Origin of the sequence: Carboxylicivirga sediminis (assembly GCF_018156225.1) — a bacterium.
Taxonomy (GTDB): Bacteria; Bacteroidota; Bacteroidia; order Bacteroidales; family Marinilabiliaceae; genus Carboxylicivirga; species Carboxylicivirga sediminis.
This window is the reverse complement of record NZ_JAGTAR010000011.1, coordinates 57,672-115,342: the sequence shown is the minus strand read 5'-3', so window position 1 is coordinate 115,342 and position 57,671 is coordinate 57,672. Positions and strand designations below refer to the sequence as shown.

Genomic DNA, 57,671 nt, shown 5'->3' with positions numbered 1-57,671 from the left:
CGGCCATCTCGCACGATGGCGAGACCTTGTATTTTGTGAGTGACATGCCTGGTGGCTATGGTGGTAAGGATATCTGGAAAACAACCAAAGGAGGAGAAGGCGGATGGGGACAACCTGTTAACATGGGCAGTGTGATTAATACAGCCGGTGATGAAGTGTTTCCTTCGGTTCGCCTGGATGGTTCCTTGTATTTCAGTTCAAATGCACACATTGGTTATGGAGGCCTGGATATTTACCGTGCCGTTTTCGACGAAGAAAAGGAAGACTGGGAAGTATATAACCTTGGCCGTCCACTCAATAGCGAAGGTGATGACTTTGGCATTGCATTCAAAGGCATGGAAGAAGCCGGCTTACTAAGCTCATCGCGAGGCAGCTCCAAAGGCATTGATAACATCTATGCGTTTAGTTTACCTAAGCTCGAATTTAGCATGAAAGGGCTGGTTTACAACGAAAAAACGGATGAGCCATTAGCTGATGCCTACCTACGCCTGATTGGTACGGATGGCACCAATATAAAGCTTAACATACGCAATGACGGTAGCTTTGGCGCCAAGCTGGCACCACAAACCGAATATGTGTTTATGGTGGCCTCTAAAGGTTACTTTAACCACAAGCACAAGCTATCAACCGTTGGCCTGGGCAATAATAAAGAGTTTAATATTGAAGTAGGTATGCTGCCAATGGAAGATGCCATTGTCTTCAGAAATATCCGGTTTAGCAAGGACCAGTTTGATTTAAATACCAATTCGAAACAAGAGCTCAACAGACTGGCTGCCATCATGAACCTGAATAAAGAGATGGTGTTGGATATTGTAGCACATGCATCGGGTGAAGGATCGGAGTCGGAAGCTATCGTTCTATCACAAAAACGAGCCGAATCGGTGATGAGCTATCTTATGAGTAAGGGAATTCCAACAGAACGCTTATCGGCTAAAGGTGTAGGTAGCTCCGAACCTGTTACTGTAAGTAAAAGACAAGCCAAAAAACTCGACTTTCTGAAAGAAGGAGATGTGTTATATGCATCGTTTATTAAACGCCTGCGGGGTAATGCCAACAAAGAAGCGGCTCATAACCTAAATCGTCGAATTGAATTTAAAATTAAGAAGTAGAAGAAATCTGTTAGCCAGATAAGATAACTTAACTACTATTCTTCGTTACTTTGTGATTAAATTGCATTAATAATCTACCACTAAGACGCTAAGGACAAAGGTTTAAAACTAATATGATACCTCTAATTATTAAAAACTAATCTTCCAATTTGGTGTTTTAATCGTCAGGCTAATTGAGCCACCCTTTAACCAGCTGCACAACAGGCTCTGTCAGGTAAGTGAGGCCAAATGACCACAGCACAATACCAGCCAGCAGGTATAACAGAAACTTTCGTGTATCATCGAGCAAAGCCATGCCAATTATTAAAGCGATAAAAGGACCAAGCAATCCCGTTACCATTAAACCGAGGCCAGGTACTCCATACTTATCCATCCACTTTGCAAACTTGGCTTTCTTATGCTCAAAAGTTTTATTGCCGTACTTTTTCAGTAGCCACCTGCGAAAAGGCTCTCCCGAGAAATACACCAAAAGTGCGGATGACATGGCTCCCAATGCCACTAAAGAAGCGATAAGCAAGGGCTTTAAACCCAAAGCAATGCCCACCGGAATACCTTTATAAATGCCTGTAGCGCCTGTTAGATAGACGGCAAAATATTTCGCAATTTCCTCCATGTAACAATTGAATTGGCTGCAATGATACTAAAAATTACAGCCAGTCTCAATTGATTGTCAATAGACCTGCACCTCATCGGCAAAAATCCACGATGGCAATCCCACTGCGTGGTGCCACACAGGAGGCGTTTTCATGTTTTTTGCTTCAATCTTCACAAATCGTGCATCTGTTTGAGGTAACTCTAGGGCAAATAGCTGCGTGTCATTTATTTTGCTATCCTTCTGCAAAGGTCGTTCATTGAGTATTCTTCCAACCTTGGTGTAGTTTTCTCCATCAAGCGATACTGAGTAGTTGACTTCTGTAGGGAAAAATACCACGTGATTGATCACTTGTAAAAAGCCAGTTGATATGTTCTCAAAGGTTTGTACTTCGCCCAAGTCGACAACTGCCACCATGTCGTTACCTTCAAAGCCCAACCAGTTAGCATAAAAACTACCTCCTCCATAAGCATTATCTGTCAGTGTTTGTGGATTCTCATTGGCATATTTATGTGGTTTGGTTAACAAGGTCACTGCTTTCTCTGATGCTAAATTATTAATTGTTACTCTATCAAGATTTCTCTCATACAAGTCCAGATAATCGGTCACCATAAAACGCGTCTCGTTCATCATGGTAATATGCCCGTCATAGCAACTTTGCTCAAAAGCTGCCAGCTCCTTCCTGACAAAGTCTGTATTTTTTAGCGAATAGGTTTCTGATAAATTTGCCCGACAGGCTTCAAGAGTTGCATAACGTACGCCCAATCGAGCTCTTCGAACCCGCTTTAATAGTTCTGCATTATCAGTAACCTGGGCTTCGGCTTCGTCAAAACAAAGGTTGTAACCAGCAAGAGCTTCCTTATTTAGAAATGAATCAAAGGCCTGCGATGGGCCTCCATAAAGAAACAGAAAAAAGTCAGGATGGCTTTCCAGTGCTTTATGTATGTCTGTTATATATTCTACCACCTTCGGTCCTGCCTCTCCATAGTACCCATCGCAAAATTCACGGATCAACACATCGGTATTCCTTTCCGGATTCCATAGCAAACGAGCTAGCAGGTATGAGCGCAGCTCAAATAGTTCACTGGGATTATGACTGTGCTGCTCAAAAATCCATTTGGCGTTGTTATCAGCAAAAAAACGGATATTGGGTGCAAGGGTATAAATATTGGGGAACGGAGCCAGGAAGTTGGTAAACTGTGTGGTATAGTCCCAAATACGAATATTCTCTGTCAGATTTTTCCAGGCTTGCAGATCAACCGCAAAATCAGAGCATTTATCTTCAATAGAGGCACTGCGATCACATTCAATAGAACAAAGCGTTATCAGCACATTGTCTAGAGGCTTGGTTTTGCATGCTTTGCGAGTATACTGATAGGCCAATGTTGAGATTTGTTTATCGGGGAAGTTTTGTGCTACTGCATTCACAAAACGAATCATGGAACCAGAAGGACTGCCTTCCTCCTGGTGGATAGCCTCACAATCCTCACACTGGCAGTACTGCGTATTATCATCCTGGCTAACTGACACAACCGAAGCTTCAGGATGACTGGCAAAGGTAGCTTCTACAGCCTCTGTGACTAAGCGAAGAACATCCGGATTACTCAAGCAAAGCTGTGTAGGGCGTCTTTTCCTATTTACTAACGCATAATATTCAGGATGCTTATCAAAATATTGGTCGGCAGGCAAAAAGCGATGAAAAGTATGCACCCGCGCTTCTGGCGCATACATAGGAAAAGCCTCGTAGGTAACTCTTTGTTTATCGGCAAATTCAGGATGTTCGTAAAACAATTTGGAATGTACCGTGCGCACATGAACTGGTGGCGAGTAGAGATAGCTTTCCCCCACTGGCAGCGTTAGTTTATCAATTTGAGGAATTGTCTCTGCATCAGGAGCCCAAAACCGGCAAGCCATTTCGCGCTCCAGAAACTCATAAACAGCAGAAAGCAGGTAACCATTACTTCCTTCAATAACTAGTTTATGAGCCTTGTTATAATACCTGACAGCAGGCTCAGGCTGCTCATTAACAATCAGCTGGATAGTTTTTTTATCATCTGAATAGCCAGTCTTAACTTCTAATTCGACTCCCGTTGACAATTGAATATATTGCTGCAATACCTTTGCCGCTTCCTTTTCATTGACCGATGCATCAGCAGCAATTTCTATATGGTAATCTGAGCGTCCGTTTTTTGTTATGGTGATGGATGATTGCTGGCATGAGTAGCAACCAATCATTAATAGTAAAAGAAATAAACTTTGTTTCATAGCTGATTTTATTTGGGTTGCGCCTTCTCATAGAAAGGCATATTACTGTTTAGATTACTCTCCCAAATATATCAACATTCTTAAGCAACTAACGGACAGGTATGTTCAATAGATGCTCAATCATGTTTAACTATGAGCTGTATGTAAATTAGTCTTTTACCTGACGCCCCATACGCTGTGCAATAAAACTGACAATAATTAGCTGAAACGAGTGATACAGCATGATAGGCACCAGAAATAGTCCCTGGCTGGCCACATTCTCAAATAAGACCTTTGAAAAAACAGTTCCATGCACGAGTGACTTTTTTGACCCGCAAAACAAGGCGGCGATGCGGTCTTCACGATTAAAGCCAAACCAAAGGGTAAATAAATGGATTATCCCATAAACCAAGGCAAACAGCACAATGGTAGCTATGCTAATAAGCACCATATCAATAAAGCTAATGGTTTCAAACAAGCCTGTGGTAAACGACTTGCTAAAACTGTTATACACAATCAGCAGGATAATCATCTTATCAAACCAGGCCAGGGCTCTCAGATATTTCTTGACGTATCCGCCCAGGGAATGGTGCAGTAGTAAACCCGCAACAACAGGCAGAAGTATTTGTAAAACAAGGCTTGTGGTGATGTCGGAGAAATCAAAAGCGGCTCCTTCCACCTGCCAGAATAAACCCATCCATAAAGGGGTTAAAACAATACCTATCAATCCTGAAATACTGGCATTAAATATGGCACCGGCAATATTGCCTTTGGCCAGCACCACCATCACCACCGATGAAGATACGGTGGATGGCAAAGCCGCCAGGAAAAACATGGCCAGCCAAAGCATTTGCTGCTCATCGGTGTTAATAAACGGTTTAAATACGATAAGTAATAAGGGAAACAACACAAACGTAGCTAATTGAATAAGTATATGCAGCCGGTAATTACTTAAACCACTCTTAAACTGCTGCGGACTCAGCTTCAGCCCATAAAAAAAGAAGATGAGCGTAATGCCAATGTCGGTAATCTGCTCCAGGTTTCCAGGCCCATCATAGGTACCTAACTGCGGAAATAACCAGGCCGATACCAGCATAAGTATTAAGCCAACTATAAATGGATCTATTTTTTTAAGCATTACGACCGTATTTTTTTTTGCAAAAATAACATAAGCTATTAGAATAGAACTTTAATGATTGTTAATCAAGTGTACCTAACAGGTGGTTTTGAAACAAAAAAGGGAGCCAAATATTGACTCCCCAAATTATTGAAATTAACTATACAACTAGTTTTTGGTCCTTCCGGTCCACCATACAGGTGTATCATGATCGTTCTTATGGGCTACAGCAGCAAAGTTATCCGGGTTAGTGGTCTCTTCACTTGAAGGATAATAGAAACGCTCCATCCAAACGAAAATATTTGAGGTAGGCGTTAAAATACCATAGTCCTTCTGCAAGCGACGAGCTTCACTCCATATCTCCCAATAGTTAAGTACATTCAAGTGAGCCATTTTCTGATAAAAAATTTCTTTTATTTTTTCATCATCACTCATTGCATTGAAGGCAGCAACCTTATTATCCAGAAATGCATCAATAGCCGCAGCATCAGGCTTTGAAGGCTGCGTTCCATCCATAATAGCCACTGGGATAGCAGGAGAAGAGGCATCATCGAACGTATTACCTCCATTAACCATATAATACCAATCAATTGATTCCGCTATCGCTTTCCGATAAGCCTGAGAGGCATCAATACTTCCTGCAACACCTGGATACCTTATTGCAGCTTCAGCCAATAATAAATGTGTTTCGGTAGCAGTAAATGCCGGATACTCCATATCAAAGTTAAAGTAGGTCTTTTTATTATAGAATGAGAAGTATGGTTCTCTATGATCATCATAGGCCCAGTCCTTAGCATTATCTATCCGATCCTGCTCATAACCTAGCGCCTCCATATCTGTTTGAATTTTATCAAACTGAGTTGTCCCCCAACTGTCACAACCAACATAATCGCCAAACTGATTGGGTTGAAATACAACATAAAGACGCGGATCAACCTGATCAGCAGGTGTAGCTGGCGAAACATATCCAAAGATATCTTGCATCATGTAGCGAGGTGCATGAAAATTATACCACATCTCTGTCATTGCTCGTGGCCAATACCATTCCATTACGTGGGCATAATCAGTTTCTGCCAGACCAATAAAATCATCAGCCTCAGATACCAGTGGTAAGTTGTTAGATAAGATATCACCTATAATCTCTTGGGCTTTACTTGCATCAACATTACTAAGACGCATTGCCATTCTAAGGCGCAAAGAATTGGCAAATTTTCTCCATTGCTCAACATTTCCATCATTCAAAATATCATGGACCTGAAACTTCTGGTGAGCCAAGGAGTTGTTTAATTCATAACCATCCAAGGTAGTTTGAATCTCATCTAATGATTCTAATAATGCGTTATAGATAAACTCCTGACTATCATACTTAGCCCAGAATTTTTTCTGATAAGCACCATTGGCTTCTGTAAAAGGTACATCATCATAAATATCAGTCAGGCGCTGAAACATATAAGCCTTGACTATATTAATACAATGCACATAAATGGCGTAATCAGCTTTTTCTTCTTCCGGCAGATTATTTAGCAACAGGTTCATTACCGGAATGTTCTTATTAAAATCCACATAGGTTTTGTTGAACTGAGTATTTCGCAATGTTGAACCCGACCAACCTGTCCATAGTGTGTATGATCCTGGTTCATAATTGTTAAATGGGGCATATGGAAATGTTCCTAAACCAAAAAGACGATTAAAGGCGCGGCATTGATGATAACCAGGTCCATATTCGAGGCGAAACAATTCTGTTGGTTGAAGCGCGCCTGTAAATAACATTGCAAAATCAGCCTGTGTTACTTTATCCGGATTATAAAACTCTTCTTCCAATTCGTCCTGACAAGAGGATAATCCTATAACGAGACCCGTCAGCATTAGTAAAAGTAGTTTACCAAGCAGGTCGTGTATCTTATATAATTTCATAGTAATATTTTTAGAAAGCTAGTTTAACTTCAAATCCATAACTTCTCACTCCTGGCAATCCAGAATACTCAGTAAATTCATTAGTACCTGCAAAGGACTCAGGCGTTACGTTTGGTATATCCTTATATAAATAAGCTATATTGGTTCCGAATACGGATAAACGAGCACGTGTCAGGAAAGTATTATTCAAGAATTTTCGTGGAACCTCGTAAGCAAATGTGATACGACGTAAAGCCAGGTAATCACTCTTAAATACCACATCCTCTGTAATATCCATATACCCTTGCCAATAAGTTCTTTCGTAATATTGCTGAGCATTTATCAACTTATCGTTAGGTGTTCCATCAGCTTTTACTCCATCTAAAATTACTCCATCATGGAATATCCAGCCATATTTAGAATCTGCTGGAGTAGCATCTGAATGTGAATCTAGTAAAACTAAATCCCCACCATTGTTGATGTAATATGGTAATCCGCCTCTAGCTTCATCACGGTATTTAAGCGACTCAACTCCGGTACCATTACCTCGCAAATACATGTTAGTTTGAGAGATTAAAGTACCACCAAACTGGAAGTCAAAATCAAAATCAAGATAGAAGCCTTTGTAACCAAAGTTAGTATTGAAACCACCTATAACATCAGGTAATTCTTTACCAACCTTAACCTGGTTTTCTGTATCGAACTCATAAACACCATTTGATCCTACAACCAGATTTCCTTCTTCATCGCGTAACCAAGGATTAATGTAATACTCACCAAATTCGCCACCAACACGAGCTTCCCTGCTTGCACCTGTTACACCCCATAGAGGTAAAACTTCTACTCCTTCAGCCAACTTCTTAATTTTTGTATCATACTTAGCCAGGTTAAGAGTTGCATTCCACACAAAATTATTAGTCATTATCGGCTTACCTGTTAGTTGCAGTTCTATACCATTGTTTTGCACATCACCAGCATTGGTAATTATACGGTTAACACCTGATGAACGAGGCACATCCAAAGCCATAATCTGATCATAAGTATTGGCCTTAAACCATGAAAAGTCAACTCCAAGTCGGTTACCCTGAAACATATTAGCTTCAAAACCTATTTCAATTTCACGCTTACGTTCTGGCTTCAGGTTTTCTGTTGGAAAAGTACCTTCGGCAATAGCCTTATCAAAGTCTACTGGAGGCATATCGCTTGAAGCTGTTTGGTAAGGAATACCATTGTAACTATTGACATTAAAATTCAGGTTACCAAAATAGGCAGGTCCCGGACGTCCTACATCGGCATATGAAGCACGGACTTTAGCATATTTCACAAATTCAGGCAATTCAAGCGCCTCACTGACAATCCATGACATACTAACGCCAGGATAGAAATAGCTATTGTTTGCAGGAGGTAGTATACTAGACCAGTCATTACGTCCTTGTATTTCAAGGTATAAATAATCACGGAAAGCAACCTGTGCAGATCCTAGTAAACCATATAGTGTATATGAGGTACGCCCGCCGCTTCCTTCTGATTTAACATCTTTGCGAGAGTTACCTAATGAAAACCAATTCTCAATTAGAAATTCTGTGGTCAAAGATTTCAGTTGCCGATCCATACTATATTCATAAACTCCACCAATAAAACCTGATAGTCTAAAATCATCATTAAGTTTTCTGTCAAAATTTAAAAGAGCCTGATTGGTAAGCTTCAATATATTTCTCTCAGAAACAGAATAATAGCCTTGTGTTGGATCTTCATCTAACGGACGAATCACTTTCTTCTTAACTTCACCTAGTTTACGAGTCATATCAAACCCTGAACGTAAGGATAGAGAAAGCCAGTCTGTAAACTCAATTCCTAAATTGGCCGATTGAATGAAGTGATGACGTTCTTCGTCAAAATCATTCTGTGTTTGATTCCAAAAATAGCTAGCGCCAATTTGACCTGCTTGAGAACCTGCTGCCTCACGACGTTCTTTATCTCTGAAATACCAATAAATACCGGTATCATCATGCACATTTTGCTTCCACAGTTCTGGCTTCATATCACGATGCACACCATATGTAACTAATTCATCTTGCATACGGTATGGCGCATTATGATTGAATGTGTAATAGTAATTACTAATATATCCAAGCTTAATTTTATCTGATATATTAATGTTCCCATTAAAACTTACAGTATGATTTTTTTGCTCCGCACCAATAATAGTACTTGTATACTGCCTATTGGTATATGAGAATCTAAAGTTACCTACATCACCAGCATTAGAAAGTGCTACACTATTAGTTGCCAGATGTCCTGTTCGAAAAAGATCTTCATAATTATCGGGTTGAGCAGAGTATGGTCTCATTTGTCCATCCCACCATAAAATTTGCCGACCATCCATGCGAGGTCCCCAGCCAGCTGCGCCACCAGTACCCCAGAATATTGGTGTTTTAGTGCCGTCAATATCTTCATACTTAAATCCACCCTCGTCCGTCAGTTCAGGATCTAATCCTTCAACAGCCATTGTGTTACCTGTGCCAAATTCATTTTGTAATTCGGGTACAAAGGCCGTATTGTCCCATGTATAACTAGAGGAGACTTCTACTCCAAATCCTTTTTTACTTTTTCCTGATTTAGTAGTAATTAATACAACCCCATTAGCCCCAGCATGACCATATAATACAGATGCTTTAGCTCCTTTTAATATCTCAACGGACTCAACATCCTCAGCATTAATATCATTAATACCAGTACCTCTATCTCGTCCATCGCGATCATTTCTGTTCATTCCAGAGTTCTCATCAAAAATAGGAATTCCGTCAACCACAAAAAGAGGACGAGTTGAAGAAGACTCTGTCAATGAAACAGAGTTACGAATATTAATAATCATACCTCCGGTAGGGCCATTGGCGGTTCCTGAAATCTTCACCCCAGCTGCCTTACCATACAATGAAGTTAAGGGATTAACAGGTACTCCACTCTTTACCAGTTCATCAGATTTTATAGAACTCACAGAATATCCTAAAGCCTTTTTTTCACGTTTAATTCCCAAAGCAGTAACAACCACCTCGTCCAAGCCCGTTGTTACTTCAATAAGGGTAACATTTATTTCACGTGAAGCACCTACAACAATTTCTTGATCCTCAAAGCCAATATATGAGAAAACCAAGGCATCATTGGCATCATCTACCTCAATATCATAGGTTCCGTCAATACCGGTAATCACGCCGTGCTGTGGATTTGCTTTTTCATATACATTAACGCCCGGAAGCGGTTCTCCATTGATATCAATAACTTTACCTGTTACCCTTAATGTTTGTTGCTGAAAAGCACCTTTATCATTAACTAAAGCAGATAAAACCACATGGTTTTCAATCATTGAATAGCGCACATCGCTGTTTCTGAATACGGTGGCTAACAGCTCTTCTAATGACTGATTCTCTGCTTTAACGCTGACTCCCTTATTCACATCAATATTAGAATCGCTGTAAATAAAAGTTACGTCAGTTTGCTTTTCTATCTCTTCTAAAAGTTGCTTGATGCTAACATCTTTTAGGTTTAGGTTCACTTTTGATTGCGAGTAAACATTGGCTGATAACTGCAATGTACCCACCAATACAAATAGTATCAGTAGTTTCATAATTCTTAATGTTTGTAGCCAGGAAGCATACCAGCCTCCCGTACAGGCTTTTTCTGCACTTTTTTTCATAGTTTTGTAATGAATGTTAATGAATATCCAACTGCAATTGGATGTTTTAATGCTTATCAGGGATATGTTGGCGCATATTCCTGATTTTGGTTAACAATCTCTTTTTTACGGATGTTACATAGGCTAAGGGTTTAAAATCGTTATAAACACCTGCTCTCCTTTTATTTGATATTCAAGCGGTTGAACAAGCTTCATAATGCTTAATAATTCGCTCAATGATTCTGATTTGACCGTAAACGTGAAACGCTTCTGAGCCAACAGCTCACTGTTTTTTAGTTCAATCTGCACACCATACCACTTACTCAGCTTCTCTATCACCTCGCTTAATGGTGTGTTATCTAATTTCAACACATTATCTTTCCAGCAAATAATATTCTGAATATTGCCCTCTACTACTTGTAATTTTCCCTCCTCACTGTTGGCATAAGCTAATTGTCCGGGTTTTATTTCAGCTCTTGTTCCATCAAACAGCGCAACATCAACCCGCCCTTCAAGGAGAGAAGTTTCTGTCACCGGAGCTGTTTCATAAGCCATTACATTAAATTTAGTACCCAGTACCTTTACCTCACAATCTTTGGTTAAAACTTTAAATGGTAAAGCCTCATTAGTAGCTACTTCAAAATAGGCTTCTCCATCCAGTTTTACTTCCCGGTTATCCCGTCCATAATCTGTATTATAGCTCAATACCGAGGCTGAATTAATCCACACGCTGGTACCATCAGGTAGTTCGAGTTTACTCTTTTCACCACTGGGCACCACGGTCTTAACTATGAGGCTACCTGTATCTGCTTCTGTTTGAAAAAACATAAAAAAGCTGACAGTCAGTAACAATACAGCAACAACAGCTGCAACCGATTGCCAGATTCGCAATACCTTTTTAAGCTGCGAAGCTGACTTAATAGAAACGTCCTGTATATGCGTTTTAAACCTATTCCATTCATTCCCGGTATCAGCAATTTCACTGGCATTGAGGTACGAACTTTCCCAAACATCCTTTACCTCAGCGTAATAACGAGCATTACCATCCTTCTCCTGAACCCAGGCTGCCAGGCTTTTCTGCTCGCTTTCCGACAAATTACCTTCCAGGTAATCAATTATTCTGTTTTCAATCGATTGTTTACTCATTTTTCCATGCTTCATTGCTGTAACACATCAACCTCAATTTACCCTACCACAATTTTGGATTTTTTTATACTTTTTTACAAATGACTTCCTAAATAGAAAGCAACCCACAGTATCTCAAATATTTAATACGGAATATTTAGAATAGAATAGAAAGGAGTTCGGCAAACTCTTTCCTGAAAAGTCGTAAAGCCTTAGTAATGTGTTTTTCAACCATCTTAACAGAGATCCCCATCTTTTCTGCAATCTCTTTGTTCTTCAATCCATCATTACGGCTCATCTTAAATACTTCGACGCAACCTTGGGGTAGCCGATTCATGACTTGCTCGAACTGCTCTTCAAGTTCTAACTCCAATAAACTGACAAAAGGATTGACTTCATTGCTTAGGACCGATTGCTCAGCCTCATTCAATACGGCTGAAGGACCATCTGCTTCATGAAGCAGTTTTTTATTATCACGAATAGCATTTAAGGCCTTATTTCTGGCTACCTGAAAAAGATAGGCCTTAGCATTGCCGATAAATTCCTGTCCCTCAGTATGCTTCCAAAAGGCAGTAAATACCTCCTGAACAATATCCTTTGCCACCTCAATGTCATGTACATACTTATTAGCATACAACACTAGGCGGCCATGATATCTGGTATAAAGCTGTTCAAAAAAATCAATTCTACTATAAGCTGTATTATTCATGTGCTTACCAATCTTCTATCACACTTTACGATTAAAAACTTGATTTTTCATCTTGAATATGGGACACTTCAAGATGTAGTTCATCTATATCACTTTACAATTTGCAAAGCTATGCAGCACTTTGTGAAAATAAATATCAACACATTTTAATCTTTATTAACACTTTGGAAAAATAGGTATTTCACCTGATAAAACCAGCGCCTTATTTATTTTGAATGGCAAAAAGAACATGATTACCCATATCAGAACATACTTTCAAATTAAAAACCTGAACCAACCAAGCGCATAATGGTATAAGAAATTAGGATTTATGACACTAACACTACTCTATGGACGCTTTTTTTGACGAAGCCGAAAGATTGTGCTATTTTTGCACTCCAAAATAGGGTAAAAAACTGATAAAATAATACTTGTGAGCTCAGATTCGAGATACAACCTACGCGGCGTTTCGGCCTCTAAAGAAGATGTACACAACGCTATTAAAAACATTGACAAAGGCATATTTCCTCAAGCATTTTGCAAAATTGTTCCTGATATTTTAGGAGGTGACGAGGACTACTGCAACATTATGCATGCCGATGGCGCAGGCACCAAGTCATCATTGGCTTACATGTATTGGCGCGAAACAGGTGATTTATCTGTGTGGAAAGGGATTGCTCAAGATGCTATTATCATGAACGTGGATGACCTGCTATGCGTAGGCGCCACCGAAAACATACTGGTATCTTCCACCATTGGCCGAAACAAAAACCTTATTCCTGGTGAAGTCATTTCAGCCATCATCAACGGCACTGATGAGCTTTTGGCCGAATTGCGCGAGATGGGTATCAGTATTTACCCAACAGGCGGTGAAACTGCAGATGTGGGTGATTTGGTAAAAACTATCATTGTTGATAGTACAGTAACCTGTCGTATGAAGCGAAGTGATGTTATCTCGAACCATACAATTCAACCAGGTGACGTAATTGTTGGACTATCATCATCTGGACAAGCTACCTACGAAAAAGAATACAATGGTGGAATGGGAAGTAACGGACTCACCTCAGCCCGCCACGATGTATTTGCCAAATATTTGGCAAGCAAGTACCCTGAGAGTTACGATGGCTCAGTACCTGAAGACCTAGTTTACTCAGGAAACTATGAATTAACCGACAGCGTAAAAGATTCGCCACTTGACGCAGGTAAACTGGTCTTATCTCCAACCCGCACCTACGCACCGGTGATTAAAAAAGTGCTGGACGAAATGCGTAGCGATATTCATGGCATGGTACACTGTTCGGGAGGTGCCCAAACAAAAGTGCTGCACTTCGTGGATAATGTTCATGTGATTAAAGATAATATGTTTGATGTGCCTCCACTTTTCAAAACCATCCACGAAGAATCGGGGACTGAATGGAAAGAGATGTACAAAGTTTTTAACATGGGGCATCGCTACGAAATATACCTTTCGCCAGAAAAAGCGGAAAGAATTATCGAAATAGCCAAATCATTCAATATTGACGCCCAGATTGTGGGACGTGTTGAAGCTCATGATGGCAAAAAACTAACCATCGAAAGTGAATTTGGTACGTTTGAGTATTAAGCACTTTTAATGGTTTTATTGCGGATAGAGAAATAGCTATCCTTTTGATTAATTAACGGTATTCAAGAATAAAATATGTCGCAAGCACACGATTTATTAGAAAAACTGGAAGGTATCCGACTTCGTTTCGAGGAAGTATCGGAACAGATTACCAATCCGGAAGTTATAGCCGACACTAAGCGATACGTAAAGCTTAACAAGGAATATAAAGATTTGCAGAAAGTGGTTGAGGCTCGTCATGAGTTCAAAAACACTTTAGACAACATTGATTCGGCTCGCCAGATGCTTAAAGAAGAATCTGATGCTGAGATGCGCGAAATGGCTAAGATGGAACTGGATGAGCTGGAAGACAAGCTGCCAGAAATGGAAGAAAACATCAAGCTTCTGCTGATTCCGGCTGATCCTCAGGATGCCAAAAATGCGGTATTGGAAATTCGTGCCGGAACAGGTGGTGATGAGGCCAGTATATTTGCTGGTGACTTATACCGCATGTATACCAAATATTGCCAGGAAAAAGGCTGGCGCATAGAAGTGACCAACAGCAATGAAGGTACATCCGGTGGTTTCAAAGAAATTGTGATGAATGTGACCGGCGAAGGTGTTTATGGTATTCTTAAATATGAATCGGGCGTTCACCGTGTACAGCGTGTTCCTCAAACCGAAACACAAGGGCGTGTTCACACATCAGCAGCCACAGTGGCTGTATTGCCCGAAGCCGAAGAGTTTGACATTGAGTTGCGCACAGAGGATATCCGCAAAGATACTTACTGTTCGTCAGGACCAGGTGGACAGTCGGTAAATACTACCTATTCAGCTATCCGACTCACTCACATTCCATCAGGAATTGTTGTAACCTGCCAGGATCAGAAATCGCAGTTGAAAAACCTGGACAAGGCCATGGCTGAATTACGTACCCGCCTTTACAACCTGGAATATCAGAAATACCTTGATGAGATTTCATCGCAGCGTAAAACCATGGTATCATCAGGTGACCGTTCAGCTAAGATACGTACATACAACTATCCGCAAGGCCGCGTAACCGACCACCGTATAAACTTAACGCTCTACAACTTGCCAGCCATTATGGATGGTGAAATTCAGCAAATCATTGACAAACTAATTGTTGAGGAAAATGCTGAGCGACTGAAAGCAAGCGAATTGTAAATAAGCTAATCGCTGTTGGCCAATGGCTGATAGCTATTGAATAATACATACAGTACAAACTGCTGTCAGCTATAAGCTGTTAGCCATAAGCTAGATATTATGACATCACAAGAGCTTTTTGAAAACATTAAAAAGAAGAAGAGTTTTTTATGCGTTGGGCTTGATACCGATATCAATAAAATTCCTCGTCACCTTTTAGACACGACCGATCCTATTTTTGCTTTCAATAAGCAGATTATTGATGCAACACACGATGTAACCGTAGCTTACAAACCCAATCTGGCATTTTATGAGAGTCTTGGGGTAAACGGGTGGAATTCACTGGAAAAAACAGTTAACTACATAAAATACAACCACCCGGATATTTTCATCATTGCAGATGCCAAACGTGGAGATATTGGCAATACATCAGCCATGTATGCCAAAGCTTTTTTCGACCACATGGAGTTTGACTCGGTAACTGTTGCTCCATATATGGGTGAAGATTCGGTAAAACCTTTCTTAACACATGTTGATAAGTGGGTAATACTGTTGGCACTTACCTCTAATAAAGGCGCTTTCGACTTCCAGTTTATGGAAGAAAACAACGAAAAGCTGTACGAGAAGGTTATTAAAACAAGTGCCCAATGGGGTACCGAAGAGAACCTGATGTATGTGGTTGGTGCTACAAAGGCAGAGATGCTCGCAGACATACGCAAGCTCATTCCTAACCATTTCTTATTGGTTCCTGGCGTTGGTGCGCAAGGTGGCAGCCTCGAAGAAGTGGCCAAAAATGGTATGAACAACAAGTGTGGCCTTTTAGTAAACTCTAGTCGTGGTATTATTTACGCCAGCGATGCTGAAGATTTTGCGGCTAAAGCCCGTGAAAATGCCATTGCAGTGCAACAGGACATGGAAAAACTTCTGAAAGTACATGGTTTAATCTAGATTGACCGGAATAATATAAAAATGAAAGCCTGAAGCGACAACCGTCCTTCAGGCTTTTTTTGTGAGTTAAGCGCTCTATTTGCACTTATTAACAATAAGATTTAAATTCATAGACCAAACCTATGTGCTATGAATGAAGAACTCTTACACTACATCTGGCAATACAAGCTATACAAACCCGACTTACGCACCACCGACAATAAACCAATTGAAGTTATACACCCTGGCATAAAAAATATGGACGGTGGTCCTGATTTCTTTAATGCCAAAATCAAAATTGATGGCACTTTATGGGCTGGCAATGTAGAAATACACCAGAATGAGAAAGAATGGTACCTGCACCAGCATCATCAAGACCCAAGTTACGATAATGTGATACTCCATGTGGTAGAGATCAATAACAAGACCACCTACAATTCGAAGAATAGATTAATTCCCGCTTGCTGCCTGCCTGTTTCTATGACACTTAAGAATCGTCTTAAAAAACTGTATACCAGCAGCAAATGGATAGCCTGCGCTCAAAACATATCAAACATTAATGAATTTACCCTTTCGCAATGGATGGAACGCATGCTCATAGAGCGGTTAGAGGAGAAAAGTTATCTGGTAAACAACTTACTCAAAGCCACCAACAACAACTGGGACCAGGTATTTTTCATCTTGCTGGCCCGAAGCTTTGGCTTTGGCCTTAATGGCTTGCCTTTTGAGCTAATGGCCAAGCAAACACCTTTAACCATTCTTTTAAAGCATACCGACAATTTGTTTCAGATGGAAGCTCTGCTCTTTGGTCAGGCAGGCTTGTTAACTGAGCCCAAAGAACAAGATGAATACACTACATCATTAAAAAGAGAATATGAATTTCTTCGCAATAAATATCTGCTCAAGCCAATATCGCAAAGCCCTTGGAAGTTTCTTCGCCTACGTCCTGCTAACTTCCCAACCGTCCGAATCGCCCAGTTAGCTAACCTAATGTGCAACATTAAAGGAAGCTTTGAGCAATTATTAAACCTCAGTCAACAACCACTTCTCTTAAACAAGATGAATATTGGAACCTCAGACTACTGGAAATCACATTACGTACTGGGAAAACAATCAAGTAAATCATCGGTCAAACTATTGGGAAGCTCTTCTAAGCAGCGTCTTATAGTCAATACCATCATCCCGTACCTCTTTATTTATGCAGCAAAACATAAAGACGAGCAACAAAAAGAAAAAATCATTGATTATCTTTATCAACAACCATCAGAGAACAATAAAACACTTGAGCAATGGAACAATTTAGGTGTGCCTTCAAAAAATGAAGCACAAGCACAGGCACTACTTTATTTAAAGAGTAATTATTGCAATCAGAAAAAGTGTTTAAATTGCCACATCGGACACGAGGTACTATGCAAAAATTAGATAATAATACAGTTTATCACGACACTATACGAGCCCTGCTAACGGCTGGCGGCTTATTGGTTCTAACAATTGCCATTGGCTCAGGTGGTTTTATGATGATTGAAGGTTATCGTTTTGTTGACGCCGTATACATGACTGTTATCACAATGGCAACTGTAGGTTTTCGTGAGGTAGTGCCATTAACCGATCCAGGAAAGATTTTTACGGTTTTTCTTATTATTTTTAGTTTAGGAATTTTTGGTTATGTAATAACTCAGGTAACACGTATTATATTTGAAGGTGTATTACATCAGTCATATAAAGCTTATCAGTTGAGAAAGAAAATTGTCAAATTAGAGGATCATGTAATTGTTTGCGGCTTTGGTCGTAACGGATATCAGGCATGTGTTGAACTGGCTGAGCATGGCGAACAGTTTGTTATTGTTGAAAAACGCGATCATGTGGTTACACGCATTCTGGAAGACCCTGAACTGCTATACGTACAAGGCGATGCCAGTTCAGAGGAGGTATTGGATGCTGCACAAATACGAAAAGCCAGAGCGCTTATCACAGCATTACCCAATGATGCCGACAATATGTTTGTAGTATTAACAGCTGCAGAAATGAATCCGTCACTTAAAATCATTAGCCGGGCGAGTGATTTCAGATCAGATACGAAACTAAGACGTGCAGGCGCCACAAACGTTATTATGCCCGATCGCATCGGCGGACAGCGAATGGCCAAATTGGTAACCCAGCCTGATGTGGTGGAGTTTGTTGAATACATCCTACTGCAACGCTCTAAGGATGTGCAATTAACCGAAATTAACTGTAACAAACTGGCTGTATCCAATTATAAAAAAACAATCAGAGAACTGAAACTGCGGGAAAAATCAGGGGCCAATTTAGTTGGCATCAAAACAGCTGAAGGAGCTTACCTTTTTAATCCCTCACCGGATATTGAAATAACACCAGCCGATAAGCTGTTTGTTCTAGGCTCCCCTACCCAAATTGAACAATTCAAAGCTATATTAACAAGCACACCACAAACCATAAACAACTAACAAACAACAGACTCAATAATACTTAAGCTAAAAAGTACCAAAAGCTAAACCTTTTGTTGTCAAAACAGTATAAAAGAAATTTGGCGTAACTAAAAAGGGAATTATTAAGTAATGTTAATTTTTGGTTCGCTTTTTGATAGTTGTTGAACGTTAGAATTTAATTAGAAACCCAAATACGAATAAATTATGAATACGAAAAGATTTTTTGGAGTTGCACTTTTAACCTTATCCATTGTTGTTGGATTAAATAGCTGTAAATCGAAAGAGAAAGTTTCTACTAACAATGAAGTTGGAACAATTCTGGAAGATATGCCATGTGAAGATGCCGGCCGTTCTGACAAGAAATTCTTCCGTGCTAGTGCCATGGCAACCAGCTCTGATCTCAGCTTAGCAGAGGAGAAAGCACTTCTCAATGCCAAACAAAGATTGGTTACTTTAATTAGCTCAAATACCAAGTCAGTAACCGACCGCTATGTGAACGAACGTGAATTTGGTGATGCTGCCGAATTTGAACAAAAATTTGAAAACCTGACACGTGAAGTAGCAGACGAAACCATCAATAACATTGTGGTGGCCTGTCAGAAAAAAAGCGTACTACCTAATGGTAAATACAGAGGTTTTATAGCTGTTGAAGTGAGTAAAGATGATGTTTTAAATGGCATCAACAACAAAATTTCTCAAAACCAGAAATTACAAGTTGATTACGACAAAGCTAAATTCGAAGAAATCTTCAACCAGGAAATGCAGAAAATGGCTGAAGAAAGAGGTTTCTAAGAGCTATTGAGAAACAGAATAAAAGGCAGTCTGACGTATCACGACTGCCTTTTTTATAAAAAACTAGTTTTCATACGCTTGCCACATCCAATTAATTACGTATCTTTGCACCCGCAAATATATTTAAACAAGAGTTATGTACTTAACAAAAGAGAAAAAGCAAGAAATCTTCGAGAAGTACGGAAAGTCGAATTCTGATACTGGTTCTACAGAGGGCCAGATTGCATTATTTTCATACCGTATCTCTCATTTGACTGAGCACTTAAAGTCAAATCGTAAAGATTATAGCACACAACATGCTTTGATTAAGTTAGTAGGTAAGCGTCGTAGCTTATTAGACTACTTAAAGAAAAAAGATATCGAAAGATATCGTAAAATTATTGCTGAGCTTGGTATTCGTAAGTAAGCAATTAAGAAACGTATTAGAGAGCAACTATCTATCGGTAGTTGCTCTTTTTTTTGTTAAAAATCGTAACATACACCCCTACTGGCGATCATTTTGCTTAATTTATCGTTTATAAATTAAAACAATCCATCCCAATTTTATCGTAATCAAAGTTTAATACATATCTTTGGCTGTGATAAAAGAAGGATAAAAAAAAGATAAGAAAATTGTCATGATTAAACCATTTGAAAAAGTTATTGAACTGGGTGATGGCAGAACAATTACCATTGAAACAGGAAAGTTAGCCAAGCAGGCTGACGGATCGGTAGTTGTAAAAATGGGTAATACCTATCTGTTAGCGACAGTTGTTTCTGCAAAAGAAGCAAAGCCTGATGTTGATTTTATGCCGCTAACTGTTGAATACAAAGAGAAATACGCAGCCGTTGGACGTTTCCCTGGCGGATTTCAAAAAAGAGAGGCTCGTCCATCAGATTACGAAATATTAGTATCGCGCTTAATTGACCGTGCTTTACGTCCTCTTTTCCCTGATGATTACCACGCTGATACATTTGTTACAGTTAACCTTATTTCAGCTGATGATGAGATTTTACCAGATCAATTAGCTGGTTTGGCAGCTTCTGCTTGTTTGGCAGTTTCTGATATTCCGTTTAACGGACCTATCTCAGAAGTACGCGTTGCACGTGTTGGCGGTGAGTTATTGGTTAATCCAACTGCAACTCAATTAAAAGAAGCTGATATGGACATCATCGTTGCTGCTACCATGGAAAACATCATGATGGTAGAAGGTGAGATGTCAGAAGTTTCTGAAGCAGATTTGTTGGAAGCTATGAAAGTAGCTCACGATGCAATTAAAGTTCAGTGTCAGGCTCAGATCGAGATGATGGAAGCGCTTGGCAAGACTGAAAAGCGTGAGTACTGTCACGAAGAAAACGACGAAGAACTTGAGAAGAAAGTTTGGGAAGCAACTTATGATAAAGCTTATGCTGTAGCAAAGTCAGCTAATCCAAACAAGCACGAGCGTATTGATGCATTTGGTGCTATCGTTGAGGAGTTTATTGCTGAAAATTACCCGGAAGGTTCTGAAGAAGAAGCTCCTGTTGGGTTAATTAAAAAATATTACCACGACGTTGAAAAAGAAGCGGTTCGTAAAGTAGTATTAGACGAGAAATTTCGTTTAGATGGTCGTAAGACTGACGAAATTCGTCCTATCTGGAGTGAAGTAGATTACTTGCCAGGACCTCATGGTTCAGCTGTCTTTACCCGTGGTGAAACACAATCATTAACTACCGTAACATTAGGTACCAAGTTAGATGAGAAGTTGATTGATGACGTAATGAATAAGAGCTACGAGCGCTTCTTATTACACTACAACTTCCCTCCATTCTCAACCGGTGATGCACGTCCTGCACGTGGAATCAGCCGCCGTGAGATTGGTCACGGTAACCTGGCTTTCCGTGCATTGAAACGCATGTTACCTGAAAACTATGCCTACACGGTTCGTATCGTATCAGATATTCTGGAATCAAACGGTTCGTCATCAATGGCTACTGTTTGTGCCGGAACACTTGCCTTAATGGATGCTGGTGTACCTGTTAAAAAGCCTGTATCGGGCATTGCAATGGGGCTTATCTCAGATAAAAAAACTGGCGATTTCGCAGTGCTTTCAGACATCTTAGGTGACGAGGATCACTTGGGTGATATGGACTTCAAAGTAACCGGAACACGCGATGGTATCACAGCAACTCAGATGGATATCAAGATTGATGGCTTATCATACGAAGTATTGGAAAAGGCACTTAACCAGGCAAAAGCCGGTCGCATGCACATCCTTGATAAATTAGAGGAAACCATCACTGAGCCACGCGAAGATTACAAACCACATGCTCCACGTATCGTTAACTTCGATATTCCTAAGGACATGATTGGTTCTGTTATCGGACCAGGTGGAAAGATTATCCAGGAAATTCAAGCCACTACTGAAACCGTAATTACCATTGAAGAAGAAGGTAACATTGGTAAAGTAGCTATCTCTGCTTCCAATAAAGCTTCAATTGACGCAGCAGTTGCAAAAGTAAAAGCGATTGTCGCAGTACCTGAAGTGGGTGAAGTATACCGCGGTAAAGTCAAGTCAATTGTTCCTTTCGGAGCCTTCGTTGAAATTCTTCCAGGTAAAGATGGTTTGCTTCACATCTCTGAAATTGAGTGGCGCCGTCTTGAAAAAGTGGAAGATGCACTTAAAGAAGGTGAAGAAGTTGAAGTGAAGTTGATCGAAGTAGATCAGCGCACTGGCAAACTGAAGCTTTCGCGTAAGGTATTATTACCAAAACCTGAGCGCAAAGAAAAACCTAAAAAAGACTAATTAGTTAGTTCTATACAATTCTAGAAGCCGTCTCTTAAGACGGCTTTTTTTTGATGCACTCACTTCTTTTTTCTATTTTACACTTCCGAAAACACCTAAACACTATTTCATGAAGCAACAAGAAGCATTTGATATACTTAATGCTCAACTTAAGGATATACCCAAAGTTCAGATTCGTTCGTTAAGTTTGGCCGTTCTGCCAAGGTTAATCAATGTTCTGGATACACACATGGATAAATGCCCTCATTGCCGTAAATTCAATATCGAGGGCGAAGCTTTTATCAACAACATCGCCCCTCTTTTTAAAGACGATATATCATCCAGAAAGCAATTTGAACAATGGGTTGATGAATCGCAAAAACACCTGAAGATAGAGCATAAACTGCAGGTTAGCGGACGAATCACATCTGCCTACACTGCCATAGGAATGGCTCTAGGTGCTATAATTGCCTTTGGGGTTAGCTTATTATTGGAAAATGCCAATACCCTGGCAAATGTAAGTATTGGCTGGGCACTTGGTATGCTCACCGGTTATATGACAGGCAAAATCACCGAAAATAAACTCAAACAAGACAATAAACTCTATTAATTCTCCCCATCATGAAACACCTTTTTCTTCTCACTCTGACAACTATGTTAGTATTAAACGCATGCGATTGCAACAAAAGTCCGTATGAATACCCCGAAACTAAGAAAGGGGATGTAGTTGATGAATACTTCGGCACAAAAGTAGCCGATCCATATCGCTGGTTAGAAGATGACCGCTCAGCAGAAACAGCTGAATGGGTCAAAAAGCAAAATGAAGTGACCTTCTCATATCTGGAATCTATCCCTTATCGACAAAAGATTAAAGAACGACTAACCGAAATATGGAACTACCCAAGAACCTCAGCTCCTTTTAAAGCCGGGGGCAAATATTTTTTCTCTAAAAATGATGGCTTACAAAATCAAAGTGTTTATTACATGCAGGAATCCCTGGATAGTGAGCCTGTTCTGTTTTTAAACCCAAATACTTTGTCCGATGACGGTACTGTTTCACTCACTAACTTTTCGGTGTCTAAAGATGGTAAATACCTGGGATATGGTGTTTCAAGAGGCGGTTCTGACTGGCGCGAGTTTTACATTAAAAACATCGAAACTGGCGAAACTTTGTCAGACCACCTGAAATGGATTAAGTTTTCGGGTATTGCCTGGTATAAAGATGGTTTTTTCTACAACCGCTACCCTACCCCTGCTGAGGGCGATGAACTAAAAGGTGAAAACAAGAACAGTCAGATATACTATCACAAAGTAGGCACTGCTCAGGAAGCCGATCAATTGATATATGAAGATGCCGAAAATTCTGATTGGAGCTTCAGCGCTTCTGTAACAGATGATGAAAAATTTCTCATCATTAGCGTTACGGAATCAACTTCAGGTAATGCGTTATATTTTAAAAATTTAGAAACAGACTCGCCGGTCATTAAAGTGATTACCTCTTTCGAGAAAGATTATTCGGTGATTGAACATGTCAACGGTAAGTTGTGGGTTTACACCAATGACGATGCACCAAAATACCAGGTTATCTCAATGGATACAGAAAATCCTGAACGCTCTAACTGGACAACATTAATACCTGAAGACAAGCACAATGTACTGGAAGGCATTTCATTAACAGGTGGTAAGGTATTTGCCAACTATCAACAGGATGCCCATTCACAAATCAAGGTTTTCAACCCTGACGGAGATTACTTATATGATGTTGAATTACCATCCGTTGGCACAGTTAGTGGTTTCAGAGGTAAGGCAGATGATCCGGAAACATTCTACACCTTCTCATCATATACCTACCCTGCTGTAGTTTATAAATACAATACTAAAACTAATGAATCGGAACTTTATAGCCAGACCGAGATAGATTTTGACATTGACCAGTATGAGACCAAGCAAATTAAATACCTCAGTAAAGACGGTACGGAAGTACCAATGTTTATTGTACACAAAAAAGGACTCAAACTGGATGGTAATAATCCAACCTGGCTATATGGTTACGGCGGCTTTAACGTTAGTTTAAACCCACGTTTTGATGTACGACGCTTATTATGGCTTGAGAATGGCGGTATTTATGCAGTAGCTAACCTCCGTGGTGGTGGTGAATATGGTGAAGCATGGCATAAAGCCGGCACAAAAATGCAGAAGCAAAATGTATTTGATGACTTTATAGCAGCTGCCAATTATTTAGTAGATAATGGCTATACCAAACCAAAGTATCTGGCCATTCAAGGAGGTTCAAATGGTGGACTATTAATAGGTGCTGTTATTAACCAAACACCTGACTTATTCAGAGTTGCCTTCCCGCAAGTGGGCGTTATGGATATGCTCAGATACCAGCACTTTACTATTGGTCGATATTGGGCTACCGATTACGGTACAAGCGAGGACAGTAAAGAAATGTTTGAATACTTACGGAAGTATTCTCCTGTACATGCCATTAACCCCAAACTAAACTATCCGGCGGTGATGGTAACAACAGCTGATCACGATGATCGTGTGGTACCTGCCCATTCGTTTAAATACATTGCCACGTTACAGAATGCCTATAGAGGCAAACGTCCAATGATGATACGCATTGAAACAGATGCAGGCCATGGCGCTGGCACACCTACATCAAAAGTTATAGAGGAATGGACGGATTTATATACATTCACATTCGACCAAATGGGATTAACCCCGAACTTATAGTAAATAAAGAGGAGGCTACAATAGCCTCCAATTGTTTCTTTTAAAAAGATTTACAAAAAGCACAACACAATATTTCAACTGGAATATCAAAATAAAAAGCATATTATATTTACGCTATTTTGATAGAATATTCCCTCAAAAAACATTTAACAATATTTGACAAAAAAGGCATTTATTCAAGATTAATGACATGTTTTTAGTGATTAAACTGTTTATTTTCGGTTATTTCTTTATCTTTAAAGAATGATTATGTCATTTAATGGTATATCACTATTTAATTTTTTAAAAACATTTATAATTTTGCAGGAAACACTGTAGATTAAAGTCAAAAACAAATAATTGGGTAAACATTATGAAAAGAATTAGAATTTCTCTAATTGCATCTCTAGCAGTGGCAGCTTTGTTAGCGAGCTGTTCTGGTTTAGACAAGATGAACAAAGGTGCTAAAGACGTTAGTTATTCAGTCAATCCTCCAGTATTGGAAGCTCACGCTGGTCAAGTTAATCTTGATGTGACTGTTCAGTTCCCTGAAAAATACTTCGACAAAAACGTTAGCATCGAAGCTACTCCTGTATTAGTATACGAAGGAGGCGAGACAGCTTTCCCATCATACCGCGTACAAGGTGAGAATGTAGAAGGAAATGATAAAGTAATTTCAAGCACAGGTGGTACTTACACTTACAGCAACTCAGTACCATACAACGAAAACATGAGAGTTTCTGACTTAGTTGTTCGCATTAAAGCAACTAAAGGTTCTACTACTAAAGATTTTGAAGATTATAAAATCGCCGAAGGTGTTATCTCAACTTCTGAATTAGTAGCTGACCAGGGAGCTCAATCAACTATTGGTGATGATGCTTTCCAAAGAATCATTGCTCAATCAAAAGCTGCTGACATTTTCTTCTTAATCCAGCAATCAAACATTCGTGGTTCTGAATTAAAGAAAGAAGACATTGCTGCTATCAAAGAATACATGAAAGAAATTGAAGCTGCTGAAAACATCAACTTCAAAGGCATTGATATTTCTGCTTATGCTTCACCAGACGGACCAACTGATTTAAACAGCAAGTTAGCAACTCGTCGCGAAAAAGTAGCTAAAGATTACTTAGTACGTGAGATGAAGAAAGCTAAAGTTGAAGGTGGTACTGACGAAGCATTATATACTTTGAAAAACACTCCTGAAGACTGGGAAGGTTTCAAAGAGTTAATGGAAAAATCTAATATTCAGGACAAAGAGCTTATCTTGCGCGTTCTTTCTATGTACAGCGATCCTGAAGTACGTGAGCGTGAAATCAAGAACATGTCAGAGACTTTTGATGTAATCGCTGACGAAATTCTTCCACAATTACGTCGTTCTAAAATGGCTGTAAACGCTGAAGTTATTGGTAAAAGCGACGAAGAAATTTCTGAGCTGGCTGCCAACAACCCAAGCGAGCTTAACTTAGAAGAACTTCTTTATGCTGCTACTTTAACAGACAACGTTGATGAGCAATTGAAGATTTACCAAGCAGCTGCTTCTCAACACCCTAAGTGTTGGAGAGCTGAAAACAACGTTGGTTGTGCTAAATATGCAAAAGGTGACTTAGCTGGTGCTAAAGCTGCTTTTGAAAAAGCTAACAGCCTTAAAGGTGGTGTTGCTGAGGTTAACAACAACCTTGGTGTTATTGCACTTCGCGAAGGCGATATCGCTAAAGCTGAAGAGTATTTCGGAGCTGCTGCTGGTGCAGGTGCTGAGCTTGACAACAACTTAGGTATCGTTGCTATCCACAAAGGCGACTATGATGCTGCAATCCGTTACTTCGGAAACAGCACAAGCTGCAACGCTGCATTAGCTAAAATTCTAGCTACTAAATACGATGCTGCTTTATCAACAATCAACGCTAACACAATGGAAGTAGGTTTCAAATACTACCTGAAAGCTATTGTTGGTGCAAGAACTGCTGATAACGACATGATGTTTGACAGCTTACGTAAGGCTTGTGAATTAGACGCTAAATTCAAAGCTGCAGCTACAACTGATATGGAATTTGCTAAATTCTTCGAAGATGCAACTTTCAAATCAATCGTTCAGTAATTAAAGACTATACGATATAGAAAAGGGGTAACAATAGTTACCCCTTTTTTTTGTGACTTAAACCGAACTAATAGTGATTAATTCAACTTACGAAAGAGTTCCCAAAGCACAATGCCTGCACTTACCGATACGTTAAACGAGTGCTTTGTCCCATACTGAGGAATTTCAATACAGGCATCACTCATGTTAACAATTTTCTGTTGAACGCCCTTTACCTCATTGCCAAGCACAATGGCATATTTGGCATCTTTTTCGGGCGCAAAATCAATAATTGAAGTACTATTCTCAACCTGTTCCAAACTGCAAATAACCCATCCTTCAGACTTCAATTGCACAATAGCATCCTCTGTGTTCTCAAAATATTGCCAGTCTACAGCATCTTCAGCGCCAAGGGCCGTTTTATGTATTTCTTTGTGAGGAGGTGTGGCCGTAATACCGCACAACACAATTCGCTCTACTTTTAGCGCATCAGATGTACGAAAGACCGAACCAACATTATTCAAACTCCGAATATTGTCCAATACAACTATTACGGGCATTTTTGAGCTACTCTTAAACTCTTCAATGGATAAACGATTCAGCTCACTTGTCCTTAATTTTCTCATTCTCGCATATTTTGACAACAAAAATAGCACTATTCCTGTTTTTATAGGTAATTGTATAATAATGAAACCCTTTATTGGATACTAAATCCCTCTGATTATGAACATACACGAATACCAAGGAAAGCAAATACTTAAGTCTTTTGGCGTAGCCATTCAGGAAGGAATTGTTGCAGACACACCAGGAAAAGCCGTTGAAGCAGCCAAGCAATTGCAAGTTGAAACCGGCACAGGATGGTGGGTTGTTAAAGCCCAGATTCATGCAGGTGGAAGAGGCAAAGGTGGTGGTGTTAAGTTGGCTAAATCTTTGGATGAAGTGAAAGAATTGGCCAATAATATCATTGGTATGAACCTGATAACTCACCAGACAGGGCCAGCTGGTAAAAAAGTAAACAAAGTACTAATTGCTCAAGATGTTTACTATCCGGGCGAGACCGAAACGGATGAATTCTATATGAGTGTATTGCTTAACAGGCAAACAGGTAAGAACATCATCATGTACTCAACCGAAGGAGGAATGGATATTGAGGACGTGGCTGAAAAAACACCTCACCTTATTTACAAGGAAGAAGTTGATCCTGGCCTGGGTTTATTGGGTTTTCAAGCACGTAAAATTGCCTTTAACCTCGGATTATCTGGTCAGGCCTTTAAAGAGATGACCAAATTTGTTACCGCTCTGTATAAGGCTTATGTTGAAACAGACTCTTCCATGTTTGAGATAAATCCTGTTCTTAGAACATCGGATAATAAAATATTGGCTGTAGACGCCAAGGTGAACCTCGATGACAATGCATTGTTTCGCCACCCGGCCTATGCTGCCATGCGCGATCTGTCTGAAGAAGACCCTGCAGAAACAGAAGCCAGCAAAAGCGACCTTAACTTTGTTAAGTTAGATGGTAATGTAGGTTGTATGGTGAATGGTGCCGGTTTGGCAATGGCTACCATGGACATTATTAAACTATCCGGTGGCGAACCTGCCAACTTCCTGGATGTAGGCGGAGGTGCCAATGCCACAACAGTTGAGGCCGGACTAAAAATCATCTTAAACGATCCTAATGTAAAAGCTATTCTTATAAATATATTTGGTGGTATTGTGCGCTGCGACAGAGTAGCGAATGGAGTAGTTGAAGCTTATAAAAATATTGGAGAGATTGATGTGCCGATTATCGTTCGTTTGCAGGGCACCAATGCTGAAGGTGGTAAAAAAATCATTGATGAATCGGGGTTAAAAGTCTATTCTGCCATAACGCTAAAAGAAGCATCCGACCTGGTTCAGCAAATTGTAAACTAAATTAATTGAAGCCATTGTTATATACTAAAAGAGGGACCTGTTAATTTGGCCCCTCTTTTTTTATAATTAATGCTATCCTACCACTTCACAGGCTTCCGGCGAACTGGCATACTCATGCATCGTGCTCCTCCTCCACCTCTTGACAGTTCAGAACCGCCAATGGTTACAACATATTTTTCATACTCAGCCAAATCAACCTGTCCACTAATCACATCGTTGGCCTTAATAATTTCAAATCCGTTCTTGTTCATCTCCTCCATGGTATAAACATTGCGTGCATACCCCAGCACCTTACCCGGTCCCATTGCAAAGAAGTTGGCTCCACTATGCCATTGCTCACGCTCCTGCGTCCAGATATCACTTGAGCCACCACAGCATATTGGCTTCAAATCCATACCCAAGTCTTTCAGGCAGCTAATAAGATTAGCTTTCTTTTCAATGGAGGCTACTTCGCCATTATCGATGGTAATCAGGATGGTACTGTAACGGCTATCCTTCAGGATAAGTGGCTCGTATACCATACAGGCATCTTTATCAAGAAACGTAAACACCATATCCAGATGAATAAAAGACTCAGGTGTATCAGGCAATTGCTGTACCACCACATAATGACGCTCTTTCTTCTGCTTTAATTGATTTACGATAAAATCGATACCTTGCGACGACGTGCGGGCGCTATTACCAATGACCAATACATCCTCACGGGCAATCTGAACATCACCACCTTCTATCATTGTTTCGTTTCCAACATTATAGAAGTTCAGCGGATTAACCGTTTGTGTTTTAAAGCGTGATGAATGATTAAAAATAGCTTCCATCACAATGGCTTCACGTTCACGTACCTTATTCGCCATTTTCGAAATCAGCACCTTATCATACATAGTTACACTGGCATCACGTGTAAAAAAGAAATTGTGCAGAGGACGAAGTGAGTATCTGTCATCGGATAAGAAGGTAGTTAATGAATCTGTCTTAAGATTAACCCCCTCAATTAATTGACGCGCCAGTTCTGTTGCCGGCAACTCTAATAAATCTTCTTTAATATTTAGTACCTGCTCGTATGTGCAGATTTTTTCAATCAAACTGAGCTTAATTTTGGGCTGTTCCAATATCTCAGCCAGAAGGTCTTTCACCTGATAGGTTTGCGTCACCTTTTCTAAAACACCTGAAAACTGCTGATATTCTTCTACGGCAACCGACAAGTTGAGAATATCACTATACAAAGCTCGTTCTGCATTTGACGGTGTCATGTTTTCCACTTCCTTGCCCGGCGTGTGCAATATAACACCCTCCAACTCTCCTATCTCAGAGAATACACCGGTATCAATGGTTTTAATCATGAACTAATGGTTTAAATTATTTGGTTTTTCTTCTTGTCGCAAATTTAAAAACCAAACGCAATTAAAAAAATGATTGAAGACACTTCTTTAATTTCTTTAAAATAAGCCACTAAACAAAGTAGCATTCTATACCAAGTGTTAGCTCAACCAAAAGAAAATGTCATCTTGGGAGGCAGAGGTAATTCATCTTGCACCTTCTCCTTACTCCAATGCTCAAAAAGTGCTTGCTGGTAGGTTTTAGCCCGTGGTCCGTCATTCAGAAAAACAACAGCTTTCAAAGCGTTATCGCTGTAATACATAATGCGCCGTATATCACCATCAACTTCTTCGACCTCTTCATCCACACCCGGAATTACAAACTCATAAGCTCCTGAAAACATATATAGTCCAAACACCTCTGTTTTTAATCTGAAAGGTGGCAAAGTGTGCCCCTCCGGCTTATCCAACAATGTCAATGCAGCCAGTTTACCCTGATGTTCAGCTGCATGCCACAAACCTGTAACAATGCCCCGTTCGTGCTGTGCTACATCACCTGCCGCCAAAATATCAGCATCTGAGGTTTGCATAAAAGCATTTACAATAATTCCTCGCTCAACCTTTAAGCCTGCTTTAATACCCAACTCAATATTCGGGACGGCTCCAGTACAAGCTATTACTTCATCAAATTCCAATTCCTGCCCCTGCAGATTAACAGCGTAATGCCCGTTGTGCTCATGGATAGCTGCAACACTTACGCCCTGAAACAACTTCACTCCCTTATCTATCATCCTTTGTTCCAGCACTTTCAGCAGACTAATCGGAAATAGCTTCTGCAGCGGATATTTCATCCGGTTTGCCAAAATAACCGCTTTTCCTTTTCGCACCAGCTGATCTGCTGTCTCAACGCCTTCTACGCCTCCACCAATAATTAAAAAGCGGTCTTTATTTTTACATGTCTCCAACACACGATCAACATCACTGGCATTTTGAACACTATGCAGATTTTCTGTGGCAATTCCTGCAATTTTAGGTATGACCGATACCGCTCCTGTTGCTAACATCAACTTCTCGTAACTGCAAACCAAACCGCGCTGGGTACTAACCACCTTTTCGGCACTATCAATATTTATTACACGATCATATATCAGATCTACATCGTTATCCTTATACCATTCTCTGTCAGCTATTTTAAAATCATCCTTATCAAATCCGCGCACCATGTTCTTATTGATTTTGGTACGTTTATATGGCAATCTGTCCTCACCATGTATCAGTAAAATTTTTCTTTTATCATTATTGACACGCAGTGTACGTATAAAACTGATAGCTGCAATACTTGCTCCAACTACTATTATTGGGTAATTATTTCGATCCATATCAGGTTAATATTATAAATTACAAAACGATAATTAATATCTTTGCATTTCTTACTATCTATAACAAATCATAGCTATTTGGGTTGAATGCAGCAACACAGAATGAAAAAAATATCACTACTTTTTATATGTATCATAATACCGGCGGTGTCTATTAGTTCCCAACAAAATGCTGACATACACATCTTCAATGGAGAAGGCGAGCTACGAACGATTTATGTACAGCGCCACCGCTTAAATGAGAACTACACTCTTAACCTGGATGGAGGATCGTATATAGGCATAGGAACTAACTCCTGGACGCGATGGGGCTTTCGCGGCAACATACAGCGTACACTTAACCATAACACAAAAGTTGATATTGGCTTTATGTACAACCGGGTACACCTATTTGATAAAATAAACAGTGATAACCCGGAAGAGTCTTTTGATGTAGTGCGACACGAATATCGTCCACACCAGTCATTAAACATTAACTACCCGCGTTTTGCAAGTTCCGCTCTTGAGCATCGTTTTCGTATAGAGGAACGTATTTTTAAAACTGTGCATACTGATAAAACAGACTTTAGAATGCGCTTACGATATCGACTGATGCATCAGGGACGATTCGACGGCAAGCCAATTGCCCCCAAGTCACTATTCTACCGAACCTTTGCTGAGTTTAATTTCAACATATACGAAGAAGCTGATGATGTATTCTGGGTGCGCGGTCGATATTGCTTCGGCATTGGCTATCAGTTTAACTCACGCCTAAGTGCAGACACTAACTATTTTTTTGAACACAATAAAACATCTAGTAGCGAACCCACAACCAACATCCATATCTTTCAGATCACTCTGAGACATACAATATATTGGCAATAAAGCGCGTTGATAGATTTAATTACAGCTATATTAAGACAACAGGCATGAATGAACCAGCAACACAAAAAGCGATAACCAGGTTTTTACTACACCTTCACCCGCCCAGAGTTAATTCGCAATCCATAAAATATACTCGTACATTTGGCTTGGGTGGTATTGCTGCATTGCTTTTTGTGCTCCTTTTTATCACAGGCATGCTACTACGGTTCATATACGTACCATCGGAAAAGGGAGCATATGACTCTATAAGCTATTTGCAAAGCGAAGTGTTTTTTGGCCAGCTATTACGCAATATGCACTATTGGTGCGGAATGCTGTTAGTTGTTGTGTCTTTTCTTCATGTCATACGCGTTTTCTATAGTCAATCGATATACCACGAAAGAAGAAAGAACTGGCTGTATGGGCTACTCATCATGTTCCTGGTAATTATGTCTAACTTCACCGGCTATTTACTGCCTTGGGATCAGTTGGCTTATTGGGCTGTTACCATCATGACCAATATGCTGAGTTATATTCCTGTAATTGGTGATGGACTAGCTACGCTGGTTCGTGGAGGGGCTGAAGTTAACGAGGGCACTTTGTTAAGGTTCTATCATTTTCATACAGGCCTGTTACCATTACTGATGGTGTTTACCATGAGTATACACTTTTGGCTGGTTCGAAAAGCCAAAGGTGTAACTATTGCCGATTCCAGTAAGAAAGAAATGGTAAACACCAATCCAGAACTGGTTTATAAAGAAATTGTTGTGGCCCTATCACTCATTCTATTGCTAATTGCCTTTTCCATGCTGTTGGATGCACCGTTGTTAGACAAAGCCAACCCCCTGGAAAGCCCCAACCCAAGCAAAGCACCCTGGTACTTTATGGGTTTTCAGGAGCTGCTGCTGCACATGCACCCAGGCTTTGGTATTTTTATCGTACCTGTTCTGGTAACAGCTTTTCTCATTTACATCCCCTATGTAAAAGGCCTTAATGCGAATGTTGGTGTTTGGTTCAATTCGGCTGTTGGCAAACAAGTAACTACCTGGTCGGCCATTTATGCCGTTGTATTTACAACTCTAATAATAGTGGGCACTGAGTACTTCTTTAAGTTTCAGGAATGGATGGCTAATCTCCCTGTACTTATTACAACAGGATTGCTGCCTTTCATCATATATATTCTACCAACCTACGGCTTTATGTTGCTTATAAAGAAGAAATTAAAGGCTGGTAAAATGGAAGTCTTAATTAGCCTGGTCACCATTTTGCTAACTGCCTATTTGGTAATGACCCTAGTTGGAAGTTTATTAAGAGGCGAAGGAATGCATCTGTTTGCCTAAAACTAAGTGTATGAGTTTTATAGAAAAGATAACAAGGCGCAGTTTTATTAAGAAAGCGATCATTACAGCCATATCGCTCGAACTAGCATATGTATTTATTAACCTCCTAAAAAAAGGCAGTGAAACCAATGTGCCTGCAAATCTGTTTGAGGCTGGTGATATCGAACTGTTTGAAAAAGGTAAGATTTACCCCTTCAGTGCACAACGCTTCTACTTGTCGCGCCTTCAGGATGGTGGTTTTATGGCTATTTCAACCAAGTGCACCCACCTGGGCTGCACCGTTCAGTTCAAAAACAAGGACAATAAGTTTATGTGCCCCTGTCATGCATCTGCCTTTAGTGTGAATGGAGAAGTGTTAGCACCGCCTGCCACGAGGGCCCTTGATCTGTTTCCCATCACCATTGTAAATGATAAAATTTTGGTGGATACCAATAATCCACAAAGGCGTGATAAACACAATAAATCACAAATAACATACGCTTAGATGATTAATACCCGATTATATAGTAACCTTATGTTGGTACTGGTAGCAGCACTTATTTTGCTTTTCCCTATTTATCTGCTGTTCCAGACCTATTCGGCAAAAAACACTGCAAAAATAGATGCTACACCACACTTTGTAGGTCATGAGACATGTATTGAGTGCCACCTGCCGGAATATAATGATTGGATGGGTTCGCATCATGAAAAGGCCATGGATGTAGCTAACGACACAACTGTTTTAGCCAATTTCAACAACGTAAGCATTGAAGGCAATGGCATGACGCATCGTGCCTTTATGCAGGATGGCAAATTCATGGTCAATACCGACGGAGCCGATGGCACCATGCAGGATTTTGAAGTCAAGTATGTCTTCGGGTATACACCTTTGCAACAATACCTGGTTGAGTTTGATGGCGGACGTCTTCAAACACTCGCGCTTACATGGAATACACTTGACAATGTATGGTATCACATGGTCGACTCGGTATATAAAGACCAGAATATCCATCACGATAACTGGCTGCACTGGACTAATCAGGCACAAAACTGGAACAGCATGTGTGCCGACTGCCACTCAACCAACTTGCAAAAAAATTATGATCACATCAACGATACCTATGCCACTACCTGGTCAGAAATAAACGTGAGTTGCGAAGCCTGCCATGGCCCCTCATCGAACCATTTAAAATGGGCCGCACTGCCTGAGTATGCTCGTGATGAGTACGACAACTATGGCTTACCAATCAAAACCAGCGGCATTAATAATGAAGAATACGTAGACAACTGTGCCCGGTGCCACTCGCGACGAAGTTCACTGAGTGATTTTGATTATACAACACAAAATATTCATAACCATATTATTCCCAACCTGCCCGATGTACCAACCTGGCACCTCGACGGGCAGATTCAGGATGAGGACTATGTATATGCATCATTTACCCAAAGCAAGATGTATACCAAGCACCGGGAGGTGCAGTGCAATGACTGCCATAATGTGCACAGTGGCAGACTACTGTTTGATACCGACTACAACAGACTTTGCCTGCAATGTCACTCAGCCGATGTGTATGATTCATATACACACCATTTTCATAAAGAAGAAGGTATGCCTGGCGAGGCAGTAATTTCTGACTCTGGTGTCAGATTCGATGTGGGTTCCGGCACGCTATGCATTAACTGCCATATGCATGGGCAGTATTATATGGGTGTAGATTACCGTCGCGATCACAGCTTTAGAATACCACGCCCCGACTTATCGATCAAATACGGCGTGCCCAATGCCTGTAACCAATGCCATGCTGATAAGAGTAATCAATGGTCTGAAAACTATGTCACCCAATGGCATGGAGAAAGCCGCACCTTCCATTTTGCTGAAGCATTTGACGAAGCGCGCAATGGTAAGGCAGAAGCTCTGCCTCGTTTAAAAGGCATTATTGAAGATGAACTATACACGCACAATATCCGTAGCTTGTCAATTCAATACTTGGGCAACTACTTTCAGGACTCGCTTAAAAATGAGGTTGAAAACTACCTGAGTAACCTCTATCCGGATATGCGTTTGGCTGCTGTACGTGCCATTCAACTTAATAGCGAATCAGATGCGGCGTTACTATATCCTGTTTTATCCGATGATACAAAAGCCGTGCGCACTGAAGCAGCCCGTATTTTATCAACCATGGGAGCTGAGCAAATTCCGGCTAAATACAAAAAAGCATATGAAACGGCCATTAAAGAATATGAGCAGATACTGATTTACAATGCTGATTTTCCATTGGGTAAGTTTAACCTGGCCAACTACTATTACAATCAGGCAAATTACACCGATGCAGAAACTTTCTATCTCAGAGCCTTAAAGCAGGATGAGGAGCTTCATTTCATCAAGCTCAACATGGCCTACCTTTACAATAAAATTCAGAAAAATGACAAGGCAGAGCTACTGTTCAGAGACTACTTGAACCATGAACCTGAAGATGCAGTGGCCATGTATTCATTCGGCTTATTATTATCCGAAATGCAAAAATATGATGAATCGTTAGCATTTCTTGTAAAATCATACAGCTTGCAACCAGAACGACCAAGGGTTGCTCATAACATTGCCATGATGTATGATTTCAGGGGTAACAAAACAGAGGCTGAGAATTATCTAAAAAAGGAAATTGGCCTCATAAACAACTATAACTCCAATGCCGAGCTATTACGATTCTACCTCAATAACGGTATGAATCCCAAAGCCTTAAAATTAGCTAAACAGATGCAAAAGGACTATCCTGAAGCACAGGAATTAGAGCAGGTAATTGAACGCTTAAATTAAACATAACGCTTTAAAGCATAGGCCTTCAGCCAGTTTACTAATAAACTGGCTGAGGGCTTTGTTATTGCCGTGCAAATAATCATGTTTTCTGTCCGTCTAAAAAGGATATATTTGTTGCCGTCAAGCAATTGACTAATTCTACAAAGACTTGTCCCATTTCAGTCATTAAACATTATTTTCCCATCGAACTTGATATGGGAGCTAAAAAAACTAATCAAATGAAACAATTAGTACTACTTGTCGCAGTTATAGGTTTGTTTGCGAACTCAACAATGGCGCAGCAGTATGACCTGAATGCCCCAGTTCCTGTTGACCCGGATGTAAGAACTGGCGTATTAGATAATGGTCTGACTTACTACATTCGTCATAATCAGGAGCCAAAAGAACGTGCCAGTTTTTACATTATCCAGAACGTAGGAGCCATTCTGGAAGATGATTCACAGGATGGACTGGCTCACTTTTTAGAGCACATGGCCTTTAATGGCACCAAACATTTTCCTGACAAAGAAGTAATATCTACCCTCGAAAAACACGGTATTGCCTTTGGTCGCAATATCAATGCATATACAGCTCAGGATGAAACTGTCTACAACATTTCCAATGTTCCGGTTGGACCATCAGGACTTATGGATACCTGCCTATTAATATTACACGATTGGTCGAACTACCTTTCATTGGATGAAGAAGAGATTGATGCCGAACGTGGTGTCATATCAGAAGAATGGCGCACGCGCCGCGATGCCGGCTTTCGAACACGTACGCAAATGATGCCTGCCCTTTTAAACAATTCGAAATATGCCGAGCGCGACGTCATTGGAGAGTTGGATGTGATTAAAGGTTTTGAGTATGATGAGTTGCGCCGTTTCTACCACGACTGGTACCGTACCGATTTGCAAGCCATCGCTATTGTGGGAGATTTCGATGCCGAAGAAATGGAACAAAAGGTTATCAAGTTATTCTCAAAAATACCTGCAGTAGACAAAGCATTGGAACGATACGAAGTGAAAGTTGCACCTAAAGCCGAACCTACTTTTGCTTTAGCTCTTGATAAGGAAAACCCACAATCAAGTATAGCAATGTACATCCGCCATGAGGCGGTGGCAGCAGAAAATAAAAATCATAACACGCTTAAAACAAACTACAAGCGCAGCCTTATCCGTAGCATGATTTCGGCACGTATAAGCGAACTACTGCAAAAAGGGAATCCCCCATTCATTAATGGCTCAGTAGGTTTCTCTGACTATCCGCGTACAGTAAGCCTGATGAGCATCAGCGCCACAGCCAAAGAAAATGAAGAAGCGATAGCATTTGAAGCCATCGTCACTGAAGTAGAACGTGTAAAACGCCATGGTTTTACCGAGGGCGAGCTTGAGCGTGCAAAAGCATCAATGTTGCTGGGATATGAAAACTATTACAAGCAAAGAGATAAAATTAACCACGACAGCTACTGTAAAGAAATAGCTAGTTTATACCTTGAAAATACACCAATGCCGGGCATTGAGTATGAATATAAATTTGCTCAGGCTGTTATCCCTTCTATCACAGCAGATGAGTTATCAGCTTATTTCAACAGCCAGTACACTGATGAGGACCGCGTTATCATCGTATCAGGTCCGGACAAAGAGGGTGTACAGCACCTTAATCAGGCACAAGCATTTGCTATCATTGAGAAGGTAGCCAACAGCAGCAACATTGAGGCCTATGTTGACGAAGCAGTTAGTTCATCATTAGTTGAAGAGCTTCCTGTAGAAGGCAAAATCGTTTCGGAACGTCAGTTGGATGATTTTGATGCCGTTGAATGGACGCTAAGCAACAATACTAAAGTAGTATATCGATATGCCAACTATAACAAGAACCAAGTAGCCCTTTCGAGCTATAGTAAAGGAGGCTCATCGCTTTACGGAGTGGCAGACCTGCCATCGGTAAATATGACATCAGACTTTGTACCAGCCTTTGGTATTGGTAACTTCGATGCCATTGCACTTAAAAAAGCACTTACCGGCAAAAAAGCCAGTGTTGGTTTCAACATTGGCGGACTATCAGAAGGCATTAATGGTAGCTGCCGCACCGAGGATTTTGAAACCATGATGCAGCTGGCCTACCTGCACTTTGAACAACCACGCTTCGACGAAGAAGCCTACAACGCCTTAATGGCACGTTATATGGCGTATGTGGCCAACATGGGCGACAACCCTAAAAAGATAATGCAGGACAGTATCAGCCAAATCAGAACCAACTACCACGAGAGAAGTCTAATTTTTGATGCCGATTACCTGCAAAAGGTTTCGTTTGAGCGCATGGAGGAAATTTATAAAGAGCGCTTTAACAATGCTGCTGACTTCACCTTCTTTATTGTGGGTGATATTGAAGAAACTGCCGCCAAAGAGCTGGCAGCTAAATATCTTGGTGCAATTACTTCTGATAACAACCAGGAAAACTGGGTAGATAATAAGGTAAAAGGTCCAAAAGGTGTTACTAAAAAGACAATACCTGTGAAACTGACAGAACCCAAGGCAACTGTTCAGATTTTTTACAATGGAAAGCTCGCCTATACTCCAGAAAATAGAATTGGCATGTCGTTCGTCAGTGCAGTTCTTAACCTACGCTATACCGAAAGCATTCGCGAAAAAGAAGGTGGCACATATGGTGTAGGTGTTCGTGCATCAACCAACCAGTTTCCGCAAGCTGAAGGCGATTTAACCATTCAATTCGACTGCGATCCTGAACGGGCCAAAGACTTGATTCCTTTGGTATATGCAGAAATAGATAAGCTAATAAAGGCAGGGGCTACCAGCGAAGACCTTGATAAAACGCGCAAGAATATGCTGAAGAGCCGTGCTGAGAGCAAGGAACAAAACAGCTATTGGATGAACAATATCTACGGCTACTATGTGAATGGCACAAACATGGCACTGGCAGAAAACTATGAGGATATTGTGGAAAACATGACATCGAAGGATATTAAAAAACTGACTAAGCAGTTCTTTAAGAATGCCGATAAAATTGAAGTGGTATTTGTTCCAAAAGAGGACTAAGTTCATTTCTCAACAAAAGAAAGGCAACTCACACATGGGTTGCTTTTTTTTGTTATCGCTTCCGACGATAATGAATCTGAGTCACGTTATCGAGATAAAGCTGAGAACTGACTAACTCAAAATTCAACGCTTCGCTGGTAGTACCAAACAATGGTGCACCTCCGCCCAACACTACCGGAATAGTAGAAACAATAAGGTCATCAATCAAATCTTCCTTCAGGAAACTCTGAATAGTTTTACCGCCATCAATATATAGAAGCATATAGCCTTTATTATTGAGTTGCCGAACAACATCCTGCAAATCTCCTTTAACCAATTGGGCTTTATCCTTGTATGCTTCAGGAATTTCTTGCAGAGTTTGGCTCAAAACAAAGACAGGGATACGATAGGGCCATTCACAATCAAAGCCGCATACGGTTTCAAATGTACTGCGTCCCATCACAATGGCATCCACACCACTGATAAAATCATTGTACCCCATATCCAATCCTTCAGGATTGGGTACACTATACAGCCAATCAAGCTCGCCATTACGGTCGGCGATACAGCCATCTATACTCGTTGCAATAAATACTTTGTTGCGCGTTTCCATTATCCTACTATTTAAGAGTTCTAAAATAATCGTTTTGTCTCTGATTGTAAAGCTCAACCATAAACAGCAACTCATGCACTGCTCATTCCTAAAAGATTTAATGATGTAGAATAATCATTCTTTTACGTCCACGCTAATGATTCGCTGTAGCAGCGCGTATGCATAACTATTGTGCACATTCGCACAGATGCGTTATTTATTGTAAATTTAATTCCTAAAAACAGTTTAACTATGACAACAAAAAAGCAAGTAGCCGTCATTCTTTCGGGATGCGGCGTATATGACGGGGCTGAAATTCACGAATCAGTACTATCACTGCTGGCCATTGCCAAACAGGGTGCCGAATACACCATTTTTGCACCAGACGTGGACCAGCACCATGTCATTAACCACCTGAAAGGTGAGCCAAGCAATGAAACAAGAAATGTACTGGTAGAAGCTGCTCGCATTGCCCGCGGTTCTATTAAGCCATTAAGCGAATATGCGGCCAAAAATTTTAATGCCTTGCTTTTGCCAGGCGGTTTTGGAGCTGCAAAAAACCTGAGCACCGTGGCCTTTGATGGGCCCAACTGCAATGTTGAAGCTGAAACAGAACGAGCAGTCAGAGAAACACATACAGCAGGTAAGCCCATTGGCGCCTTATGCATTGCGCCGGCTGTAATTGCAAAAATATTGGGCGATGTAACCGTTACTATTGGGCAGGATGAAGGCACTGCACAGGCTATTGAAGCCATGGGCGGTAACCATATGACCACTAACCACGGAGAAGTGATTGTTGATGAAGCCAATAAAATTGCCACAACCCCTTGCTACATGCTTGATGCCAACATTCTGCAGATAGCCGAAGGTGCTGAAAATGTAGTAAAAGCAGTATTAGAAATGGCTTAATAAAAGGCTTCTGATGAAATGATAAAAAAGGTCGCAACCAAAGCTGCGACCTTTATTTTTGTAGATTCTCTTTCTGGAATTATCTATTATCTGAAGAATAATAATTCGCGGTACTTTGGTAATGGCCACATCTCATTATCAACAATCAATTCCAACTTATCGATGTGGTAACGAATCTCATCCAGATAAGGACGAACTTCTTTGTCGTAAGCATATGCTTTCTCAGTTTCCGACTCAATAACGTTACACTTCTTGCGCGCCTCAATCATATCAGCAGTTTTAGCTTTAATGGCTGAAATATGACCAGAAATAGTTTTGATCAGTTCTTTACGTGCACCTGCTAACTCTTTGAATTCCTTCTCATCAAAGATATCGCGCATACCCTGCACATTATGAATCAGTTCAGTTTGATACTGAATACCTGTTGGTACAATGTGGTTAATTGCTAAATCACCTAAGACACGCGCTTCAATCTGAATCTTTTTGGTGAATTTCTCCATCTCTACCTCAACGCGAGCTTCCAGCTCACGAGCCGACATCACACCTGTTTCAACCAAGATATCTTTCGATGCCTTATCCAAGTATCTAGATAAAGACTCAGGCACTGAAGTAATATTTGTTAAGCCACGCTTGGCTGCTTCTTCTTTCCATTTCTCTGAGTAACCATCACCGTTAAAACGGATTGGGTTCGACTCAAGAATCACCTTCTTAATGGTTTGGAAGATAGCTTCATCTTTCTTAACACCACTTTCAATAAGCGCGTCTACATCCTTTTTAAACTCCTCAAGCTGAACAGCCATGGCTGCACTTAAAGCAGTTAAAGGTGCTGCACAGTTAGTCATAGAACCTACCGCTCGGAATTCGAAACGGTTTCCAGTGAAAGCAAATGGAGAAGTACGGTTACGGTCTGTATTATCCAATAAAATCTCAGGAATACGCCCAATACCTAATTTAAGAGCCGTTTTCTCGTCTGGCGTCATCTTCTGATCTGTAATACGCTCAGCCAGGTTATCCAGCATATCTGCAATTTGAGAACCTGTAAATACTGAGATAATTGCAGGAGGAGCCTCATTAGCACCCAAACGGTGACTGTTAGAAGCGGTTAAGATAGAAGCACGCAATAAATCCTGGCTCTTATATACAGCTGCAATAGCATTAACTACAAAAGTTAAAAACTGCAGATTACCTTTAGGGTTTTTACCTGGTGCTAATAACACAACGCCCTTATCGGTTTGTAATGACCAGTTATTGTGCTTACCTGAACCGTTAATACCAGCAAATGGCTTCTCGTGTAAAATAACTTCGAACTTGTGGTGACGAGCCACTCGCTTCATCACATCCATTAATAGCTGGTTGTGATCATTCGCAAGGTTAGCCTCTTCAAAAATTGGAGCCACCTCGAACTGGTTAGGCGCTACCTCGTTGTGACGAGTTTTAACTGGTATACCTAATTTATGACATTCGATTTCCAGTTCAATCATAAATTTACCTACGCGCTCAGGAATAGAACCAAAGTAATGGTCATCTAACTGTTGATCTTTTGCAGATGAGTGTCCCATCAACGTACGACCAGTCACCATTAAGTCAGGACGCGCCTGATATAAAGCCTGATCAATCAGGAAATACTCCTGCTCCCAGCCTAAGTTTGTATGTACTTTTCTAACATCCTTGTCGAAATATTGAGCTACACCAACAGCTGCTTTATCAACAGCCGCCAAAGCTTTCAGGAATGGTGTTTTATAGTCTAATGCTTCACCTGTATATGAAATAAATACCGTTGGAATACAAAGAGTGGTTCCGATAATAAATGCTGGTGATGACACATCCCACGCTGTATAACCGCGTGCTTCAAATGTTTGACGAATACCGCCTGATGGGAAAGATGATGCATCTGGCTCTTGCTGAGCAAGTAATTTACCTGAAAATGCTTCAATCATATTACCGTTGTCACCATAGTCGATGAAACCGTCATGTTTTTCTGCTGTTCCGTCAGTTAATGGCTGAAACCAGTGCGTATAATGAGTTGCACCGCGTTCCATAGCCCAGGCTTTCATCCCTGAAGCAACATTATCTGCTACTTTTCTATCAATAGCGTCTCCTTTATCAATAGCTTCTTTAACGGCTTCATAAGCATCACGTGACAAGTACTTAGACATTGCCTCTTTGTTAAATACTAATTCACCATAGTAATCAGTTGCCTTTGCTGAAGGAAATGTTACTTCTTTTGGCTCTCTGTTCATCATTTCTGACAGCGCCCGAAATCTTAATTGTGCCATAATCTTTTATTTTTTTATCGAGTTAGCAGGAGCAAAAATATACTTTTTTCTTATTCAACCATCATTTTTTAATACTCAAAATGTATTTTTTTATTTTTTCAGTAGTTTTTAGTTGATTTTTCAGGGGTTATTCGCACCATTTTAAACTCTAACACTTTCACACCCCTAAAATAAAGCACCTAAAAATACTATATAAAGAACTACTACAAAAAAAGGCCACCCATTACAAAACGGATAGCCTCTTATAAAAAATCAATATTTATATAATAGTACCCCTAAGGAGCACCATCAATCCTCAAATAATTATTTACCTGATTCTGCAAAATATTTGTAGAAATATGGAATTGTATTTATACCATTAAAGAACTGCTCCAATGGGAAGTTCTCATTTGGTGAGTGAATAGCATCAGCCTCCAAACCAAATCCCATTAATACAGATTTTACACCTAAAATACGCTCAAAATCAGAGATAATTGGAATCGACCCTCCACTTCGCACAGGTACAGGACGCTCTCCATATACTTCCTCACAAGCTTTTTCAGCAGCCTTGTACGCTGGTAAATCAATTGGGCAACCATAGGCCTGTCCACCATGTAGGTGCCTAATATTCACTTTTACACTCTTTGGTGCTATCGATTCGAAGTGTTTACAGAATAACTCAGCAATCTTTTCATGATCCTGATCTGGCACCAAACGAGAAGAAATCTTAGCATAAGCCTTAGATGGCAATACAGTTTTAGCTCCATCGCCTGTATAACCACCCCATATACCGCAAATATCGAACGAAGGACGAATACCTGTACGCTCATTAGTTGTAAAACCTTTTTCTCCAGCCAGCTCTTCAACATCCAATGCTTTTTTGTAGGCATCTTCGCTATATGGCGCTTTTGCCATCATGGCTCGTTCGCCATCAGAGATTTCAACAACATCATCGTAGAAGCCAGGAACAGTTATATGCCCGTTCTCATCCACCATCTGGGTAATCATTTTAGCCAACACATTGATAGGGTTAGCCACTGCACCTCCGAATAAACCTGAGTGCAAATCACGATTAGGACCAGTAACTTCAACTTCCCAGTAACACAGACCACGCAATCCCGTTGTAATGGTAGGAACATCAGGCGCAATCATACCTGTATCCGAAACCAGAATTACATCTGACTTCAACAGCTCTTTATTCTCCTCACAGAATTTTGGCAAGCTTGGCGATCCTACTTCCTCTTCCCCTTCAATTAAAAACTTAACGTTACACTTCAGCTGGTCAGTTTTTACCAGGTACTCAAACGCCTTAGTATGCATAAAGCCCTGTCCTTTATCATCATCAGCTCCACGAGCATATATTTTTCCATCGCGAACTTCCGGCTCAAAAGGAGGTGTTGTCCACAACTCTAATGGTTCTGCAGGCTGCACGTCATAGTGAGCATACACCAAAACAGTAGGATATGATGCATCCAATATTTTTTCACCGTAAACAACAGGATTTCCTTCTGTCTCCATTATTACTGCCTTATCAGCACCACCTTCAAGCAATAACTTTTTCCACATCTCAGCACAACGGTACATATCATCTTTATGTTCCGGCTTCGAACTAATAGAAGGGATTCGAATTAGTTCAAACAACTCATCTAAAAATCGCTGTTTGTTGTCTTCAATGTATTGTTTTAAATCTTGCATGGTATAATAATTTTATTTGAATTTCTGATTGAAAAGTACATATCTCACCATCAATATGCAAGAACATATCTCATGCTTTACAGCAATACTATCACATATTGATTAAACTCATTAAAATAAAAAGCGGTAACCCGAAATGTTCAGATTACCGCTCACTATTTTTTTTAAGCTATCTACTTTATGTTATTGAAGACGTTGGTTACATCATCATCTTCTTCAAATTTTGCCAGCAACTTATCAATCTCCACCATCTGCTCAGCAGTCAATTCTTTTGTATCCTGTGGTATACGCTCAAACTCGGCATTTTCAATTTCAAACCCATTATCCTCCAGGTACTTTTGTATAGGCCCAAATCCCTCAAAGTCACCATAAATCATGATAAATCCTTCATCCTCAAAAATCTCCTGAACACCAAAATCAATCAGCTCAAGCTCCAACTCTTCAAGGTCAACTCCTTCTTTCATGACCACCTTAAAGTTGCATTTGTGCTCAAACATATAATCTACGCAGCCACTTGTTCCAAGCGAACCGCCATATTTATTAAAGTATGAGCGAACATTAGCAACGGTACGGGTTGTGTTATCAGTTGCTGTTTCAACCATAAATGCAGTTCCGAAAGGTCCATAACCTTCGTACACCACCTCCTTATAATCTGCTGTATCTTTGCTAGTTGCTTTCTTAATGGCACGCTCAACATTATCTTTTGGCATGTTAGCGGCCTTGGCATTTTGAATTAACACACGTAATCGCGAATTACTAGACGGATCAGGCCCGCTTTCTTTCACACACATGGTTATTTGTTTTCCGATCTTTGTAAAAGTCTTGGCCATCGTTCCCCAGCGCTTAAGCTTCGAGGCCTTTCTGTATTCAAACGCGCGTCCCATTTCTTTAACTATTCTTAATTGTAATAATTCGCAAATTTAGATGGTTTTTTGATTATTCCATCATTCCATCCAATTTAAATAACTGAAAGGGTACTAATACTCAACCTTATATTTTCATACTACCACACTAATCGACTCCCTTCTCGGGAATACAATTAAGTAATTTTATTATTTTTGCACTGGTAATCACTCCTTCTGAATGGCAAAAAAGGCAAAAAGACAACAACAGAAAGCAATCTCCAGGGAACAAGCACTACGACGTAAGCACAGAGCAACATTTCTGCTAAATGACAAAGAAAAAGATGCCGTTAGTGTTTATTGCAAGAAATATAAAATTGGCAATAGATCTAAATTTATGAGAGAAGCTGTGATGCGCGTCGTTATGGAGCAGTTTTTAGATGATTACCCCACACTTTTCGAGAAGCAGGATTTAGATCGACTAATATCGGATTAGTTATTTCAATCTATCGCCACTCAGGCATCTCCGCATTTTCGAAATAAAGCTCCCGGTTACCACCGTTAACATCCATAACATAGATATCTTTCTGACCGGTTCCTGTATTCGAGGTATTCACAAATATAATTTTAGATCCATCTGGTGAAATGCGTGGCTGGATATCGTTTGTCCCATCAGGCTTTCCGTTTCCTGAAATATCTGTAACTGCAGTAGATGAAATATTATAGGTATATATCCTGGAGTCATACATTCTTCCATACGGATCATTCACATTAGCATTATCATGTGTGTAAACAACCAGCTTACCATCTATACTAAAAGTAGGATATTCAGTCCGTCCATTAGCATTATCAACAATCCTTGTCATCCCACTTCCATCCGGATTCATCAGGTAAATCTCACTATCATAAATATTAACACCTCTTGTCTGCACTACAATTTTTCCGGCTATACCAGACCAATCAACAAATACATAATTTCTTCCTGCAGGCGCCGTTGATACAGTAAACAAGCCACTCCCATCCTTATTGATGCGATATAACTTATCATAGTGACAAAAAAGCACCTGATCACCAGTTGGCGACCAGCAGAATCCTTCTCCTGAATGATGATTTCCATCAACAGGCAATGGTGATATCACATCAGTTACCCTATCCTCACCATAGGTTAAGTATATATGATTCTTGGAATTATAACTCGCCGAAAAAATAACCTCATCTGTAACCGGATTAGCTCTTGGGAAGTTGTTAAGAATCGTTTCTTGTGTCATTCGGTGTTTAGTCCCATCCTTACCTGCAGACAAATAAATGTGAGCATCATCAGGTTCTACAAACATAAAAGGCAAACTGGCACTACTGACCGTTCTGAAATTCCAGAAATCACTTTGCCCAATCTTTTCATCGTTTTTTTTTGCTATAACAGTCCAGGTGTGATTTTTAGAGTAACTCAAATTTTGTGCAACATAGAATGTATCAACTAAATCCTCAACAAAAATAACGGGTTCAACAGATTCAGGTGTACGAACTTCTAGTTCGAAAGAAATATCACTGGAGTCACTAACACCTGTATAAGCCCACGAAAAGGTTATTGGCACACCAACATCTTCCTGATTAGGGCTTGGCATAGGGCTACTGAATTTCACTGTATTAGCAGCCAAATCTCCATCTTCCAACTGAATAACAATATCTGTCACCTTATCCTTTCGAACATTAACTGCTGAAGAACCATTAGCATACTCATGTTTGGATGCTGTAACAACGTAATCACCAGCTTCTAGTTCATCGAGCGTAAATCTTCCGTCTGCGTCTGTTTTAATAGAGCGACTGGCAGGATTAGTGCTTATCAATGCTCCTTCAAGCGGCATACCATTGACCTTGCTTTCAATAATGCCTGTAATAGTTCCATAGTTATCTGAAACAACCGCATCTTCGCAGGAAGACACCACTAATAACAAGGAGAACGCAACTAATTTAAGTGAAATATATCGTATCATTTGATTAATTATTTTCGTTTAAGCAATGTTTTATTATACCACCCACTACCTATCTGATAGCTGATTCCGAAACTCCCCTCCCAAATCATATCATGATAACTACCATTAACCATGCCGTCTAAATCATCATTTAGAAAGTACTTATTGGAAATGGCCACATTCATCTTTACCCTTTTGGAGAGGACATACTCAAAACCAAAAGCACCACTCCCATACGAATATCGGTGCTTAATATTTGTTTCATCCGTCAGGTACTTATTGGTCAGCACACCATACCCAACTGACAGATATGGCGAAATACGTTCGTTTGGTAACAAATCGAAACGGAACGAAGGTGTATAAGCCAGATACTGGTTATTGCCTATTACATCACTATCCAGCTGACCATATACCAACTCCTGGTTGAAGGATATAACCGGCGATAATCGCAGATTGAGATTCAATCCGGTACTAAAACCTGCATTAGAACCTTCTATATCAATATCTGAATATGAGAAACCACTTATCAATCCGATTGATAACACACTTCGAATGTCTTCAAACTGTCGACCAAGATGATCTATTTCTGCATTCTCTTCTTTCTCTTCTAAATAATCACTTACAACATTTTCAACTTCAGCCACATTTGCATTTGATGCCCAGAGTCCATCAATCATACCTTCTACAATAAGACTATACACTGCTTTCTCAATTGCTTCTGTCACGGCCATTTCTGATGGTTCATTATAAGTTATTCCCGTCTCGGCCTCCAGAAGACGCTTGAACTTGACGTATCTGAAGACTGAGAAATCAATTTTCTGAGATAGAATTGACTTTGTACTATATACTGTTTTCAGAATCTCACCATTCTTTGTCGATACAGCCCGAAGATAAATACTCACCCTATCTTCACGATACTGACCTGATGCTCCTGCTCCAAAATAACGTAAGCCTGCACCTCCAGTCCTTACGTTGGTTTCATAGGAAATAATGCCACCTTCCAAAATAATACCCGCAAATAGGAGCGGACTTAAGGCAGTTTGTCCCTTTCCTTCATAAGCAGCCAGTGTATTTGTAATAATCTGTCGCTCCGCGCTTAAGTTCCCGAGATTTTCACGCTCAAGCGGACGGAACCAACCCGACTCTTCCAAAGAACGTATTAAAATGGTAGTAGCACCTTGTGTTACTGCAGTCGACCAACTAGAACCATAGTCAGTTGGCTTGTATTGTCCGGTCTGATCCCTGAACTTATAGACTGCAGCAATTAATTTCTCCTGTGGTGGAGGTAAGTCTTTCAGTTCTGAATGAAATGGTGTTTCAGCACCTAACCGGGCCGGTTCTGTTTTATGAGTTTGATGAATTGTCGGACTGCACCCCCAAAGAAGCACGACAAGAATAAAGAAAGAGAGGTATATTTTCATGCCTCAATATTTTAGGTTTAGGTTAATTCTGTGGGACAGTCACGCTGGTTTGGCTACCATTTAAGGCATCCAGTATTGAAACGTTCAGCCCATCAGCCCCATCTGTAACTTCAATATGATATGAGCCCACATCATATGTACCAGGTAATAACTCACCGTCACCGAATTGATCGGATACTAACTTTCGACTAAGCTGATATAATATTTGTCTGTTAAGATCTTCCTGAAAGCTTGCAAGTGGATCATTTTGCTTATTATTATCAGCTTCAGGATCTTTAAATGTATCTTGGGCTTGCGCCTGACTGAGCAGCCAGGAATAGTTATATGTATCTCCACCAAATGCCGGATTAATAGGCTTATATACAAAATCCTGAGCCTCGGCCATAACTGCCAAAAACATAAAGCCCACTAATATTAATAATGCTCTCATTTTTCCTGGTTTAGTTTGATTTTCTTTCTTGTTCCTGATACCTTCTCTGTTGCTCTAAAATTTCCCTTTGCACTTTTATTTCCCTATAAATCTGCTGCTGTGCAACTACAACTGCCCCTTTTGCCATTTGTTCAACTTCATCATAACGCCTCTTCATCATTTGCTGATAAATCAGCTGCTCTTTCAGATACACCTCAATTATAGTGTTGTTAAACTGGAACGGCTTCTCCTTTATTTTTAAATAATAATTGGAATAACCCGTTGGCTTACTCCAATTAGCGAAAAATATTTCGTAAAATTCACGACCCGATTTTGACATCGTTTCGTCCATTATAATACCGTCAATCTCCAAAGTCGGTGGCTCAACGATTTGTTGTTTACTCCTGGCTTCCTTTACAGCCTTATCGTATTGCCTAACTAATTCTAAAATAGCTTCCGGCACTTCTTTTTGAGTTGAGTCAACGATTGCTGTGTCAATACTTTGACCATATATACAAGTAGCTAACACCAGCTCAAAAAGAACAACCAGAAAAAACTTATTCTTCATCAAAATGAACCTATTCTTCCCTGCTTAATCAGCACAGATCCTGCATTTCCTTTTTGCTCTACCTTAACTCCGGTAGCACCTTCATACTGGACATATGTAACAGAGTGACCATTGCCCTGCTGAATAAACGTTGATTCAGCTCCATGCTTAGCCTGACCAAGCTTAATTAATTGATTAGAATTATTATTTCCTTGTTGATTAATCACATCCAATTGACCTCCATCAAGTTCAGAAACTGCATTATTATTATTCCCATTTTGAGTAATGAGTGTATAATTACCATCACCTTGATGCTCAACTAACGCTTTATTGCCTTGGCCATTTTGATAAACAGATGCGTCATTGTTAACCCCTTCCTGCTTTATTGATGCATAATTGCTATCTCCAACCTGCATTACAAAGGCAATATTTACAGAACTTGCACCTTTTGCCTGACGTATATTTAAATCCTTCTCTTTTTCTTGACTTCGAACAAATACACCAATTACAAACAGAAAAGCAAGTAGACTAATTATCTTTTTCATTGGTCTTATAGTTTTATGAGTTAGTCAAGTTGTACTAAGGTAACCAATTTACAGCCACCTTTCTACAAAAACTTGATGACTATCAGCTTTTTATAGATTAACAAGCGTAATTCTTCTATTAAGGCAAAAGAGGGACAATTATTATTGCCCCTCTCATATGCATCTTTCTCAATTAGTTTTGCGTAACAGTTGCAGTACTTCCTGTACTAAAGTTTTGATTTATATACCCATTATGAACAGCTGATGTTCCAGACTGGTCAATTGTTGCGTTATTTCCACTTCCAATATTTTGGTTGATAATACCATAATGATCATTACCAGATTGCTGAATAAAACCAGTACTTCCAGATTGCATAGTCTGATTAATTTGTGCTTCAAGATTATCACCTCCTGCAACACCTTGAATGCCTTGATAAATTGTAGCGTCATTATCACTACCCATATATTGCAAGATTCCAGCAGCGGAGTTGTCAACTCCCCATCTTTGCCAAACATATGCTTCTGAGTTGGCCTCCATTACTTGAGCTACTCCAGCAAAATTCGCATCTCCTACCTGTTGTATTGTTACTTTTGAGTCTAGAACCATTAATTGTCCGACCAAAGCCTGATTATCATCACCTGCCTGAATAACTAATGCATAAGCATCTTCTCCTCCAGCCTGACCTACTGCAGCCCAAGATGTTTTTCCTGATTGTCTGATTTGAGTATAATTACTATATCCTCCTTGCTGTCCAATAGCAGCAACATTCAATTCAGAACCGCTTCTTTGCTTTATAACTGCACTGTTCTTTTCTCCATCAACCTGTCCTACTAAAGCTGCACTACCTGAACCATACTGTTCAACCATCGCTGATTCTTCCATACCTGTTTGAGTAACAAGAGCAGCGTTACCTAAACCTGGAGTCACGCCATCTTCTCCCTGCAATACTGTTGCTACCCCATCAGTACCTGACTGGTTAACCATAGCCACCTGACTGAATGATGCATTATTTGCACCTTCCTGAGTTACTGTAGCAGTGTTGTTCATGTTTGATTGATACACCCATGCTCCCAGATAATCGCCATCTTGGGTTATAGTAGCTTCGTGATCATTTCCGGTTTGTTCAACTACACCCAGATTATATTCCTCACGCCATTGATCGTTTGTATTTTGATCAATTTTTGCATAGTTATCATTACCAGCCTGATTAATAAATGCACGATTAAATGATTCTGTTTGATCTACATACGCTTCATTATTATCTCCAAGCTGATCAACATCTGCAAGGTTATTTCCTTCAACGATATACTGATCCTGCTTAACTTCGGCCATATTATTTATGCCGTTTTGGTCAACAAATGCTTGCTGAACACTTCCTGCCTGATCAACAGTAGCTGTATTTAAATCACCTGTTTGATTGACAGTACCAGTATGCGTGGCACCAGTTTGATTAACAGTTGCATTATTTTGCGCAAATGCAACAATTGTTAAAGCGCTAAGCGCCAAACTAAAGAGTAACTTTTTCATGATTGTTTGTTTTAGGTAAAACATTAAAAATTATTTGAATTATTTTATTTGCTCGACCAAAGCATTGTTTTTTCTTCCGTGCTGAATTACTAATGACTGGTTACTATCACCTTGCTGATTAACATTAGCCATGTTTGAATGGCCTTGTTGTAAAACAAGGGCCATATTATCAGCTCCCTTTTTCTGCGCTATTTTAGTTTCGTTTTCACTTCCAGATTGTTGAACAAGTGCAGTCTGATTCTCTTTATACTGGTCAACTTCAACCTTATTCTTGCGTCCTCCTTGTATAATGTATGATTCATTATTGACATATTGGCCACTGCCATATTGATATACATCAGCTACATTGCCTTCACCTACCTGGGCAACAAACACACGGCTATTTCGTAGTCTTTGATTAATATTAACCATGTTTTCTTGTCCTTTTTGCACAACTACTGCCTCATTCCCTCCTTTGTTATAACTATCGTTTTGTTTGATCTTAATTTCGTTACTCCGTCCCATTTGGCTGGTAAAAGCTGAATGATTATCATTTGACTGACTAATATCCAACATATTCATCTCTCCAACCTGAATATGAACGCCGATATTGTTTTCACCAATAAACTCACCAACAATCTGATTACCCTCACCCTGTTGATACAAATGATGACTACTGCTAACTCCATTTTGAGTTGCTAAAGCATCGTTACCAATTCCTAGCTGCGTAACTGTTAGCTGATTGTTTCCTCCCTGCTGATTAAGAACAGCCGTATTTTGATTCTGAGCTAATAATTGATTACTTAATATTAGGCCAACAATAAGGTTGGCAATAACGAATGTGTGTTGTTTCATACTTGAAAACATTTTTAGGTCACATGCCTTATTGCAATACGAATACCAAACCTCCTTTTACACTGATTAACTGCACGTTACGTTATTTAGCCGCGATTAACAGAAGCTAAAAATGACCATTTTCGTCCACCTCCATATTACATCACCCACAATACTCCTACACTATACTCTAATTTACTGATACTTAACAAACACAAACACCACAATTATAAGGATGACCTATAATGGCCACTTATGCGAAATAATTAGGAGTACAATGTTTTGTTTAAAAAATCAATGCAAACTAGAAACAGTTTACTTTGGACAGAATCACTTAATTCAGAGACGAAAATGATTTATTTATTGACGAATGACCTTGCAATATTTAAACATTATCTTTCGATCGAGGAAACTCAGATCCTGATGAGAAAAAGCAGAGCAAAAAAAAACGACCGATAATGGTCGCCTTTATTCAATGCCATGCTTTTTGAGCTTACGATTAAGTGCCTGGCGAGTAATATTTAGCTTTTCAGCTGTATGGGTTTTGTTATGACTACAAGCCTTCATGGCTTTTAATATAGTTTGCTTTTCTATAGTCTCAAGACTATAATCAACATCACCACCTCCCGAGCCATTAGTATGCTCTGTAAAGTTAAGATGACGTGGCTTGATAACATTTGAGTCACACATAAGAATAGCGCGCTCAATAATATTCTTTAATTCTCGGATATTACCTAGATAATGATGATTAAGCAGCAAATTCATCGCTTTTGAATGCAAGCTGACAATACCCTTATTATGCGTTTCAGAGAATAGTCTCACAAAATGGTTCACCAAAACTGGAATATCCTCTACCCGCTGACGCAAAGGCGGAATATGAATATGAAAGGAATTTAACCGATGATATAAATCAAGCCTGAACTGCCCATCTTCAATCATCTGCTTTAAATCCTTGTTAGTGGCGCACACAATTCTGGTATTTACAGTAACAATATCGTGCGATCCTATCCGATTCACCTTGCGTTCATCAAGCACCCGCAACAGCTTCGACTGCAATGCCAGGTTCATATCTCCAATTTCATCAAGAAAAAGAGTTCCTCCATTAGCCCTTTCAAACCAGCCTTCGTGATTGGATAGCGCCCCAGTAAATGCTCCTTTCTGATAACCGAAGAATTCGCTTTCAAATAGCGAATCAGGGATAGCAGTACAATTAACCGGGTAAAAAGGCGCCCCACTTCGATCACTCATACTATGAATACCTCGGGCAATCAATTCTTTTCCACTTCCACTTTCGCCAGTAATCATCACCGAAGTTGCATCGGCCTGTGCCACCCTTTTCATCAGAGTATTAATTTCTTTAATGGCCTGACTTACTCCTATAAATTCAATCCCCCAATGTGCTTCAAATTTCTTGCGTGACTCTTCTAACTGCCTGTCAATAACATAGTTTTTAACCCTGAACTGCTTATAGCTTTCACATTTTTCAATCGAACTCCTTAACTCCCTGGCTCTAAATGGCTTTTCAATAAAATCGCGTATTCCCAATTTTAGTGATGCGATTGCATTTTTCAAGCTTGCCTGTCCTGTGATTATTATACCCTCAATTTCAGAATAGTGCTCTTTGAGCTCATAGAAAATAGTAAGACCATCCTTATCAACTAAATTAATATCCAAGATGGCTAAGCGTGGCACACTATCTAGTTTTACATCTTTAAAAGACGCCCAAGAGTCAAACGCCAAAACCTCAACTTTATCCAGCACAATACTATCCTGGATTTCCTGGCGAAGCTCAGCCTCATCTTCAAATAGCAAAATCGTATATTTCATTGATGGTTTATTTATTGTCCGCTAATCCGTTGCCTTTAGTATAAATAAGCTACTACAGTTAATGTATTGAATCACTCTTCTTTAATTATAGGAAAAGACAGAGTTGTTTTAAAAAACTTACCTTCCTTTGAGTCAACAGTAACCCGCCCATTCATCTTTCTCATCAGATTATTAATAATGAATAAGCCCAATCCGGTTCCTCCCACCTCCTTCTTTGTGGTATAAAATGGCTTAAACAGTTGTTCCATTTCAGTATCGCTAACTCCAAGTCCATTATCAATAAATACTACTGTTATTAACTCTGGTGTTTTTTTGAGAGTTACTTTCAGTTTTGGTTTAAAACCTCCATTTTCGGACTGTTTCATCTGTAATGATTGAATACTGTTAGTGAGTATGTTAACGAAAACCTGCTCAAGCTCACTAGCACTACCATGAACATTAATATCATCCACATGATTGACTACCAGTATAAGACCACTAACTTGCATATAACTAACATCCTCAAGCGCACAATTAAGAACCGTCTTAATATTTATAACCTCATCTCTGCTTTCCGGGATTGTAGAAAACTGCTTCATCTCGTCAATGATTCCGCGCATTCGTTGTATTTGGCGCTGAATCTGCTCCCCTTTATTCATCAAATATTCTTCTGTTACATTCCCTCGCTGCCAGTTTTCCAACATATTATCAATCTTCAAACTCAAGTGCGTAAGTGGCTGATTCAGCTCATGAAAGATGCCCGAAGCGATTTCACCCAAGGACTCTAACCGGTTCTTTCGCAACAATTTTAATTCAAACGATCGATTGAGTTCGAATTCATCCTGCACCTGCTGACGCAACTCCTGATTCTGGTCTTCGAGGTTTTGCTGCACCTCAATAAATTGCGTTAAATCTTTAATACTGGCGAGGAAAATTCTCTCAGTACTGGAATCTACCGGAATTAGGTTTAGTAAAAAAGTCTGGTTATTTTCTGCGCCTTTAAAATGACAAAAAATAGCTCGTGAATTAGCATCCGACTTAATCATTTTCCGATAATCGAATGTTTCAGGCGAGAGAATATTGGTCTTAATAATATCCTGAATAAACAAAGGCTTTGCAATAATTTTACTTTCCAAAAAATAGTCAATAAATAACCGGTTGAGTTGAATTATTTCTCCATCTTTTTTGACCATTGCAATTGGCAACGGCAGCTTGTCAATTGGGATTAAGCCTTCCGATTTATAGCTCTCATCAACCAATCCTTTTAGATCAACATTGCCTTGTGCATTTTTAGTAAAACTACACTTAACAGCATATACCTCATTAGCGCTACATACGAGCATATTGCACTGAAAACGCTTCTCAGCACTTTTAACAAATTGGTAGAACCTTTTTAATACAGTCTCTGGTAATAGTTCAGAAATCTGCTCGCTACTATCGAGCAAACCACTGGTAATAAAATCTCCATAATAGCGAAGAATAGTACCCTTATTGTCCAGTAAAAAATAAAAAGCTTCCCGAAATGATGTTACACCGCTTGCTATCTGCTCATTAAGATACATACAATTCTCTCATCTGTTCATGAACAAATAAAAGTATGGCGAATTAATCAATTTTGCCTGAAAAATTGATTTACGACCTGTTTACTAAGACTATCGCGGGAAATTTTTAGACTAAATCACATTTTAGGCCATATGTCTAAAATGCCAACTGCTCGAGCCAGTTCTGTATGCGAACATCAGTTAAATCCGGTTCATTATCTTCATCCAGAGCCAAACCAACGAAATAATCACCATTCAGCGCTTCGGAATCTGAAAAGTCATATCCTTCCGTCGATGTCTCGCCAATCACTTTACAACCTTTTTCAGCAAGCAAATGATACAGCTTGCCCATGCCGTTACAGAAGGTATCCGGATAAGTGTGCTGATCACCCAAGCCAAACAATGCAAATGTTTTACCTGACAAATCCATTGACAGGAGCAGATCTACGAAAAGCTCAAAGTCATCCTGCAAATTTCCAACTCCCCAGGTTGAAGTACCCAGAATTATATTATCATACTTCTTGATATCACTAACTCCAAGATCGTTTACCGGCAAGCAGACTGCTGTTGGTAGCTGCTGATGTATTTTTTCAGCAACAAACTGAGTATTTCCAAGTGATGAGCCATAAAAAATTGCAGTTGACATAAGGCGTAAGTTTTAAGTTTAGGTAAGAAACACCTTCTCTCGCAAAATGTTTTATTTCTTGCGGATGATTGTTATTCCATCTCTAATGGGCAAGATAACCTTCTCCACTCTGTCATCTTCTTTAATCAGCTGATTAAACGCTAATAACTCCTGAGTATAGGTATCATTTGACTGCACATCCTGTATCACTTTTCCATCCCATAACACATTATCGGCCAAGATATATCCACCAGGGTTCAGTCTATCAAATACTAATTTATAATACTGTCGGTATTGTCGCTTATCTCCATCCATAAATATTAAATCATATTTTTTATTGAGGGACGGAATAATGTCAATAGCACTACCTATGTGAAGGCTAATCATATGCTGCATACCCGCCTTGTCAATGAAAGTCTGGATAAACTCTTCATTCTCATCATTAATTTCGATCGTATCGATACACGCACCATCACGACGACAACCTAAAGCCATGCTAATGGCTGAATAACCGGTAAATGTACCAATCTCCAACACATTCAACGGATTTATCATGAAGCAGAGCATTTTAAGTATCTGCCCTTGAAGATGACCACTTAACATCCTTGGCTGCAACATCTTAATGTGTGTCTGCCGATTCAATTCCTGTAGAATGGCATTTTCATCATCAATGTGATTGAGTATATATTGTTCCAGATCTAT

45 protein-coding genes (2 of these 45 cut by a window edge) are annotated in these 57,671 nt (G+C 39.9%); 20 read left to right on the top strand and 25 right to left on the bottom strand.

The genetic code is table 11. The features are described 5' to 3' along the window. A protein-coding gene (gene porE / locus KDU71_RS09090; protein ID WP_212189902.1) for a PorE family type IX secretion system protein crosses the window boundary here: on the top strand, positions 1 to 1,109 show its 3' portion. It extends 865 nt beyond the left edge of the window; only the last 1,109 of its 1,974 coding nucleotides appear in the window; its start codon lies off the left edge, out of view; the stop codon is at positions 1,107 to 1,109. A gap of 169 nt (positions 1,110 to 1,278) precedes the next feature. Here the strand turns inward: porE and KDU71_RS09085 are convergent, their stop codons facing one another. The 7 genes from KDU71_RS09085 to KDU71_RS09055 form a co-directional block, all read right to left on the bottom strand. Further along, positions 1,279 to 1,722, bottom strand: coding sequence for a small multi-drug export protein (locus tag KDU71_RS09085; protein WP_212189900.1), 444 nt, complete (start codon positions 1,720 to 1,722; stop codon positions 1,279 to 1,281). Between the two features lie 57 nt (positions 1,723 to 1,779). Further along, on the bottom strand, positions 1,780 to 3,966 hold the full coding sequence (locus KDU71_RS09080; RefSeq protein ID WP_212189898.1) for a DUF4838 domain-containing protein: 2,187 nt from the start codon (positions 3,964 to 3,966) through the stop codon (positions 1,780 to 1,782). A gap of 148 nt (positions 3,967 to 4,114) precedes the next feature. Further along, a complete protein-coding gene (locus KDU71_RS09075) occupies positions 4,115 to 5,083 on the bottom strand; it encodes a bile acid:sodium symporter family protein (RefSeq protein ID WP_212189896.1) in 969 nt (322 codons plus the stop codon). A 147-nt stretch (positions 5,084 to 5,230) separates the two neighbouring features. After that, positions 5,231 to 6,976: a SusD/RagB family nutrient-binding outer membrane lipoprotein gene (locus tag KDU71_RS09070; protein ID WP_212189894.1), complete on the bottom strand. Its 1,746-nt coding sequence runs from the start codon at positions 6,974 to 6,976 to the stop codon at positions 5,231 to 5,233. 10 nt (positions 6,977 to 6,986) lie between these two features. Continuing rightward, on the bottom strand, positions 6,987 to 10,649 hold the full coding sequence (locus KDU71_RS09065; protein ID WP_212189892.1) for a SusC/RagA family TonB-linked outer membrane protein: 3,663 nt from the start codon (positions 10,647 to 10,649) through the stop codon (positions 6,987 to 6,989). 123 nt (positions 10,650 to 10,772) lie between these two features. Further along, complete coding sequence (locus KDU71_RS09060) at positions 10,773 to 11,774, bottom strand: FecR family protein (protein WP_212189882.1); 1,002 nt, start codon at positions 11,772 to 11,774, stop codon at positions 10,773 to 10,775. A gap of 136 nt (positions 11,775 to 11,910) precedes the next feature. Next, on the bottom strand, positions 11,911 to 12,462 hold the full coding sequence (locus KDU71_RS09055; RefSeq protein ID WP_212189880.1) for an RNA polymerase sigma-70 factor: 552 nt from the start codon (positions 12,460 to 12,462) through the stop codon (positions 11,911 to 11,913). Between the two features lie 412 nt (positions 12,463 to 12,874). On the opposite strand from KDU71_RS09055, the gene KDU71_RS09050 reads away from it, so the two are divergent. From KDU71_RS09050 to KDU71_RS09000, 11 genes are all read left to right on the top strand, one after another. Further along, the gene (locus tag KDU71_RS09050; protein WP_212189878.1) at positions 12,875 to 14,044 is read left to right on the top strand and encodes an AIR synthase related protein; all 1,170 of its coding nucleotides are present in this window, start codon (positions 12,875 to 12,877) and stop codon (positions 14,042 to 14,044) included. Between the two features lie 75 nt (positions 14,045 to 14,119). Further along, a complete protein-coding gene (gene prfA / locus KDU71_RS09045) occupies positions 14,120 to 15,208 on the top strand; it encodes a peptide chain release factor 1 (protein ID WP_212189876.1) in 1,089 nt (362 codons plus the stop codon). Positions 15,209 to 15,307: 99 nt separating this feature from the next. Then, positions 15,308 to 16,135: an orotidine-5'-phosphate decarboxylase gene (gene pyrF, locus KDU71_RS09040; protein WP_212189875.1), complete on the top strand. Its 828-nt coding sequence runs from the start codon at positions 15,308 to 15,310 to the stop codon at positions 16,133 to 16,135. A 129-nt stretch (positions 16,136 to 16,264) separates the two neighbouring features. Continuing rightward, positions 16,265 to 17,536: a DUF2851 family protein gene (locus KDU71_RS09035; protein WP_212189874.1), complete on the top strand. Its 1,272-nt coding sequence runs from the start codon at positions 16,265 to 16,267 to the stop codon at positions 17,534 to 17,536. Next, positions 17,524 to 18,579: a potassium channel family protein gene (locus KDU71_RS09030; RefSeq protein WP_212189873.1), complete on the top strand. Its 1,056-nt coding sequence runs from the start codon at positions 17,524 to 17,526 to the stop codon at positions 18,577 to 18,579. Before KDU71_RS09035 ends, KDU71_RS09030 begins: the two co-directional genes overlap by 13 nt. 186 nt (positions 18,580 to 18,765) lie before the next feature. Beyond that, on the top strand, positions 18,766 to 19,353 hold the full coding sequence (locus KDU71_RS09025; RefSeq protein WP_212189872.1) for a hypothetical protein: 588 nt from the start codon (positions 18,766 to 18,768) through the stop codon (positions 19,351 to 19,353). Between the two features lie 136 nt (positions 19,354 to 19,489). After that, a complete protein-coding gene (rpsO, locus tag KDU71_RS09020; protein ID WP_212189871.1) occupies positions 19,490 to 19,759 on the top strand; it encodes a 30S ribosomal protein S15 in 270 nt (89 codons plus the stop codon). A gap of 211 nt (positions 19,760 to 19,970) precedes the next feature. Continuing rightward, entirely contained in the window at positions 19,971 to 22,118 is a 2,148-nt protein-coding gene (pnp, locus tag KDU71_RS09015; protein ID WP_212189866.1) for a polyribonucleotide nucleotidyltransferase, read from the top strand. A 109-nt stretch (positions 22,119 to 22,227) separates the two neighbouring features. Next, entirely contained in the window at positions 22,228 to 22,707 is a 480-nt protein-coding gene (locus tag KDU71_RS09010; protein ID WP_212189864.1) for a hypothetical protein, read from the top strand. 11 nt (positions 22,708 to 22,718) lie between these two features. Further along, positions 22,719 to 24,839: a prolyl oligopeptidase family serine peptidase gene (locus KDU71_RS09005; protein WP_212189862.1), complete on the top strand. Its 2,121-nt coding sequence runs from the start codon at positions 22,719 to 22,721 to the stop codon at positions 24,837 to 24,839. A 352-nt stretch (positions 24,840 to 25,191) separates the two neighbouring features. Next, a complete protein-coding gene (locus tag KDU71_RS09000; protein ID WP_212189860.1) occupies positions 25,192 to 26,913 on the top strand; it encodes a tetratricopeptide repeat protein in 1,722 nt (573 codons plus the stop codon). A 77-nt stretch (positions 26,914 to 26,990) separates the two neighbouring features. On the opposite strand, the gene KDU71_RS08995 is transcribed toward KDU71_RS09000, so the two are convergent. Next, positions 26,991 to 27,518: an RNA methyltransferase gene (locus KDU71_RS08995; protein WP_212189858.1), complete on the bottom strand. Its 528-nt coding sequence runs from the start codon at positions 27,516 to 27,518 to the stop codon at positions 26,991 to 26,993. Positions 27,519 to 27,615: 97 nt separating this feature from the next. Between KDU71_RS08995 and sucC the strand changes: the two genes are divergently transcribed. Further along, positions 27,616 to 28,806: an ADP-forming succinate--CoA ligase subunit beta gene (sucC, locus tag KDU71_RS08990; RefSeq protein WP_212189856.1), complete on the top strand. Its 1,191-nt coding sequence runs from the start codon at positions 27,616 to 27,618 to the stop codon at positions 28,804 to 28,806. Between the two features lie 77 nt (positions 28,807 to 28,883). Here the strand turns inward: sucC and KDU71_RS08985 are convergent, their stop codons facing one another. Both KDU71_RS08985 and KDU71_RS08980 read right to left on the bottom strand, forming a co-directional pair. Then, a complete protein-coding gene (locus tag KDU71_RS08985; protein ID WP_212189854.1) occupies positions 28,884 to 30,146 on the bottom strand; it encodes an arginine deiminase in 1,263 nt (420 codons plus the stop codon). Between the two features lie 143 nt (positions 30,147 to 30,289). Next, the gene (locus tag KDU71_RS08980; protein ID WP_212189852.1) at positions 30,290 to 31,501 is read right to left on the bottom strand and encodes an NAD(P)/FAD-dependent oxidoreductase; all 1,212 of its coding nucleotides are present in this window, start codon (positions 31,499 to 31,501) and stop codon (positions 30,290 to 30,292) included. A gap of 102 nt (positions 31,502 to 31,603) precedes the next feature. Between KDU71_RS08980 and KDU71_RS08975 the strand changes: the two genes are divergently transcribed. The 5 genes from KDU71_RS08975 (at position 31,604) to KDU71_RS08955 (ending at position 39,513) form a co-directional block, all read left to right on the top strand. Further along, positions 31,604 to 32,365: a DUF2490 domain-containing protein gene (locus KDU71_RS08975; RefSeq protein WP_212189850.1), complete on the top strand. Its 762-nt coding sequence runs from the start codon at positions 31,604 to 31,606 to the stop codon at positions 32,363 to 32,365. Positions 32,366 to 32,409: 44 nt separating this feature from the next. After that, entirely contained in the window at positions 32,410 to 33,684 is a 1,275-nt protein-coding gene (locus tag KDU71_RS08970; protein ID WP_212189848.1) for a cytochrome b N-terminal domain-containing protein, read from the top strand. A 10-nt stretch (positions 33,685 to 33,694) separates the two neighbouring features. Further along, the gene (locus KDU71_RS08965; RefSeq protein WP_212189846.1) at positions 33,695 to 34,168 is read left to right on the top strand and encodes a QcrA and Rieske domain-containing protein; all 474 of its coding nucleotides are present in this window, start codon (positions 33,695 to 33,697) and stop codon (positions 34,166 to 34,168) included. Next, a complete protein-coding gene (locus KDU71_RS08960; RefSeq protein ID WP_212189844.1) occupies positions 34,169 to 36,478 on the top strand; it encodes a multiheme c-type cytochrome in 2,310 nt (769 codons plus the stop codon). A 218-nt stretch (positions 36,479 to 36,696) separates the two neighbouring features. Then, positions 36,697 to 39,513, top strand: a complete 2,817-nt coding sequence (locus KDU71_RS08955; protein WP_212189842.1) for a M16 family metallopeptidase — start codon at positions 36,697 to 36,699, stop codon at positions 39,511 to 39,513. A gap of 52 nt (positions 39,514 to 39,565) precedes the next feature. On the opposite strand, the gene KDU71_RS08950 is transcribed toward KDU71_RS08955, so the two are convergent. Then, positions 39,566 to 40,105 (bottom strand): dihydrofolate reductase family protein, encoded by a 540-nt coding sequence (locus KDU71_RS08950; protein ID WP_212189840.1) that lies wholly within the window; start codon positions 40,103 to 40,105, stop codon positions 39,566 to 39,568. Positions 40,106 to 40,336: 231 nt separating this feature from the next. Between KDU71_RS08950 and elbB the strand changes: the two genes are divergently transcribed. Then, complete coding sequence (gene elbB / locus KDU71_RS08945) at positions 40,337 to 40,993, top strand: isoprenoid biosynthesis glyoxalase ElbB (RefSeq protein ID WP_212189838.1); 657 nt, start codon at positions 40,337 to 40,339, stop codon at positions 40,991 to 40,993. 86 nt (positions 40,994 to 41,079) lie between these two features. On the opposite strand, the gene KDU71_RS08940 is transcribed toward elbB, so the two are convergent. The 3 genes from KDU71_RS08940 to KDU71_RS08930 form a co-directional block, all read right to left on the bottom strand. Continuing rightward, positions 41,080 to 43,269 (bottom strand): glutamine synthetase III family protein, encoded by a 2,190-nt coding sequence (locus tag KDU71_RS08940; protein ID WP_212189834.1) that lies wholly within the window; start codon positions 43,267 to 43,269, stop codon positions 41,080 to 41,082. A gap of 303 nt (positions 43,270 to 43,572) precedes the next feature. Continuing rightward, complete coding sequence (locus KDU71_RS08935) at positions 43,573 to 44,943, bottom strand: dipeptidase (protein ID WP_212189828.1); 1,371 nt, start codon at positions 44,941 to 44,943, stop codon at positions 43,573 to 43,575. A gap of 173 nt (positions 44,944 to 45,116) precedes the next feature. Next, the gene (locus tag KDU71_RS08930; RefSeq protein ID WP_212189827.1) at positions 45,117 to 45,827 is read right to left on the bottom strand and encodes a YebC/PmpR family DNA-binding transcriptional regulator; all 711 of its coding nucleotides are present in this window, start codon (positions 45,825 to 45,827) and stop codon (positions 45,117 to 45,119) included. Positions 45,828 to 46,026: 199 nt separating this feature from the next. On the opposite strand from KDU71_RS08930, the gene KDU71_RS08925 reads away from it, so the two are divergent. Next, complete coding sequence (locus KDU71_RS08925; RefSeq protein WP_212189826.1) at positions 46,027 to 46,281, top strand: hypothetical protein; 255 nt, start codon at positions 46,027 to 46,029, stop codon at positions 46,279 to 46,281. Positions 46,282 to 46,291: 10 nt separating this feature from the next. Here the strand turns inward: KDU71_RS08925 and KDU71_RS08920 are convergent, their stop codons facing one another. From KDU71_RS08920 to KDU71_RS08870, 11 genes are all read right to left on the bottom strand, one after another. Continuing rightward, positions 46,292 to 47,776: a carboxypeptidase regulatory-like domain-containing protein gene (locus KDU71_RS08920; RefSeq protein ID WP_212189825.1), complete on the bottom strand. Its 1,485-nt coding sequence runs from the start codon at positions 47,774 to 47,776 to the stop codon at positions 46,292 to 46,294. Positions 47,777 to 47,784: 8 nt separating this feature from the next. Next, positions 47,785 to 49,176, bottom strand: coding sequence for a CsgG/HfaB family protein (locus tag KDU71_RS08915; RefSeq protein ID WP_212189824.1), 1,392 nt, complete (start codon positions 49,174 to 49,176; stop codon positions 47,785 to 47,787). Between the two features lie 22 nt (positions 49,177 to 49,198). Further along, positions 49,199 to 49,606, bottom strand: coding sequence for a curli production assembly/transport component CsgF (locus KDU71_RS08910; RefSeq protein WP_212189823.1), 408 nt, complete (start codon positions 49,604 to 49,606; stop codon positions 49,199 to 49,201). Between the two features lie 10 nt (positions 49,607 to 49,616). Further along, positions 49,617 to 50,153 (bottom strand): CsgE family curli-type amyloid fiber assembly protein, encoded by a 537-nt coding sequence (locus KDU71_RS08905; RefSeq protein ID WP_212189816.1) that lies wholly within the window; start codon positions 50,151 to 50,153, stop codon positions 49,617 to 49,619. Next, positions 50,153 to 50,677, bottom strand: a complete 525-nt coding sequence (locus KDU71_RS08900; RefSeq protein WP_212189815.1) for a hypothetical protein — start codon at positions 50,675 to 50,677, stop codon at positions 50,153 to 50,155. Before KDU71_RS08900 ends, KDU71_RS08905 begins: the two co-directional genes overlap by 1 nt. A 172-nt stretch (positions 50,678 to 50,849) precedes the next feature. Beyond that, the gene (locus KDU71_RS08895; protein ID WP_212189813.1) at positions 50,850 to 52,184 is read right to left on the bottom strand and encodes a hypothetical protein; all 1,335 of its coding nucleotides are present in this window, start codon (positions 52,182 to 52,184) and stop codon (positions 50,850 to 50,852) included. A 39-nt stretch (positions 52,185 to 52,223) separates the two neighbouring features. Continuing rightward, on the bottom strand, positions 52,224 to 53,018 hold the full coding sequence (locus tag KDU71_RS08890) for a hypothetical protein (RefSeq protein WP_212189811.1): 795 nt from the start codon (positions 53,016 to 53,018) through the stop codon (positions 52,224 to 52,226). Positions 53,019 to 53,465: 447 nt separating this feature from the next. Next, entirely contained in the window at positions 53,466 to 54,824 is a 1,359-nt protein-coding gene (locus tag KDU71_RS08885; protein ID WP_212189809.1) for a sigma-54-dependent transcriptional regulator, read from the bottom strand. Between the two features lie 71 nt (positions 54,825 to 54,895). Beyond that, positions 54,896 to 56,365 carry a sensor histidine kinase gene (locus KDU71_RS08880; RefSeq protein ID WP_212189807.1) on the bottom strand — a complete coding sequence of 490 codons (1,470 nt, stop codon included), beginning with the start codon at positions 56,363 to 56,365 and terminating at the stop codon, positions 54,896 to 54,898. Positions 56,366 to 56,501: 136 nt separating this feature from the next. Then, positions 56,502 to 56,990 carry a flavodoxin gene (locus KDU71_RS08875; RefSeq protein ID WP_212189805.1) on the bottom strand — a complete coding sequence of 163 codons (489 nt, stop codon included), beginning with the start codon at positions 56,988 to 56,990 and terminating at the stop codon, positions 56,502 to 56,504. 51 nt (positions 56,991 to 57,041) lie between these two features. Continuing rightward, positions 57,042 to 57,671: the 3' portion of an O-methyltransferase gene (locus tag KDU71_RS08870; protein ID WP_212189803.1), read on the bottom strand. It continues 15 nt past the right edge of the window; 630 of the gene's 645 nt are visible here — the last part of the coding sequence; its start codon lies beyond the right edge, outside the window; the stop codon is at positions 57,042 to 57,044.

What these genes read in the sequence shown, in the direction of transcription:
- KDU71_RS09085 (WP_212189900.1), bottom strand. Translation starts at nt 1,722, where the DNA reads ATGGAGGAAATTGCGAAATATTTTGCCGTCTATCTAACAGGCGCTACA.
- KDU71_RS09080 (WP_212189898.1), bottom strand. Translation starts at nt 3,966, where the DNA reads ATGAAACAAAGTTTATTTCTTTTACTATTAATGATTGGTTGCTACTCA.
- KDU71_RS09075 (WP_212189896.1), bottom strand. Translation starts at nt 5,083, where the DNA reads ATGCTTAAAAAAATAGATCCATTTATAGTTGGCTTAATACTTATGCTG.
- KDU71_RS09070 (WP_212189894.1), bottom strand. Translation starts at nt 6,976, where the DNA reads ATGAAATTATATAAGATACACGACCTGCTTGGTAAACTACTTTTACTA.
- KDU71_RS09065 (WP_212189892.1), bottom strand. Translation starts at nt 10,649, where the DNA reads ATGAAAAAAAGTGCAGAAAAAGCCTGTACGGGAGGCTGGTATGCTTCC.
- KDU71_RS09060 (WP_212189882.1), bottom strand. Translation starts at nt 11,774, where the DNA reads ATGAGTAAACAATCGATTGAAAACAGAATAATTGATTACCTGGAAGGT.
- KDU71_RS09055 (WP_212189880.1), bottom strand. Translation starts at nt 12,462, where the DNA reads ATGAATAATACAGCTTATAGTAGAATTGATTTTTTTGAACAGCTTTAT.
- prfA (WP_212189876.1), top strand. Translation starts at nt 14,120, where the DNA reads ATGTCGCAAGCACACGATTTATTAGAAAAACTGGAAGGTATCCGACTT.
- pyrF (WP_212189875.1), top strand. Translation starts at nt 15,308, where the DNA reads ATGACATCACAAGAGCTTTTTGAAAACATTAAAAAGAAGAAGAGTTTT.
- KDU71_RS09035 (WP_212189874.1), top strand. Translation starts at nt 16,265, where the DNA reads ATGAATGAAGAACTCTTACACTACATCTGGCAATACAAGCTATACAAA.
- KDU71_RS09030 (WP_212189873.1), top strand. Translation starts at nt 17,524, where the DNA reads ATGCAAAAATTAGATAATAATACAGTTTATCACGACACTATACGAGCC.
- KDU71_RS09025 (WP_212189872.1), top strand. Translation starts at nt 18,766, where the DNA reads ATGAATACGAAAAGATTTTTTGGAGTTGCACTTTTAACCTTATCCATT.
- rpsO (WP_212189871.1), top strand. Translation starts at nt 19,490, where the DNA reads ATGTACTTAACAAAAGAGAAAAAGCAAGAAATCTTCGAGAAGTACGGA.
- pnp (WP_212189866.1), top strand. Translation starts at nt 19,971, where the DNA reads ATGATTAAACCATTTGAAAAAGTTATTGAACTGGGTGATGGCAGAACA.
- KDU71_RS09010 (WP_212189864.1), top strand. Translation starts at nt 22,228, where the DNA reads ATGAAGCAACAAGAAGCATTTGATATACTTAATGCTCAACTTAAGGAT.
- KDU71_RS09005 (WP_212189862.1), top strand. Translation starts at nt 22,719, where the DNA reads ATGAAACACCTTTTTCTTCTCACTCTGACAACTATGTTAGTATTAAAC.
- KDU71_RS09000 (WP_212189860.1), top strand. Translation starts at nt 25,192, where the DNA reads ATGAAAAGAATTAGAATTTCTCTAATTGCATCTCTAGCAGTGGCAGCT.
- KDU71_RS08995 (WP_212189858.1), bottom strand. Translation starts at nt 27,518, where the DNA reads ATGAGAAAATTAAGGACAAGTGAGCTGAATCGTTTATCCATTGAAGAG.
- sucC (WP_212189856.1), top strand. Translation starts at nt 27,616, where the DNA reads ATGAACATACACGAATACCAAGGAAAGCAAATACTTAAGTCTTTTGGC.
- KDU71_RS08985 (WP_212189854.1), bottom strand. Translation starts at nt 30,146, where the DNA reads ATGATTAAAACCATTGATACCGGTGTATTCTCTGAGATAGGAGAGTTG.
- KDU71_RS08980 (WP_212189852.1), bottom strand. Translation starts at nt 31,501, where the DNA reads ATGGATCGAAATAATTACCCAATAATAGTAGTTGGAGCAAGTATTGCA.
- KDU71_RS08975 (WP_212189850.1), top strand. Translation starts at nt 31,604, where the DNA reads ATGAAAAAAATATCACTACTTTTTATATGTATCATAATACCGGCGGTG.
- KDU71_RS08970 (WP_212189848.1), top strand. Translation starts at nt 32,410, where the DNA reads ATGAATGAACCAGCAACACAAAAAGCGATAACCAGGTTTTTACTACAC.
- KDU71_RS08965 (WP_212189846.1), top strand. Translation starts at nt 33,695, where the DNA reads ATGAGTTTTATAGAAAAGATAACAAGGCGCAGTTTTATTAAGAAAGCG.
- KDU71_RS08960 (WP_212189844.1), top strand. Translation starts at nt 34,169, where the DNA reads ATGATTAATACCCGATTATATAGTAACCTTATGTTGGTACTGGTAGCA.
- KDU71_RS08955 (WP_212189842.1), top strand. Translation starts at nt 36,697, where the DNA reads ATGAAACAATTAGTACTACTTGTCGCAGTTATAGGTTTGTTTGCGAAC.
- KDU71_RS08950 (WP_212189840.1), bottom strand. Translation starts at nt 40,105, where the DNA reads ATGGAAACGCGCAACAAAGTATTTATTGCAACGAGTATAGATGGCTGT.
- elbB (WP_212189838.1), top strand. Translation starts at nt 40,337, where the DNA reads ATGACAACAAAAAAGCAAGTAGCCGTCATTCTTTCGGGATGCGGCGTA.
- KDU71_RS08940 (WP_212189834.1), bottom strand. Translation starts at nt 43,269, where the DNA reads ATGGCACAATTAAGATTTCGGGCGCTGTCAGAAATGATGAACAGAGAG.
- KDU71_RS08935 (WP_212189828.1), bottom strand. Translation starts at nt 44,943, where the DNA reads ATGCAAGATTTAAAACAATACATTGAAGACAACAAACAGCGATTTTTA.
- KDU71_RS08930 (WP_212189827.1), bottom strand. Translation starts at nt 45,827, where the DNA reads ATGGGACGCGCGTTTGAATACAGAAAGGCCTCGAAGCTTAAGCGCTGG.
- KDU71_RS08925 (WP_212189826.1), top strand. Translation starts at nt 46,027, where the DNA reads ATGGCAAAAAAGGCAAAAAGACAACAACAGAAAGCAATCTCCAGGGAA.
- KDU71_RS08920 (WP_212189825.1), bottom strand. Translation starts at nt 47,776, where the DNA reads ATGATACGATATATTTCACTTAAATTAGTTGCGTTCTCCTTGTTATTA.
- KDU71_RS08915 (WP_212189824.1), bottom strand. Translation starts at nt 49,176, where the DNA reads ATGAAAATATACCTCTCTTTCTTTATTCTTGTCGTGCTTCTTTGGGGG.
- KDU71_RS08910 (WP_212189823.1), bottom strand. Translation starts at nt 49,606, where the DNA reads ATGAGAGCATTATTAATATTAGTGGGCTTTATGTTTTTGGCAGTTATG.
- KDU71_RS08905 (WP_212189816.1), bottom strand. Translation starts at nt 50,153, where the DNA reads ATGAAGAATAAGTTTTTTCTGGTTGTTCTTTTTGAGCTGGTGTTAGCT.
- KDU71_RS08900 (WP_212189815.1), bottom strand. Translation starts at nt 50,677, where the DNA reads ATGAAAAAGATAATTAGTCTACTTGCTTTTCTGTTTGTAATTGGTGTA.
- KDU71_RS08895 (WP_212189813.1), bottom strand. Translation starts at nt 52,184, where the DNA reads ATGAAAAAGTTACTCTTTAGTTTGGCGCTTAGCGCTTTAACAATTGTT.
- KDU71_RS08890 (WP_212189811.1), bottom strand. Translation starts at nt 53,018, where the DNA reads ATGAAACAACACACATTCGTTATTGCCAACCTTATTGTTGGCCTAATA.
- KDU71_RS08885 (WP_212189809.1), bottom strand. Translation starts at nt 54,824, where the DNA reads ATGAAATATACGATTTTGCTATTTGAAGATGAGGCTGAGCTTCGCCAG.
- KDU71_RS08880 (WP_212189807.1), bottom strand. Translation starts at nt 56,365, where the DNA reads ATGTATCTTAATGAGCAGATAGCAAGCGGTGTAACATCATTTCGGGAA.
- KDU71_RS08875 (WP_212189805.1), bottom strand. Translation starts at nt 56,990, where the DNA reads ATGTCAACTGCAATTTTTTATGGCTCATCACTTGGAAATACTCAGTTT.